At 37.8% G+C, this 57671-nt stretch carries 39 protein-coding genes, 18 tRNA genes, 3 rRNA genes and 11 pseudogenes (1 of these 71 running past the window's edge); 2 read left to right on the top strand and 69 right to left on the bottom strand.

The annotated features are described in order from the left end of the window. From purD to SRT_RS00335, 5 genes are all read right to left on the bottom strand, one after another. Positions 1–573, bottom strand: partial view of a phosphoribosylamine--glycine ligase gene (gene purD, locus SRT_RS00355; RefSeq protein WP_128832657.1) — the start only. The gene continues 687 nt to the left of window position 1, outside the view; only the first 573 of its 1260 coding nucleotides appear in the window; the start codon lies at positions 571–573; its stop codon lies off the left edge, out of view. Between the two features lie 237 nt (positions 574–810). Further along, entirely contained in the window at positions 811–1161 is a 351-nt protein-coding gene (locus SRT_RS10515) for a hypothetical protein (RefSeq protein ID WP_223213959.1), read from the bottom strand. A 41-nt stretch (positions 1162–1202) separates the two neighbouring features. Continuing rightward, entirely contained in the window at positions 1203–2942 is a 1740-nt protein-coding gene (locus SRT_RS00350; protein WP_230401483.1) for an ATP-binding protein, read from the bottom strand. A 205-nt stretch (positions 2943–3147) separates the two neighbouring features. After that, on the bottom strand, positions 3148–4398 hold the full coding sequence (locus SRT_RS00345) for a DNA methyltransferase (protein WP_128832656.1): 1251 nt from the start codon (positions 4396–4398) through the stop codon (positions 3148–3150). Between the two features lie 441 nt (positions 4399–4839). After that, positions 4840–5349, bottom strand: a complete 510-nt coding sequence (locus SRT_RS00335) for an HXXEE domain-containing protein (RefSeq protein ID WP_128832655.1) — start codon at positions 5347–5349, stop codon at positions 4840–4842. A 191-nt stretch (positions 5350–5540) separates the two neighbouring features. On the opposite strand from SRT_RS00335, the gene SRT_RS00330 reads away from it, so the two are divergent. Continuing rightward, on the top strand, positions 5541–6059 hold the full coding sequence (locus SRT_RS00330; RefSeq protein WP_223213981.1) for a TetR/AcrR family transcriptional regulator: 519 nt from the start codon (positions 5541–5543) through the stop codon (positions 6057–6059). A gap of 182 nt (positions 6060–6241) precedes the next feature. On the opposite strand, the gene purH is transcribed toward SRT_RS00330, so the two are convergent. The 25 genes and pseudogenes from purH to SRT_RS00205 form a co-directional block, all read right to left on the bottom strand. Then, the gene (gene purH / locus SRT_RS00325) at positions 6242–7792 is read right to left on the bottom strand and encodes a bifunctional phosphoribosylaminoimidazolecarboxamide formyltransferase/IMP cyclohydrolase (protein ID WP_128832654.1); all 1551 of its coding nucleotides are present in this window, start codon (positions 7790–7792) and stop codon (positions 6242–6244) included. Between the two features lie 338 nt (positions 7793–8130). Then, a complete protein-coding gene (gene purN, locus SRT_RS00315; protein ID WP_128832653.1) occupies positions 8131–8685 on the bottom strand; it encodes a phosphoribosylglycinamide formyltransferase in 555 nt (184 codons plus the stop codon). After that, entirely contained in the window at positions 8685–9707 is a 1023-nt protein-coding gene (gene purM, locus SRT_RS00310) for a phosphoribosylformylglycinamidine cyclo-ligase (protein WP_128832652.1), read from the bottom strand. The genes purN and purM overlap by 1 nt, the downstream gene beginning before the upstream one ends. 42 nt (positions 9708–9749) lie before the next feature. Next, complete coding sequence (locus SRT_RS10305; RefSeq protein WP_161939999.1) at positions 9750–10235, bottom strand: hypothetical protein; 486 nt, start codon at positions 10233–10235, stop codon at positions 9750–9752. Between the two features lie 12 nt (positions 10236–10247). Next, complete coding sequence (purF, locus tag SRT_RS00300) at positions 10248–11687, bottom strand: amidophosphoribosyltransferase (protein WP_128832651.1); 1440 nt, start codon at positions 11685–11687, stop codon at positions 10248–10250. A 238-nt stretch (positions 11688–11925) separates the two neighbouring features. Further along, positions 11926–15650 (bottom strand): annotated as a pseudogene (locus SRT_RS00295) (phosphoribosylformylglycinamidine synthase). A gap of 9 nt (positions 15651–15659) precedes the next feature. Next, positions 15660–16367 carry a phosphoribosylaminoimidazolesuccinocarboxamide synthase gene (gene purC, locus SRT_RS00290; protein ID WP_128832650.1) on the bottom strand — a complete coding sequence of 236 codons (708 nt, stop codon included), beginning with the start codon at positions 16365–16367 and terminating at the stop codon, positions 15660–15662. A gap of 120 nt (positions 16368–16487) precedes the next feature. Then, positions 16488–17069, bottom strand: a pseudogene (locus tag SRT_RS00285) (ATP-binding cassette domain-containing protein). Between the two features lie 279 nt (positions 17070–17348). After that, positions 17349–17594 (bottom strand): annotated as a pseudogene (locus SRT_RS11075) (ABC transporter transmembrane domain-containing protein); the annotation flags it as partial. Between the two features lie 76 nt (positions 17595–17670). Continuing rightward, positions 17671–18594: a cysteine peptidase family C39 domain-containing protein gene (locus SRT_RS00275; protein WP_128832649.1), complete on the bottom strand. Its 924-nt coding sequence runs from the start codon at positions 18592–18594 to the stop codon at positions 17671–17673. 190 nt (positions 18595–18784) lie between these two features. Next, positions 18785–19682, bottom strand: a pseudogene (locus tag SRT_RS00270) (helix-turn-helix domain-containing protein). Between the two features lie 144 nt (positions 19683–19826). Beyond that, positions 19827–20546, bottom strand: coding sequence for a hypothetical protein (locus SRT_RS00265; protein WP_128832648.1), 720 nt, complete (start codon positions 20544–20546; stop codon positions 19827–19829). Beyond that, positions 20536–21357 carry an ABC transporter ATP-binding protein gene (locus SRT_RS00260; protein WP_128832647.1) on the bottom strand — a complete coding sequence of 274 codons (822 nt, stop codon included), beginning with the start codon at positions 21355–21357 and terminating at the stop codon, positions 20536–20538. The genes SRT_RS00265 and SRT_RS00260 overlap by 11 nt, the downstream gene beginning before the upstream one ends. Before the next feature lie 478 nt (positions 21358–21835). Beyond that, positions 21836–22165, bottom strand: a complete 330-nt coding sequence (locus SRT_RS00250; RefSeq protein WP_128832645.1) for a hypothetical protein — start codon at positions 22163–22165, stop codon at positions 21836–21838. Beyond that, positions 22158–23002: pseudogene (locus SRT_RS00245) on the bottom strand (ABC transporter ATP-binding protein). Before SRT_RS00245 ends, SRT_RS00250 begins: the two are co-directional and overlap by 8 nt. Before the next feature lie 23 nt (positions 23003–23025). Beyond that, positions 23026–23766 (bottom strand): hypothetical protein, encoded by a 741-nt coding sequence (locus SRT_RS00240; protein WP_128832644.1) that lies wholly within the window; start codon positions 23764–23766, stop codon positions 23026–23028. A 38-nt stretch (positions 23767–23804) separates the two neighbouring features. After that, positions 23805–23999 (bottom strand): hypothetical protein, encoded by a 195-nt coding sequence (locus SRT_RS00235; RefSeq protein WP_128832643.1) that lies wholly within the window; start codon positions 23997–23999, stop codon positions 23805–23807. Positions 24000–24010: 11 nt separating this feature from the next. Further along, positions 24011–24160 carry a ComC/BlpC family leader-containing pheromone/bacteriocin gene (locus SRT_RS10345; RefSeq protein ID WP_154662698.1) on the bottom strand — a complete coding sequence of 50 codons (150 nt, stop codon included), beginning with the start codon at positions 24158–24160 and terminating at the stop codon, positions 24011–24013. 27 nt (positions 24161–24187) lie between these two features. Then, positions 24188–24331, bottom strand: a complete 144-nt coding sequence (locus tag SRT_RS10380) for a hypothetical protein (protein ID WP_167373726.1) — start codon at positions 24329–24331, stop codon at positions 24188–24190. A 48-nt stretch (positions 24332–24379) separates the two neighbouring features. Continuing rightward, the gene (locus SRT_RS00230) at positions 24380–24514 is read right to left on the bottom strand and encodes a class IIb bacteriocin, lactobin A/cerein 7B family (protein WP_223213958.1); all 135 of its coding nucleotides are present in this window, start codon (positions 24512–24514) and stop codon (positions 24380–24382) included. A gap of 193 nt (positions 24515–24707) precedes the next feature. Next, a complete protein-coding gene (gene acpP, locus SRT_RS00225) occupies positions 24708–24956 on the bottom strand; it encodes an acyl carrier protein (RefSeq protein WP_128832642.1) in 249 nt (82 codons plus the stop codon). Between the two features lies 1 nt (position 24957). Then, positions 24958–25956 carry a phosphate acyltransferase PlsX gene (gene plsX, locus SRT_RS00220; protein ID WP_128832641.1) on the bottom strand — a complete coding sequence of 333 codons (999 nt, stop codon included), beginning with the start codon at positions 25954–25956 and terminating at the stop codon, positions 24958–24960. A 206-nt stretch (positions 25957–26162) separates the two neighbouring features. Continuing rightward, a pseudogene (recO, locus tag SRT_RS00215) lies at positions 26163–26917 on the bottom strand (DNA repair protein RecO). Continuing rightward, the gene (locus SRT_RS00210) at positions 26907–28082 is read right to left on the bottom strand and encodes a pyridoxal phosphate-dependent aminotransferase (protein WP_128832640.1); all 1176 of its coding nucleotides are present in this window, start codon (positions 28080–28082) and stop codon (positions 26907–26909) included. Before SRT_RS00210 ends, recO begins: the two are co-directional and overlap by 11 nt. 88 nt (positions 28083–28170) lie before the next feature. Continuing rightward, positions 28171–29139 (bottom strand): ribose-phosphate diphosphokinase, encoded by a 969-nt coding sequence (locus tag SRT_RS00205; RefSeq protein ID WP_002263139.1) that lies wholly within the window; start codon positions 29137–29139, stop codon positions 28171–28173. A 241-nt stretch (positions 29140–29380) separates the two neighbouring features. Between SRT_RS00205 and SRT_RS00200 the strand changes: the two are divergent. Next, a pseudogene (locus SRT_RS00200) lies at positions 29381–30643 on the top strand (ISL3 family transposase). Positions 30644–30684: 41 nt separating this feature from the next. On the opposite strand, the gene gbpB reads toward SRT_RS00200, so the two are convergent. From gbpB to dnaA, 39 genes and pseudogenes are all read right to left on the bottom strand, one after another. Beyond that, a complete protein-coding gene (gene gbpB, locus SRT_RS00195) occupies positions 30685–31980 on the bottom strand; it encodes a glucan-binding protein GbpB (protein WP_128832639.1) in 1296 nt (431 codons plus the stop codon). A 109-nt stretch (positions 31981–32089) separates the two neighbouring features. Further along, a pseudogene (gene mreD / locus SRT_RS00190) lies at positions 32090–32594 on the bottom strand (rod shape-determining protein MreD). 1 nt (position 32595) lies between these two features. Continuing rightward, positions 32596–33414 carry a rod shape-determining protein MreC gene (mreC, locus tag SRT_RS00185; protein ID WP_128832638.1) on the bottom strand — a complete coding sequence of 273 codons (819 nt, stop codon included), beginning with the start codon at positions 33412–33414 and terminating at the stop codon, positions 32596–32598. Between the two features lie 64 nt (positions 33415–33478). Continuing rightward, positions 33479–33566: transfer RNA gene (locus SRT_RS00180), tRNA-Ser, on the bottom strand. Positions 33567–33575: 9 nt separating this feature from the next. After that, a tRNA-Ile gene (locus SRT_RS00175) sits at positions 33576–33649 on the bottom strand. 34 nt (positions 33650–33683) lie between these two features. Further along, a tRNA-Gly gene (locus SRT_RS00170) sits at positions 33684–33754 on the bottom strand. A 4-nt stretch (positions 33755–33758) separates the two neighbouring features. Continuing rightward, positions 33759–33831: transfer RNA gene (locus SRT_RS00165), tRNA-Phe, on the bottom strand. 11 nt (positions 33832–33842) lie between these two features. Then, positions 33843–33916, bottom strand: a tRNA-Met gene (locus SRT_RS00160). Between the two features lie 12 nt (positions 33917–33928). Next, positions 33929–34018 (bottom strand) — tRNA-Ser (locus SRT_RS00155). A gap of 14 nt (positions 34019–34032) precedes the next feature. After that, a tRNA-Ile gene (locus SRT_RS00150) sits at positions 34033–34106 on the bottom strand. Between the two features lie 19 nt (positions 34107–34125). Next, positions 34126–34199 (bottom strand) — tRNA-Met (locus SRT_RS00145). 5 nt (positions 34200–34204) lie between these two features. Further along, a tRNA-Pro gene (locus tag SRT_RS00140) sits at positions 34205–34278 on the bottom strand. Positions 34279–34331: 53 nt separating this feature from the next. Beyond that, positions 34332–34405: transfer RNA gene (locus tag SRT_RS00135), tRNA-Arg, on the bottom strand. 13 nt (positions 34406–34418) lie between these two features. Further along, positions 34419–34504: transfer RNA gene (locus SRT_RS00130), tRNA-Leu, on the bottom strand. 7 nt (positions 34505–34511) lie between these two features. Beyond that, positions 34512–34583: transfer RNA gene (locus SRT_RS00125), tRNA-Gly, on the bottom strand. A gap of 2 nt (positions 34584–34585) precedes the next feature. Further along, positions 34586–34658, bottom strand: a tRNA-Thr gene (locus SRT_RS00120). A gap of 14 nt (positions 34659–34672) precedes the next feature. Next, positions 34673–34754, bottom strand: a tRNA-Leu gene (locus tag SRT_RS00115). A gap of 9 nt (positions 34755–34763) precedes the next feature. Then, positions 34764–34836: transfer RNA gene (locus SRT_RS00110), tRNA-Lys, on the bottom strand. Between the two features lie 26 nt (positions 34837–34862). Then, positions 34863–34935: transfer RNA gene (locus SRT_RS00105), tRNA-Asp, on the bottom strand. 9 nt (positions 34936–34944) lie between these two features. Next, positions 34945–35017, bottom strand: a tRNA-Val gene (locus tag SRT_RS00100). Between the two features lie 4 nt (positions 35018–35021). Then, positions 35022–35137, bottom strand: a 5S ribosomal RNA gene (gene rrf, locus SRT_RS00095). 186 nt (positions 35138–35323) lie between these two features. Then, positions 35324–38225 (bottom strand): 23S ribosomal RNA (locus SRT_RS00090). 183 nt (positions 38226–38408) lie between these two features. Further along, positions 38409–38481 (bottom strand) — tRNA-Ala (locus tag SRT_RS00085). 59 nt (positions 38482–38540) lie between these two features. Then, positions 38541–40096 (bottom strand): 16S ribosomal RNA (locus tag SRT_RS00080). Together the 16S, 23S and 5S rRNA genes with 18 tRNA genes alongside form the textbook arrangement of a ribosomal RNA operon. Before the next feature lie 316 nt (positions 40097–40412). Then, positions 40413–41810 (bottom strand): APC family permease, encoded by a 1398-nt coding sequence (locus SRT_RS00075; RefSeq protein WP_128833992.1) that lies wholly within the window; start codon positions 41808–41810, stop codon positions 40413–40415. 516 nt (positions 41811–42326) lie between these two features. After that, positions 42327–44297, bottom strand: coding sequence for an ATP-dependent zinc metalloprotease FtsH (gene ftsH, locus SRT_RS00070; protein WP_128832637.1), 1971 nt, complete (start codon positions 44295–44297; stop codon positions 42327–42329). A gap of 21 nt (positions 44298–44318) precedes the next feature. Continuing rightward, complete coding sequence (gene hpt, locus SRT_RS00065; protein ID WP_128832636.1) at positions 44319–44861, bottom strand: hypoxanthine phosphoribosyltransferase; 543 nt, start codon at positions 44859–44861, stop codon at positions 44319–44321. A 3-nt stretch (positions 44862–44864) separates the two neighbouring features. Beyond that, entirely contained in the window at positions 44865–46136 is a 1272-nt protein-coding gene (gene tilS, locus SRT_RS00060; protein ID WP_128832635.1) for a tRNA lysidine(34) synthetase TilS, read from the bottom strand. Continuing rightward, positions 46133–47366 (bottom strand): annotated as a pseudogene (locus SRT_RS00055) (serine hydrolase). The gene tilS and the pseudogene SRT_RS00055 overlap by 4 nt, the downstream one beginning before the upstream one ends. Positions 47367–47375: 9 nt before the next feature. After that, on the bottom strand, positions 47376–47495 hold the full coding sequence (locus tag SRT_RS00050; protein ID WP_128832634.1) for an SP_0009 family protein: 120 nt from the start codon (positions 47493–47495) through the stop codon (positions 47376–47378). After that, positions 47495–47864, bottom strand: a pseudogene (locus SRT_RS00045) (septum formation initiator family protein). Before SRT_RS00045 ends, SRT_RS00050 begins: the two are co-directional and overlap by 1 nt. Continuing rightward, positions 47851–48123: an RNA-binding S4 domain-containing protein gene (locus SRT_RS00040; protein WP_128832633.1), complete on the bottom strand. Its 273-nt coding sequence runs from the start codon at positions 48121–48123 to the stop codon at positions 47851–47853. The pseudogene SRT_RS00045 and the gene SRT_RS00040 overlap by 14 nt, the downstream one beginning before the upstream one ends. Positions 48124–48252: 129 nt before the next feature. Further along, positions 48253–51749, bottom strand: a pseudogene (gene mfd, locus SRT_RS00035) (transcription-repair coupling factor). After that, on the bottom strand, positions 51742–52311 hold the full coding sequence (gene pth, locus SRT_RS00030; RefSeq protein ID WP_128832632.1) for an aminoacyl-tRNA hydrolase: 570 nt from the start codon (positions 52309–52311) through the stop codon (positions 51742–51744). The pseudogene mfd and the gene pth overlap by 8 nt, the downstream one beginning before the upstream one ends. 85 nt (positions 52312–52396) lie before the next feature. Further along, positions 52397–53512, bottom strand: coding sequence for a redox-regulated ATPase YchF (gene ychF, locus SRT_RS00025; RefSeq protein ID WP_128832631.1), 1116 nt, complete (start codon positions 53510–53512; stop codon positions 52397–52399). Positions 53513–53588: 76 nt separating this feature from the next. Continuing rightward, positions 53589–53939: a helix-turn-helix domain-containing protein gene (locus SRT_RS00020; protein ID WP_128832630.1), complete on the bottom strand. Its 351-nt coding sequence runs from the start codon at positions 53937–53939 to the stop codon at positions 53589–53591. 647 nt (positions 53940–54586) lie between these two features. Continuing rightward, positions 54587–54778, bottom strand: coding sequence for a DUF951 domain-containing protein (locus SRT_RS00015; protein ID WP_128832629.1), 192 nt, complete (start codon positions 54776–54778; stop codon positions 54587–54589). Positions 54779–55020: 242 nt separating this feature from the next. Further along, positions 55021–56157, bottom strand: a complete 1137-nt coding sequence (gene dnaN / locus SRT_RS00010; RefSeq protein WP_128832628.1) for a DNA polymerase III subunit beta — start codon at positions 56155–56157, stop codon at positions 55021–55023. Between the two features lie 155 nt (positions 56158–56312). After that, a complete protein-coding gene (gene dnaA, locus SRT_RS00005; RefSeq protein ID WP_128832627.1) occupies positions 56313–57671 on the bottom strand; it encodes a chromosomal replication initiator protein DnaA in 1359 nt (452 codons plus the stop codon).

The raw sequence follows: 57671 nt of genomic DNA, 5'->3' as shown, positions 1-57671 counted from the left end.
GCCATCCAGAAATTCCTCAATAACCACGCGCGCGCCTGAGTCACCAAACTTATTGTCCAAGAGCATTTCGTGCGCCGCTTCAACTGCCTGCTCCACGGTTTCAGCCACGACCACGCCCTTACCCAGCGCCAAGCCATCCGCCTTGACCACGATTGGAGCGCCCTGCTTTTCGATGTAAGCTTTAGCTTTCTCGAAGTCGGAAAATGTGCCATAGGCCGCTGTCGGAACGCCGTATTTGACCATGATTTCCTTAGCAAAATCCTTCGACCACTCCAGCTCCGCTGCTGCCTTAGTCGGACCAAAGGCCTCAAGCCCAGCCCGGTTAAAATCATCAACAATACCAGCCGCTAGCGCATCATCAGGACCAATAAAGGTCCAAGCAATAGCATTGCTCTTCGCAAAGTCAATCAACTTGGAATGTTCGGAAATTCCGATAGGAACCAAATCCAAACCATCCAGAGTCATGCCATCATTGCCGGGAGCAACAAAGACCTGCTCTACCTGAGGTGACGCCAACAACTTCTTAGCAATCGCATGCTCACGACCACCCGAACCAACAACCAAAAGTTTCATAATGCAAGATACCAAGAGCGAACAGAAAAAACAGCAGAATTTTAATGAATCACCGCAGTGTGCTGGGACACAAGACGATTCCTCTAAATTCCGAGCCTTCCGCTCGGGTTCAATTCCTTTCATTTTACGAATTATACAGGACTATTATAACATATTTGTTCGGGAGTTTGAATTTCTAATCCCATTTATTCGGAAAAGAAAAGCACCACTGATGTGGTGCGGGGAGGGGGAGGGCAGTTAAACACTTTTACAGCTCTCTGTGATATACAGTAAACCCAGTAATAATTTTATTTCTTGTGTTTTTGTCTTGGCTTCGATCTTCGTAATGACCCTAGGCCCTCCATGCGTTGACAAATTTAAAAATGCTAAAAAGCTTTTGCTTTCATCCTTAGAATTGATAGAAAGAAGCAATGTATTCAATACCTTCTTATCTGCATCATCTAATGTGCTATTATCAATAATATTTTTTCCTTTATCAATGACTTTTCTGTAGTTCTTTAATAAACTCTCTGACTTATTAATCTTTTTGTTATCTAAAATGTCATTTACAACAATTTCAATTAAAGTCCGATAAGCAGCGACTGGCACAAAACTATAATCTTCAGTATTAAAAATTTGATTAATTTCCCCTATAAAACTAATAACATCTTTTTTAAAGTTAATTTTTTGTTTATTGGCATTACAACTAAATCACTATTAGAAGTTTCTTGAGGAATATCAAAGTTATCTTCTTCCACTCTAAACGTAAAATCAGCTTCATGAATAAGCTTTGTTTTCTTATCGGTTATTACAATTGAAATTGTATTTTCATTTAAACGACCAAAATTTATTATGCCTTTATTAAAATTAATATTAATAGTAGGATTATTTTTTGTATCAATATTAAATTCTAAACCTTTATCTTCTTCACCAAAACTATTTGTAAAGGCAAATAAATCATCTATCTTATAATCTCTTCCTTTCTTGAGGATATTTTTACTTTGACTGATTTTAGGCTGCACTGGTTTTTTCAGAATTATTTTTTGAGAAGTTATTGTACTTTCCTTTTCATTCTTTATTATCCATTCACCCTCTTGGTTTTCATTAAATCTATTAACTCTGTCATCATTAAAGCAAATTTCTGTTGATTCTGCTACTAACTCACTTAAATTATCAATTTTATTATTTAAATCATCTACACCAATCCATGATTCAACTGTACCCAAATCTATTTCTTTTTTAACTCTAGGAATAATATCTAGTGTAATGGAATTATCAAATAAAGTGCACTCTATTTTGTTTGTCTGCTTTTTAAAATTGATAAATGGCTTTAATTTAAAATCTTCTTTTATATACTTTTGAAGATTCTCAAGATTCGAAGTTTCTTCTTCGGAAATTTTAGTTTGCGTAAATGCATTCAAATCTCTTAATTCATTTTTCAACGAACTACCAATTTTTTGAGTTTCCTCATTCAGCTTTTCAATAAATCGCGAAATTTCATCTGTTAGCTCGCTTTGTGCAAATTGGGTTCTGTCTGAGTTAAATTGTATTGAGGGGTCACTAGACTTAACTGATATATAGCCAATTAATTGTTTTAATACTTCACTATATTTTTTAGTCGTCATCAACTCTGTATTAAACAATGTATAATTGTTAAATAAATTGTTATTGATATAAATTAGAGGAGTCAACTCGTTGGTATTAGGATTATAAAACAAAGAATCAATGCTGCTCTTACCTTTGGCTTTCAAAGAATAAGCTACCAAATCCATATCAATAGAATATTTATTTGAATTAAAAGGAATTTTTTTCGAATATATATCCTTATTTTCTTTACTAAAAACAATCTCTTGACTATCAGAAGAATATTGTATTCTAAATAATTGCTGTGACTTATTTTGTGTTTCTAATTGAATTTCATAATCAGTTGATTTAGACACCCCGTCTACACTAAAGTTTATGGTGAAATTTTTATCAGAAGCAATTTTTCCATCCTGTACTTTATTATTTCCAATAAAAGAATTTAAAATTTTATTCCGATTTTTTTCATCACCAAAATACTCTTTTAATTTATCTACATTATAGTCATCAATTTCAATTTGAATTAATGTCCCTACAAAACCATCAGAAGTTGAAACAGAGACATCTATCAGCTTATCGGCTATATTATATTCTTTAACCAAAGAATCAAAATCTGCAGAGAACTCTAATAATTGATTGTTGCGAGCAGTCTTCCATGAGACCCTTTTCCCGAATTTGAAAACGGACAAAAAACCCAAACCTTTTGAACCTTGAGTTAAACGCTGAGTATCTTTGTAAGAAATAACTTCCCCATACTGCTTATCGCTACTTGATATATGAAATAGTTTCTTAATTCCCTCTGTATCCATACCAATACCATAGTCTCGAATAGTAAGTTTTTTGACTTTGACTCTAATGTAATATCAACCCTAGGTGAACAAGCATCGTATGCATTCTTTATTAACTCATTTAATGCAATGATATTATTTGGAATCTTTTCTGATAATTCACTTAATATATTGCCCGCTACAGTAATAGGTACCCACTCAACATTATTAGACATCTAAATCTCCTTTATTTTCTTAATATCAAGACATATTCTTGATTCATTGATTCCACAGAATTATCTTTAACCTTAGAAACCCGCCTTGGCATTCTCTTTATAGGTATATTACGTGTAATAGAAGTTTCCAACTCAAAACCATTATTTTCAAAATATTCCTGTGTAATACTTGACAATGGTACCACCTTATTATCAACGCGTCGATCACCCAAGGTTAAAACTATTCTCTTATCCTTTTTTAAGACACGCCCTATTTGCGCCATCACTTTCAAATAATCTATTATAAAATTTTCCACTTTTTTTCGCTTATCTTGAGATATACTTTCAAGATACTCAGCTAAGCAGTGTGACTGGCAGTTTTGTTTATTTCTTTTACCTGAGCCACCTAAACTATTTGAATCAATACTTGAATAATTATCTATCAGTTTTTCATCAAAATTTTCCATATCTTTTCTGTCAATCCAATATATAGGCAACATTGAGTATTGACCATATGTAACAGTAGTTGAGTTATCTCCATAAGGTGGAGAAGTAATAACTAAATCAACCGTATCACTTTCTATTTCTGATAATATTTTCTCGGATTTCCCAATTTGTAAGTTTACTGTCTTATTTCTATCGTACTCCGGCAAGTACTCAAAATAGGTATTTATACTTTTTAAAAAATCTGTAATGATGTTATCTTTCATTGCTGTAATAGCACTTTGCTCTTTTATGTGTAATTTAAATGTCGAGCTTCTCGTATTACTATATTTTTTTAATATATTAATTAAACATACCCAATAGTATTGCCTCACATACCTATACTTTTCCTTTTGAATTGCACAGCGTATTTTACTAAATATTAGTATAAAATCTTTACGATACCATTTTTCTATATTATAAAAATCATGTTTATAGAAGTGAAAATTGTTATTCAGTAAAAGTTTCTTTATCCTTTTATTTGCAGTTTTTATATACTTCTTATTTACTCCTTGCAACTTAACCTTTGTAATTAAATTAGCAAGTGGATTAATATCAATTCCTATAGGGTAGAGATTATTCTTTTCCCCTTCTACTAAAGTGGTTCCAGAACCATGGAAAGGGTCAAGAATATTTTTTATGGAAGGATCTTCACTTTTTATCAACCTAATCAATTCATATTGCATATCAGGTACCATTGTAGCCGGATATGCACTAATTTTATGAATTCCTGAAGCAGTTATGTTTGCAAAGTCCCAATAATTAAGTCCTTTCGCTCTTATTTTTTCCACTAATGTCATAATAATACCTTCTTCTTCATACTGTACCAAATATTAGCTTAATTATATCATAATTTCTTGAATCAAAATTTCAAATACCAAAAAAGCAAGCTTCTCAGCCTACTTCTTATAAACATCTTTCCTATGTTCGCCGTTGACAGCTGCAACAATCAGTTCCTCATTTTCAAGGCGACAGATGATGCAATAGTGCCTAACACGGTAACACTAAAAGCCTTTAAGATTTCCGACCAACATTTTGCCTTATCATCTTGGATTGTCAGTACCATCAATTTCTCAAACCAAAATGAAAAACCCGCTTGAAGCGGGCTTTTAGGAGATTTATGAAAAAGAAAAGTTTTAGGATTCCTATTGCTAGGATGACTATAGTATATAGGAACTTTCTTAATCGCTCCTTAAACTTTTCTTTCAGAAAGCTTAAAATAGTTCTCAATTAATCATTTTTTATTTCATGTATTTTTCTAGGCTTAATTGAATTTTTGGCATGATTTGGTGCATGATTTTAAGATTAGTATAAGCTATTGCCATAGCTATGAAAAGATAGACAATGACTGGCAGCAGGGAAATGTCAGAAGGCCAATAGCGGAAAACAATCATTAAAACAACTGGCAATTCTAGACTTGCCGTGACGACTCCGGGAACATAGCCCTTAAATCGCAGGCACATGATATAATGGATCGTGAAATGAGATGTATAAGCTATTACAAAAGATAAATAGAGTAAGGTATTGTGGGTCATTTGACAAAGACCAGAAATAAACAGCAAAATGATAAACTCCTCTAAAACGCCTACTGCAAAGGCAGAACCCTGCGTAACAGAACCAAAGAACGGTTTCTTAAAAGTCATTAACTTTTGATGATGCCGTTTTTTCCACAAGGGCATAAAGATCATTTCTTCAAAATCGTGTAAAATAAATAAAATAGGCAGCATCCAAACATTAAAAAGAATGCTCATATTTTTACCTCCTTAATAACAACTAACCATTGTACAATGTTAAGGATAAATGATAATAATGTATCACGCGCAACACTTTTAGTATAAAGACAAACCGTTACAAAAACAAGAGACTAAGTGAAATTGGCACAGTTTGACCAGAAGTGTGACAGAAAAGGAGAACTACCATGGAATATCAAACACGGCAATAGCTGGAGGAAGCCTTGTTCGATTTATTAGCGACTAAGAAATCTCTGCATAATATCAGCATTGCAGAACTCAGCGAGCATGCCCAGATTGCTAGACGAACGTTTTATCGTTATTACCATTCAAAAGAGCAAGTCCTTACGAACTATTTAGACCGCCTGATTCAAGACTACATTATTGAGCTTCAAACAGAAAGACTGATTCATTTTGACGATTTAGGGAACCTTTTCTTTCAGTATTGGAGCCAGTACACTGAGTCATTAAAAACTTTGCAGGATGCAAACCTGCTAGTGCTTGTCTTGCAAAGGTATTATGATAAGCTTCCTGCTGCTTATACCTCTGTCATGGCACCTTGGCACATCACAAACAGTGATCAAAGACAAATCACCTATGATAGTAGATTCATTATCGGCGGTCTCTACAGTATTTTTGATGAATGGTTAAAAACAGATCACCAAACAATGCCTGTTAATGAACTGGTCACGACAGCCTTAAATATCATAAAACGTATGAAAGATAATTAAGCGAGAAGCTGGATTTTTCGAGATTAATCATGAGCAGCTTCAACAAACCGTTTTAATCATTTCGAAAACTAAAATGCTCATTGTTTTAGATATACAAAAAGAGAAGACGACTTGCATCTCCTCTCGTTGTTAGCCATAAGTCATTCATTACAGTTGATAATGAGCTAATTTTTAAATACCCATCAATGTCTAAAATGTCTCACACCCGTAAATACCATGGCAATGCCGTATCTATCAGCCATATCGATAGACTCTTGGTCGCGGACGGAACCGCCGGGTTGAATGATGGCTTTGATACCCGCGGCTGCGATTTCTTCGACGTTATCGGCAAATGGGAAGAAAGCATCAGAAGCAAGAACAGCCCCGTCAAGATGTTCTTTGGCTTGGTCAATGGCTATCCGAACAGAAGCGACACGATTAGTCTGACCCGGACCGACACCAAGGGTCATGTGGTCATTGGTCACGATAATGCCATTAGACTTAACATATTTGATGGCTTTCCAAGCAAATTCAAGAGCAGTTTCTTCCGTTTTAGTTGGCTGGCGCTTGGTAACGACCTTCCAATCGACTGGATTTTCCTTGACCACATCTTGATTTTGCACAAGGAGTCCACCAACCACGCCAGTATACTCTTTTTCAGCCTCGCTGGCTGCTTGAGCATCAAATGGTAGTTGCAGAATACGCAGATTTTTCTTTTTGGTTGTGAGAATAGCTAGCGCTTCGTCTGTGTAAGATGGTGCAATGATGATTTCAAGAAAAATAGCATGCATCTTCTCAGCTGTCGCTGCATCAACCTCACGGTTAAGCACCACGATACCACCGAAGATTGATACTGGATCCGCCTCATAAGCGTAGTCCCAAGCGGTTTCAATGTCATCAGCCTGACCGATACCACATGGATTCATGTGCTTGAGCGCCACAACAGTTGGACGGTCTTTGAAGTCGCGAATGATACGGATAGCTGCATCTGCATCGCGGATATTGTTGAAGGACAATTCTTTACCGTTAAGCTGCTTAGCAGAGGCAATAGAATAAGCAGTTGGCAAAGCTTTTTGGTAGAAATCCGCATCCTGCTGTGGATTTTCACCGTAGCGCATTGGCTGCTTGAGGTCATAGGTCAAGGTGAGTTTTTCAGGTTTTTCTTCACCCACTTGAGCAGTGAAATATTCAGCGATGAGGGCATCGTAAGCTGCTGTGTGACGGAAAACTTTTGCTGCCAGACGCTTACGAGTTTCAAAACTTGTTTCACCATTAGCTGACAATTCATCCAAAACAAGGGCATAATCCGCTGGATCAACCACAACTGTCACGCTAGCGTGGTTTTTGGCTGCTGATCGCAGCATAGATGGTCCGCCGATATCAATATTTTCAACCGCATCTGCATAGGTCACATCTGGTTTGAGGATTGTCTCCTTGAATGGGTAAAGGTTGACAACAACTAAATCAATCGGTGTGATGCCATGTTCTTTCATAGCACTGACATGGCTGTCAAGGTCGCGGCGCGCCAAGAGACCGCCATGAATGTTTGGGTGAAGAGTCTTGACACGACCATCCATCATTTCAGGAAAGCCAGTCACGTCGTCAATCGCGATAGTTGCAATTCCTGCTTTATCAAGGGCAACCTTGGTTCCGCCGGTTGAGACGATTTCCCAACCCAAGTTTTTCAATTCTTGAGCAAAGTCAACAATGCCCGCTTTGTCTGAGACGCTGATAAGTGCGCGTTTTGTTGTCATAATTAAGATACCAAGTCCGACTAGAAGGTGAATGAAAAATAGGAAACTCGACGAAGACGCTTGCGTCTAGGAGATGTTTATCTTTTTTCCGAGCCTTCCGGACGGGTTCAATTCCTTTCTTTTTGAAAAGTGTTTCTTCTTTGATATTTCTCTTTAGTGGTGCGGACGAAAGGTAAAATAGTCTAGTAGATTATTTAGAGATCCAAGAGATTTCATTCCTAATTTTTAAGCCAAAGTCTCAAAAGTTCCGAGACAATTGATAAAACATCAAGCGTCTTTTTCACCACTGCAAGAAACATCGGTTAGGCGACCTGCGGTCGCTGTGCTGCGCTAATAATTTACTTCCTCCCCACTCCCAAGCTATCCAGCACTTGGGGATAGAGTTGGTATTCCTGTTCATGGATTCTAGCTTCAAAGCTTTCAATGGTGTCATCTGGCAGGCGTGGCACGCGCACTTGTTTAATGACTTTTCCTGTGTCAACACCGCTGTCTACCCAGTGAATGGTCACACCAGATTGATCAACACCAGCGTTCCAAGCGTCCTCAATACCATGGGCACCTGGAAACTCAGGCAAGTAAGCTGGGTGGATATTGATAATGCGACCTTGGTAGGCAGCCAGCAAGGTTGGGCCAACGATTTTCATGTAACCAGCTAGGCAAACAAGGTCAATAGCATGTTTTTCCAAAAGGTCAATGATAGCCTGCTCATAAACAGTTTTGTTGTCAAATTCCTTAAGTTCAAAGGTGTAACTTTTGATACCGAGATTTTTAGCACGCTCCAAGACATAGGCATCACGATGGTCAGCAAAAACAAGTTCCACTGGGAATTGCTCGGCGATGACCTGAAAATTTGACCCATTACCGGAAGCGAAAACAGCAATTTTTTTGATCATTATTTGATCACCACACTTGCGTCAGCCTTTTTCACGATACGCCCAAGCTCATAAACAGGCTCATCAAGGACTTCCCTGACACGGTCAACCTTTTCAGGACTGACAGCCAGCATGAGCCCGATACCCATGTTGAAGATTTCAAACATCTCGTCGTGCTTCAGCTCACCATATTTTTCAAGAGCCTTGAAGATTGGCAGAACTGGCACCTTGGCTTCTTCAATTTCAGCCGCCAAATCATCCCCAAACATACGTGGAACATTTTCGATAAAACCACCGCCTGTGATGTGAGCGATACCGTTGACCAACTCTTCCTTAATCAATGGCAGAGCTGCCTTGACATAGATACGAGTAGGTTCAAGCAGGACATCTTTGAGTTTTTTACCTTCCAATTCTGGCAGTTCTTCCTCACCAGTATGATCTGCAAAGACACGGCGAACAAGCGAATAGCCATTTGAATGAATACCGCTGGAAGCCAGACCTAAAAGCACATCGCCTTCTTTGACTTTTGAGCCGTCGATGATTTGTGATTTTTCAGCCACACCGACCGCAAAACCGGCCAAGTCGTAATCGTCTTCGCCATACATACCGGGCATTTCAGCTGTTTCGCCACCAATAAGACCAGCACCAGCTTGGACACAGCCTTCAGCCACACCAGCAACCACCTGCTCTAGTTTAGCAGGTTCATTCTTACCCGTTGCAATGTAGTCTAGGAAATAAAGGGGTTCAGCACCCGCAGCAATGATGTCGTTGACACACATGGCCACACAGTCCTGACCAATAGTGTCGTGCTTGTCATATTTAATCGCAAGCATGAGCTTAGTTCCGACACCGTCCGTTCCTGAAATCAAGACAGGCTCTTTGACGTCCAGCTGGGACAAATCAAACATCCCACCGAAGCCACCGAGAGCTCCCATAACCCCAAGACGCTCCGTACGCGCCACGTGTTTCTTAATCCGAGCAACAACCTCGTATCCCGCCTCAACATCAACACCAGATTGAGCGTAAGCATTTTTTGTCATAATAATTTTCCTTCTCTTTTTCTTTGGAAATAGCAGAGCTGCTAACTATTTTACCTTGGAAATTTTGTATCGTTTTCCCAATTCAACCATTGTTAAATCAATACTCTTTAATAATTCCTGCACCTTAGATCTCTCATCATCAACAAGTTTAGGTTCTAGATTTTTTACAAATCTAAACAATTTGATTAATTCTTGTTTTAATTTTCTTTGATTAGCTACTGTATAAAAGCCACCAGCTACTAGAACCACGGGGACTGCTACAGAAGCTGTCAAAGTTGCAATTCCTCCAACTGCTCCACCAAAACCAAAACTAGCTAATGCAGCCATAATCTGAGCACCTGACATTCCAGATAACCAAGTGAAAATTGTGGAGATACCTAAAACTCCTGTGCCAACTCCGCCTAGAATAGCAGCTAGTTCTGGAGTTATTGCTTCAGAATATTCTTGCTTGAAGGGATCCTCAACAAAGCTATTCAATTCTAATGCAAAAACTCTAAACTGTTCAACTTCTTTTTTCTTTATGAAAGCCACTTATCTCCCCCATCAATAAAAACTAACCTTCTCATCCAAGCTTTTACGATACTCTTCTTCGTAATCGTAAAGCGGTGTTGGGTACTTGCCATCAAAGTAAGCGACACAGAGACCACCGTTTGGGGCATCTGTTTCAAGTCCGATAGAGTCAATCAAGCCGTCAATAGACAAGTAAGTTAGGCTATCTGCTCCGATAATCTGGCGTGTTTCTTCGACAGTATGATTGGCCGCAATCAATTCTTTACGTGTTTGAATATCAATGCCATAAAAACATGGATAGGCCAACGCTGGACTGCCGATAGCCACGTGAACTTCTGTAGCACCAGCTTCTTTCAAGAGCTGAACGATACGACGTGAGGTCGTTCCACGCACAATGGAGTCATCAATCATGACGACACGCTTGCCTTTAACCACTCCAGATACGGCAGAAAGCTTCATGCGAACCCCTTGCTCCCGCAATTCTTGCGTCGGCTGGATAAAGGTTCGCTGAGTATATTGATTTTTGATGAGACCCATTTCATTTGGTAATCCTGATTCTTCGGCGAAGCCCATAGCTGCGCTGAGTGAGGAATTAGGTACGCCGACCACAATGTCTGCCTCATGTTTAAACTCACGCGCCAGCTGTGCTCCCATACGTTTGCGAGCCGTATGAACATTAACTCCATGAATGCTTGAGTCAGGACGGGCAAAGTAAATATATTCCATGGAACAGATGGCCAACTGCGTATCTGTCGTGTAGGTATCATAGGTGATACCTGAGTCGTCAATGACAACCACTTCACCCGGCTTAACATCACGAATCCACTGGGCACCAACCACTTCAAAGGCACAAGTTTCAGAAGAAACGACAATAGCTCCATTTGCCATTTTACCAATAGAAAGCGGACGGAATCCATTTGGATCAAGAGCTGCAATCAGCTTATCTTCCATCATGAGAAGGTAGGCAAAGCCGCCTTTCACGCTGGAAAGGGCCTCTTTAACTTTGTTCATAAAATCCGTTTGTTTGCTGTGGCGAATCAAATGAGCCAAAATTTCCGTATCAGACGAAGAAGAGAAAATCGCACCTTTTTCCTCCAACTCCTGCCGCAGTGTCACAGCATTAATCAAATTACCATTGTGAGCAAGTCCAAACTGTGTATCGTGAAATTTGAACCAGAACGGCTGGATATTATCAATTGAAGCCTCACCAGCTGTCGCATAGCGGACATGTCCAATGGCTGCAGAACCTGTCAACTTTTCCAAATCAGCTGGATTTTTGAAAACTTCTGAAATTAATCCTGTATCACGATGTCGCATCAATTTGCCAGCATCATTTGTCAGAATGCCAGCACCTTCTTGCCCACGGTGTTGCAGACTATGCAGTCCAAAATAAGTGACTTGAGCTGCTTGAGGGTGTCCCCAAATACCAAAGACACCACATTCTTCATTAAGAGATTTAACTTCGTATGTCATTTTTACCTATACCTTTTATCTTTTGATGTTTTCCTTATGTAGTACGGACGAAAGCAACTCCTTTTGGAATTTCATTCTTAGATTTTGAGCCTATTGTCTCAAAATCTCTGTCACTTATCTTGTAAAACAAGATAAGTGTTTTGCCACGGCGGAAAACATCTTGGGTTGACTCGCTTCGCTCGCCATCTCTTCTCATCGTCATAGGTGATATTTCGAGGAAACTTTTTCAAGCAGTAATCTATTTCCCAGTAAAGTATTTCACTGCACTTTCAAATAAGTGTTGGTCTTTACTACCTGGTATGTTTTGGAAGAGCCCGTTTTCATAACGTTCCGAGTGTCCCATTTTACCGATGATTTGTCCGTTCTTGCTGGTGATCCCTTCGATAGCGTTGAGCGAACCGTTTGGATTGTATTTAGAATCCATAGAAGGCTTGCCATCAAAGTCAACGTATTGACTGAAGATTTGACCATTGTCACGAAGTTCTGCAAATTCCTCTGCCGTCACGACAAATTTCCCTTCACCGTGAGAAACTGGAATGGCATGAATATCACCGACCTTCACACCTGCCAACCATGGAGAGTTGGTATTAGCGATACGGGTTTCCACCATCTTAGCTACGTGTTGGTTAGCATCATTGTAGAAAAGAGTTGGACTTATCTCAGTTGCATCTTCAAAGTTACCATATGGAAGAAGACCTGATTTAACAAGAGCTTGGAACCCATTACAGATACCGATGATGAGGCCACCTTTTTCAATAAAGGCATCAATAGCTGCGCGAACTTTTTGGTTCAACAAGATATTCACGATAAATTTAGCTGAGCCATCTGGCTCATCTGCCGCTGAGAAGCCACCGACAAAGAAGATAATACTGGCTTTAGCAATGTTGTCAACCATAGTGTCAACAGAAGCCTCAATCGCTGCTTCATTAAGAGTCACAAATGGCACTGAGTTGACTTTGGCACCAGCTTGTTCAAAGGCCTTAGCTGAATCATATTCTGAATTGGAACCAGGGAAAACTGGGATATAAACCAGAGGCTGTGCAATTCTTTCTTTAGCTTTGATAACAGCATCAGATACCACAGCAGGTACTTCTTGAATGTCTGTTGCTTGTTCAAACTCGGTTGGGTAAACCTCCTCTAACCTGCCCTCAAAGGCTGCAAGTAATTTCGCAGCAGACAGGTTGACACCATTGACAGTTACTGTAAAGTCTGCTACGGTTTGACCAATTTTCACTGCGTCAGCAATGTCTTCATCAGATGTAAAGACAAAACCACCAAGCTGCGCTGTCAAGCTGCTGTCAAGCTCTGTCAATTCTACAGAAGCACCAATATGATTACCAAAGCTCATGAGTGCTAGGCTTTCAAGAACACCGCCGTATTTAACAGCAGATGCTGCTGTCACCTTATGCTTAGCCTGAATGGCTTCAAATTGTGCAAAGTTATCTTTGATTAAGTCAAAATCAATGTTTTCTGAAATAGCTTGACCTGAGATGTAGTAAATGTTCTCCCCAACAGTCTTGAATTCTGGTGAAAGCACCTGGCGACTATCTACTGTTGTCACACCAAAGGCAACCAAGGTTGGCGGTACCGTCAATTCTTCAAAGGTCCCTGACATGGAGTCCTTACCACCGATTGATGGCAAACCAAGTTGGATTTGTGCCTCGATCGAACCAAGCAGAGCAGCTACTGGCTGACCAAAGCGATCCGCTTGTTTATCCATGCGTTCAAAGTATTCTTGGTAAGAGAAACGCGCACGAGACCAATCAGCACCTGTTGCTACCAAGCGAGCTGTCGCTTCAATAACAGCGTAAGCTGCACCATGATAAGGTGACCACTCTGCAATATAAGGATTGAAGCCCTGTGCCATGACAGAAGCTGTCGTTGTGACACCATTTTGTACTGGCAATTTTTGCACAGAAGCTTCAGTGGGCGTCATTTGATAACGACCGCCGATTGGATGATTAACTGTTGAACGCCCAACTGAGCTGTCAAAGATGGTTTGCAACCCTTTTTGACTAGCGTGGTTAAGGTCAGACAAGACTTTCACTGTGTCTGCTTCAAGTGTTGCTGCTGACGTTGTACGCACCTCAGGAAGAGCAACATCCTTATCCACAACGTTTGCATCAACAACCACACGCACTCCGTTGGTATCAAGGAAAGCACGCTCCAAGTCAACGATGGTTTCACCATTCCAAGTCATGACAAGGTTTGGTTTGTCAGTAACGGTCGCGACAACAACCGCATCAATGTTCTCTTTATGACATGCTGCAATAAAGGTGTCTACATCACTTGGACGAACAACAACAGACATGCGTTCTTGTGACTCAGAAATGGCAATTTCGGTACCGTTAAGACCTTGATATTTTAGTGGCACTTTGTTAAGGTCAATTTCAAGACCATCTGCCAATTCACCAATAGCCACACAGACGCCGCCAGCACCAAAGTCATTTGATTTCTTGATGAGACGAGTAACATTGCCATTGCGGAAAAGACGTTGAATCTTACGCTCTTCAATAGCATTCCCTTTTTGCACTTCGGCACCTGCTGTCTCAACCGATTCAACCGTTTGAACCTTAGATGAGCCTGTAGCACCACCGACACCATCACGGCCTGTTTTTCCACCAAGAAGGATGACCACATCCCCAGCTTTAGGTTTTTCACGAACGACATTTTCTTTTGGTGCGGCACCGACAACGGCACCTAGCTCCATACGCTTAGCAACGAAGCCTAGATGGAAATACTCTTTAACATAGGTAGTCGCAAGTCCTATTTGATTCCCGTATGACGAATAGCCGTGCGCCGCCGTTTTAGAAATGACTTGTTGCGGCAATTTCCCAGTGCGTGTTTCTGCTATTGGTGTGGTAATGTCACCTGCACCTGATATACGCATAGCCTGATAAACATAAGAACGACCTGACAACGGGTCACGAATAGCACCACCGATACAAGTTGCAGCTCCACCGAAAGGCTCAATTTCCGTTGGGTGATTATGGGTCTCATTTTTGAACATGAGCAGCCAAGGTTCTTTGGTACCATCTACATCTACCTCAATTTCAACCGAGCAGGCATTAATTTCATCCGACACTTCCATGTCATCCAAGCGACCATTGGCACGCTCATAACGACCAAAGATCGTCGCCATATCCATAAGCGTCTGTGGCTTTTTAGAACGTCCCAATTCGTCACGCATGGCAATATATTTGTCGTAAGTCGCCTGCAATTGTTTTGGAACTTAGAAGCTGAAAAGTTAATATTTTTCAATTCTGTTTCAAAAGTCGTGTGACGGCAGTGGTCAGACCAGTAGGTATCCAAAACTTTCAATTCCGTTTCTGTTGGCACGCGCCCAATTGATTTAAAATGATCTTGAATGAAAACAAGGTCATCCACTTCCATAGCCAAACCTTGCTCCGCCTTGTAAACCGCAAAATCTTCAGCTGTATAAGTCTTGAAGAAATCCAAATTTGGAATTGTTTTGTCAGAATCTGAAAATTCCTGCGGACGAATAGGCAAGGTAATATCTTTGAAACGCGAATCAACTGGATTCAAAAGATAATGCTTCACCGCTTCCAACTCAGTTGCATCAATATCCTTATTAACCAGATAAAGCTGGGCAGTATTAACCGTTACCTTGCTGTCACTGCCAAGTAAGAGCAAAGCCTCTTGTGAACTTGCTGCCCGCTGATCAAACTGACCCGGCAAAGCTTCGATAGTAAAAAAAGCATGGCTGTTAAGATCCGCCTGCACAGCTGCTTCATCTAAAATGGTGTCTGTTACCTGCTCAGAAAAGACATACTTCTGCGCACGCGCAAATAGGCTTTCTTCCAAATTAAAAACATCATAAACCTGCACAATACGCAAGTTTTTCAAAGATGTTAACTGCAAATTGTGAGTCAATTCTCTTACCAGCGACTCTGACTTCACACCAAAGTTAGCTTTTTTCTCAACAAAAATACGTTTATCCATGTTCAATCCTTACTTAAGTTCTTGCAATTTTTCCCATACCATTTCATACACAGCCGTTAATTCTCCTAATCCCCTTCGGAAGACATCTTTGTCCATGTGATGCCCTTGCGCATCCCAAAGACGACAGTTATCTGGTGAAAACTCATCTGCTAGGATAATTTTCCCATCTTTATCAAAACCGAATTCCAATTTAAAATCAATTAATTTAAGTCCGATTTGATGGAACCAATCTGACAAGAGTTTGTTTATCCGACGTGTTTCAGCTTTAATATAGGCAATGTCTTCATCATTAGCAAGCTTTAAAAATTTCACATGTTCATCATTAATAAAAGGATCATCCAAATCATCATTTTTGTAGTAAAATTCAACAATTGGCTTCTCCAACTGAATACCTTCCTCAACGCCAAAACGTTTGGAAAAAGAGCCTGCTGTCACATTACGCAAAACAACTTCAAGCGGAATAATCTTAACTTTTTTATTTAGTTGTTCTGTTTCCGAAATCTTTTTAATAAAATGCGTTGCAACCCCAGCTGCATTTAATTTTTCAAAAATTAAAGACGAAATCTGATTATTAAGCTGCCCCTTACCTGCGATTTGTTCTTTTTTCACTCCGTTAAAAGCTGTCGCTTGGTCTTTATATTGAGCAATAATCACATTTTCGTCTTCTGTCGTCAAAATATCCTTAGCTTTACCCGAATAAATGAGTTCCTTTGCCATCAAATTGTTCGCCTTTCCTAAAGTATTCATCTTATTTTAACATACCCTCAATTCAAATTCAACAATCTACAAACTTTATAATAAAACCAAAAATATTGTTCGTATTTAACGAACAATATTTCAGAGAGTTGCCATCAAAAATGAGAAAGGACGATGATTTATTCTATCTTTAATTTTCTCTCCAGAGTCAATCTCAACAATTCGATCAGCATAATAAGAAACACTGCCTCGGTGAGCAATAAAAATAATCGTGCGATCCAATTTAAATAAATTGGCAATGACTTTTTCTTCGGTATCACAATCTAAACCACTAGTTGCCTCATCAAAAATCAACACAGGCTGTCTGGTTAAGAGAGCACGTGTAACAGCTAAACGCTGTTTTTGACCACCAGATAAACCGCCATCTTCTGAAATCTGTGTTTAAAAACCTAAAGGCATTGCCTTGATATCGTCTAAAATTTCAGCGATCGAACAAACTTCCATTAAGCGATCGTCCGTTACGTCTCCTTCAACCCCAAGAAGTAAATTATCTAAAATTGTTCCTGTAAAAACATAAGACTGCTGTGGCACATAAGTTACTAATTGGTGCAGCTGGGAATAAGCTATCTTATCTCCGTCTAAGAAAGAGTCACCGCTGCTAACAGTATAATAGCCTGCAAGAATTTTTGCTAAGGTTGTTTTTCCAGAACCGCTTTTCCCCATAACAGCGATCTTTTCACCACATCGAATAGATAAATCTAAATTGCACAGCGTTTCCTGCTGATAGCCAAAACGATGTCCTATTCCTTTCAGTATCAGCTGATCAAAGACTGGCTTAGCTAGATACCCTCTTTCTTCCTTGCTAACAACATAAACTTCCTGTAACCGTTTATTGGCAACCTTTGCCTGTTGTAATTTGCCTTGTAAATTGATAATGTTAGTCAATGGCGTTGTGAAATAACTCAGCAGCATATTATAGGTGACTAATTGTCCAACAGATAGCTCATTTCGCATCACAAGATTAGCACCATACCAAAGAATTAAAACATTAAATACTAATTGAACGATGCTCTTTAGACTGGTTTGAATTAACTGCCATTTACTTTTCTTAAGTGACTTTATTAAGTAGTCATGAAATTTTTCCTTAATAAAATGATAACGCCGATCCTCTACACGCAAAGACTTTAATGTCTCAATCCCACGCAGGTCATCAATAATGGCAGTATTCACTTGGCTATTAGACTCCATCACTTGATAATTCTGTTGCTCAAAAATTTAAAAAATGAAAAAATAATCAAAGTGTATAATGGTACAACAATTAAAGTCAGCCAAAAAGTTGATGGTTTTGAATAAATAAGGCAAGAGCCAAAGTAAGTACAATGGTAACATCCAAAAAGAGCGAAAGTATGGTTGAAGCCAGAGCATCAATGATGGTACTGGCATCTCCAAATCGAGAAGTAATTTCTCCTGTCCGCCGTGAAGTGAAAAAACTCATTGGCAAAGACAGAACATGCTTAATATAGGGCAAAATCACCTCAGCCGATAAATAATTACTCAGTTTGCTTAAGAAATAGTCTTTAAAAAAGGAGAGAATCTGCTGTCCAATATAAGCAACACACAGCCCCATCGAAATAATGCTAAGTACTGAGTAAGCAGCGCGTGGAATCAGACTATCCAGCATAGCCTGCAAATAGTAAGAGCCTGCAACGTTGATGATAGTTACGACAAAGCTAAGAGTTACAATAGTCGCAATCAGATCCTTCTTTTTAAATAGAATAGGAACAAAGGAGAGCAAGCCCGGTATCTTTTCTTTATGAACCGTGTAGTCTTCATTAGGCTCAAAGAATAAAGCAACAGCTGTCCATTCCTTGACAAAATCTTCACGTTTCATCGTAACCATCTTACGGCTTGGGTCAGGGTCTCCAATGATCAACTGCCCATTTTTTTGACCAAAAATAGTATAGTAATGCTGCAGACTCTCATTTTTGACCACATACACAATAAATGGATAGACCAACTCCTCTTCATCAAATAACTGCATATCTGCACGAATGGCCTTTGTCTTCATTCCCAACTGCTTAGCCGCTTCAATCAAACCTAAGGCCGATGTCCCTTCACGAGATGTCTGTGCCAGTTCTCTCAGATAAGCCAAACTATACTTTGACCCATAATGCTTCAGGATCATCGCCAAAGCCGCTACTCCGCAATCACGCTCATCACCTTGAGAAATATAAGAATACCGAGTCAATAGGTCCCCTTTCCATTCTAGTAATAGTAATACTTTTCATTAAATTAGAATTAAAATCAAAGGCAAACAAAACGATGTCAATAAGATAAAAGCCTTTCTTTTCTCATGTTATAAACTACTTTCATTGATAATTATATTCTACTAATTAAATAACTAAAAAAATAGTGACAGATTTGTCACTATCATCATCTTACAGCCCATCCTTTTTCTTTTCTTCCTTTAATCCCAGCTCCAGCACAGAATCACCCAATATGGAAGCAAAAGCTATCGCCTCATCATAGTATGCAGTCGCTTTTTTTCTGTCTTTCTCATAATTTAAGTAATATTTCCCTTTAATCGCGAGGATTCCTGGCTTATAGGTCTGCTGCTGTGCTTTTTCTGTTAAACGTAGTGCTTTCTCAATAATAGATAAAATATTCTTATAGTCATTATGAAACATATAGATATTAGTAGATGTAATTAAAGCATTCAATAATTCTATATTATAGCAATCATCTTTGGATATCTCCTGCTTGAGCAGTTTGCGCACTATTTTTTCAAAGAGCTTTTTATCATAAAATGTTTTTCCATAAATTTGCAGGAAGTAATAATCAATCACCAGTAAATCATTAGACGAGAATTTTTCTTTTTTGTGCCTGATCAAAAACATCTTCAAAAATTTCCTCAATCTTTGGTCCTTTTTCATGCTTTGCAAAATTCATGATATTCTCAATAATATCTAGCGTTAAAAGCTCTTCTTCAGGTAAAATTGGAAAATAACGATCATAAATATCTTCAATCATTTGAAGCTTTTGTTCGATTCTCTTTTCATCGCCATAAGTAGGAAACTTTATTAACCGATTTTTCAGTTCATAGTACTCATCTGGAATATCAATATTGTCCTCTGCTAGTAGATTAGACAGGCTTGTCTCCAAGCGCTGTGCAATATATTCTAATTTTTCCAATGAAGGCAGGGATTCCCCATTTTCGATACGCAGCAGCTGACGGACTGTCAATTCATCCCCATCTAAACAAAGAACTTCTCGGGACATCCCTTTCTTTTCACGTTCTGTACGGATTCTTAGTCCGATATCTTCTTTAATACTCAACTGCCTATCCTCTTTTTAAATCTTTACTCTTTGTCATTATAGCATAGATTTTTTCATTTCAAAACAAAAAGACCCTCAGGCCTTTTTGACAATTCTATCAAAGATATTCCACCGTGAATGAAATAGAACTCGAACTTACATTTATCAGACAAAAGCTCGCTTTCTATAGACAAGAGGTAAGAGAGATAATAATACAATTGACCATATCAGTAAGACCAAAAGGTGATGTACACTAAAGGATCTGCCACTCACAAAGACACCTTCCATAAAGATAAATGGAACATTTTCCATAATTTTACTCATGATATGACCAAAACTATAAAGGTAAACGCAGAGATATGAAAGAGCCCGAACTCCAAAGTATACCGTCAAAAATGAGGTTAACGTGTTTTTTAGAACTAAGACAACAAGGGTTGACAAAACATATATAAAGGCTGCGTAAACAGCAAAATCAAGATAAATATGTTTAGCATAGACTTCTAGATTCACTTCAACATGATAATATCCATACTTATAGATTGCTAATTCCGCAAGTAAGAAACTAGCAGAAATAAAAGCCAGAAGAATAAAATCAACCCATTTTCGTACAAGCACTTCAATTCCCGATAACTTACTAACACGAATCATGTTAATGGTACGATACTGAAACTCCTTACCAAAGCTAGAAACTCCTAGAAAGACAAACATAATATCTGCTAAAAATCTATAGCTGCCTATAATACCGACAGCACCATAATGAGTATGACAGTAACCGTCAGAAATAATAATAATGGCTCCTATTAATAATGTCAGCACCGTAAAGACAATAACACTTTTTGAAAAGAGTTCCTGCTTCAAAAATATACTTCTTTGCTTAGTTTTCATCGAAAAATACCTCACTCAATCCTGCCTTTTCATATTGGATAGTAATCCCTTCCTTATTTAATGCAGCCTGAACAGCTTGAAGATCACTAACAATAATATCATGATTTTTTCTTTCAAAGACAATATCATGATGCTTTAAGGTATCTATTAAATCTTTAAGGCTTCTATCCTCGCTGTAAATCTTATATTTCGCATGTGCTCCATCATCAAGACTTGTTAACTGATGATTACGAAGTAAGAAGTTCTTATTACACACTTGATCAAGATTCGCTAAAATATGACTCGAAATAATAAAGGTAATACCATATTGATTCGCCAGCTTCTTGATAAGTTTAAGCAAACTATCAATTCCACTAGGATCCAAGCCATTGGTTGGTTCATCAAGCAGAATAAATTCACTTGAAGCAATTAAGGCAATAAATAATCCTACGCGCTGTCTCATACCAAGTGAAAGTTTAGAGGTTTTTCTGTTAAGATATTCCGCTACATCAAGGTCATTTTTAAACTGATCAATAATAGCATAGTCCTTACCATATAAATTACAATAAAATTTTAGGTTTTCTTTAACGCTAAGATATGGGTAAAGAGCCGGCGCTTCTATAAGTGCCCCCACACTATCTGTATGTAAATCAAACGTTCCAACAGCACCCGGTAAAATGCCAGAAATAATTTTCATTAGGGTTGTTTTGCCTGCACCGTTGTTTCCAATTAGTCCAGCAATGTCTCCCTTATCTAAGGAAAAGGAAACATTATCTAATACCGTTTGTCTGCCAAATTGAAAATAAAGTTGCTTAACTTCCAAAACTGTCATTGTGCTATTCCTTTCATAACAAGGATACCTTTGCATCCATCCATTTATAGGCTGTTTTTGGCCTATATCATCTAAACACTAGTAAGTTAAGATACAAATAAACTCTCTAAAGATTCTTCTTCAGTGTCTTAAGGAGTAAAGTATCAAGAATTAAAAAACAATTATCCATAAACTCAAACTTAGTATCGCTATCAGACTAGTGGACAAAGTCAATTGATCCCAATGTAAAAATAATTGAGTTTCCAGCCCCATAAAACTATAGTCAGTAAAAGCAGCAACTGTCCTATTAATACGAGACAGCATTGGCAACAAAACAATAATAAGCATAGAAGGAATTGCCAAAGCTTGAGATATTGTTCGCACCTTAGCAATCAATCCCAAAATAAATAAAATAAGACAACCACAATAACTGTCATCAAAGTTATTACAGTATAGGGAATAAACATCTGTCCAATCTTAAAATTCAAAAGAAGAGGAATTAAAAAACAGCTGATATGCCAATAATAATGGGAAAAATCAAGCTAGACACAATGTACTCCCAACTCCTAACACCACTAAGCAGCAATTCTTTAAGGGTTCTCTTTTCCTTCTCCTCTGTCAAAAGTATTTGCATAGGACCGCCAACTGTCATTGTTAAAATCATTGATACTGACAACATTAAATTGAATTGTTTGGCCTCATAGCCCGAGTGGTTTAAACTGTAAAGATAAGTTAGTAAAAAAGGCAGCAACATTTGAATTCGAATGCTTTTACTTGATGAAATGATTTTTTGTCTAAGCCAGAGTAAGGATTTTACATTACTAATCACTAAGCTTTCCCCCCGTCAGTTTAAGGAAAATTTCCTCAAGAGTTGGTTCACAAGTATGTAGTGTTTCAATCTGATCCTGATGATCAATGGTAGATAAATCTTTGAGAAAAAAGATTTTTTCAGAGCCATCAGAATAAGTTACCTGAATTTTCTTTTGGCGATTATATTTTTTGACTAAATCTGCTGGACTGCCTTGTTCAATAATTTCTCCCCGATTTAGCAAGACTAAATTATCACACAAAAGTGAAGCCTCCTGCATATCATGAGTCGTTAGAAATATTGTCGTTCCACTCTTTTTCAATTGCAACAATAGTTGATGTATTTTTCGGGACATGGTCGGATCCAGTCCTGAAGTTGGTTCATCTAAAAACAAAATTTTAGGATTTTTAATGAGAGCCCTGACTAAAAGCATCCTCTGCCGCATACCTATTGACAGTTTCTCGGCCAAAGTATTTCTGTGCTCATAAAGACCGAACCGCTTTAATATCTCATCTAAAACCGCCTGCTTTACTTTATAAAATCGTTTATAAAATAACAAATTGTCATACATTGTCAGTTTTTCATAATAACCGCTGCTATCTGTCACTAAACCAAATTTAGCTAAATCTTCAGGCAGTAAACGATTTACTGGTTTCCCTAAAATACTGGCTTTGCCAGCATCAGCTTCTAACTGTCCGGTTAAGATATTAATGGTTGTTGTTTTACCTGAACCAGAAGGTCCCAAAAACCAAAAATTTGTCCTTCAAGTACAGACAGGGTAATATCTTTCAAAGCTGCATCATTAGAAAAAAATTTTTTAATATTTTCAGCTTGAATGACTAATTCTGAAGAAAACATATTTAATCCCTTCTTTAATAGAGTTAGATGGTTTTAGATATTTTTTTCAAATACCGTATATTAACAAACAGCAGCCAGACAAACCATAGAAGCACACTGGCCAATGGATAGACTGCCTGTGACCAATTAAAGTCATTCTCATTTAATAAAAACCTCATCTCTAGACTCATAAATGATAAATTTGCCAGACTTCCAGCATAAGACACCTGTAACATCAGAGGAAGACCAACCGACAGCAGCATTGCTGCGAAATTTAAAACTTGAATACTGGTTTGGCTTTTAGACTTTATTCCTAAATAAAAGTAAAATAAAATAACAACTACGGAGGTTAACAATCCAATAAAAAAGTAACTAGCATAGTGTCTAACAGAAATATTCACAATAATAGGAGTTACTGATAAAACCATACCGCTAAGGAGTATCAAGACAGAAGAAATGGATAAGATATAATCCAAACTGACAGCACCGCTAAGTAGCAACTCTTTTAAGGTTCCCTTTTCTTTTTCCTCTGCTGTCATAAATAAAACAGGACTTCCAATAACTTGAGATAAAACAAAAGGTAGACAGACCAGTAACAAAAGCACTTTAGCCTTGTTCAAGACCGGATCATAGGCAAACATATATTTTATTAAAACAATATAGACTATACCAAACCCCACTTGATATAAAATAGTTTTATTTGTTGTCATGATACGGACTCTCAGCCATATCAATGATAAAATACGATGAACCATCTTTCCTCCAATAATATAGATCTTTATCATCCAAGCAATATCAATTGCTCGGACGGTAAAGACTTATATTATTTGCTGCTGTCATCAGCATTACTATACCCACTTCTAATTTTACTCGTTGCTATTTTAAAAGTAGTAACAATGATAATAAATAAGCCTAATAATAAGCCGGCCGTATCTGTTATTCCGCTGCTTATCAGTTTGATAATCATTAAAATAGATACAACGATGACAAAAAGCCATGCAAATAATTTTTTACTCATATTTTTATACCTTATAAAGCAGCAAAAGTAGCTACAGTAGCTGCAACAGCAATTGCACGTCCGGCAGCATAACCAGCTTGATAAGCTGTGATACCACCAATAATTTCTGCTAATTCTTCTGAATCAATCTTTTCATAGTTTTCAAGAGTTGTCATGTTCATTCTTATGTCCTCCTAGATAATAATTTCTTAGATACCAGCAATAACACCGCGGCCAAAATCGTAGACGGCATGTGCTGCTTTGCCTGTATAATAGCCTGCAGTTTCAAAGGCGTTTCCGCCGATGAGTTCTGACAATTCATTCATTGTCAATGTTTGATATGAAACTTCCATTGTTTACCTCCAATAAGTTTGTCTAACGAACTGTCTTCATGTTTTAGCTTACCAGCCGCGCTGGAAACCTTTTGCAAAATCATGAGCTGCATCACCAATTGCTTTAAATGGGTTAAAACCACCTTCAATAGCAGCCAACTCTTCAACTGACAATTCCACAAAATTCATTTTGTTTTCAATCATGAGTTTTCTCCCTTCTGCAAAATTTAATTCTAGAATTATTAGCTATCAGATGATTCCTTCAAGCTATGATATTATTATAAAAGTGCTAGTGTAAAAAAAATAGTGACAAAAATGTCACCTGAGAAATTTAAAAAAAGGATTTAGTCTTCATATAACTAAACCCTCCATTATTAACAATATTAGTATTATTTATCTAAGAACGCTTTAAACGCCTTGAAAGATAGTCGACCAATTCTCCCATGGTCTGAATATCTTCCACATCTTCATCAGGAATGTTCAGATTAAATTCATCTTCAAGCGTAATGATAAACTCCATAAGTGCAATGGAATCAATTCCTAAGTCCTCTTGAATATTGGTCTTCATCGTAACTTCTATTTTTTCATTGTGCAGCTGTTCTTTAATAAGATTAGAAATCCTGTCAAAAATCTTTTCATTAGTCATCTTAGTCCCCCCTGTTTGAAAATTCTTCTACTAATTGACCAATAACATCAGTTTCAAGCATGATTCGGATTTGCTTAATAGTGTAGTAAACAGATTTAGCATCACTTGAACCATGACATTTAACAACAGGAGCCTTAAGACCGAAAAGAACAGCCCCACCCGCACCTGAATAATCCAAAGAATTTTTCAAATCATAAAGACTATTTTTGAGTAAAAGGGCTCCTAATTTTGCTCTTAAACCAGCTTGCTTAATAGATGTTTTCAACTGCTCCATAATGCCAAGTGCTGTCCCCTCAATGGATTTCAAAACAGCGTTTCCCGTGAAACCATCTGTTACGACAACATCTGCGACACCGTTCATTAAATCACGTGCTTCAACATTTCCTATAAAATTGAGGGTTTCATCTGCTGCTAAAAGAGCAAAGGTTTCCTTACGTAGTGGATCTCCCTTAGTTGCTTCTGTACCATTATTAAGTAGCCCAATCCGCGGATGATCAATACCTCCGACATTCTTAGCATAAAAAGAGCCAAGAATAGCATATTGATGCAAATGATGAGCTGTATTTTCAGCATTAGCTCCTAAATCAAGCATATCAAATCCTTTACCATCAATCGTAGGAAGTGATGACATCAAACCAGGACGATCAATATTTTTGATACGTCCAACAACAAGAAGTCCAGCAGCTAGCAAAGCCCCTGTATTCCCAGCAGAAAGAACTGCATCAGCCTTACCATCTTTAACAGCCTGTGCTCCTAAAACCATTGAAGCCTGTTTTTTCTTCCGAATAGCCTTTACAGGTTCGTCATCTGAATGAATTTTTTCATCCGTATGGATAATAGACACACGATCATTTGCTTTTAAATAGGTTTTAATTTTTGCTTCATCACCATAGAGTTGAATTTCAATATCTGAAAAATCTGCTAAAGCCTGATTAACTCCTTCGACAATAGCTTGAGGGGCATTGTCTCCACCCATAGCATCAACTGCAATTTTCTTCATAATCCAACTCCTCGTTATAGTTATTCTTAATTATACCATGAATAAAAGGACCTTAAACGTTACAAAAAATAACAAATAAACAATTCAGCAAAATTAAGGCAACTTTTTATTAATAATCAATTATTTTAGCATATCATTTTTTTCATGACAAACTTAGTGATTTTAAATGCCTATCATCAAAAGTGTCTCTTTTTCGAAATTTTCCTTTATTTCATAACTTGTCCCCAGTGATCTAAATCATCAATAAATTTTTACTTTTGAGACGAAGACCAATATAGTCCTCATAAACTTCATCAATAAATTTTCTCAGCTTTTGTTTCATGTCAGGTTTAACTGAAATGGTCTTTAAGCTATCAAAATGTAAAGTTTGAAATTGATTCAAAAGGTAAGGGACATTAGGATCTAAGTGACTACGATAAACATCTTTTTCATAATGTTCAGGGCACAGAAGACCTGAATAGCGATGTGAAAAATCAAAAGCTAAACCGACACGATGGCAAAAAACACAGTCATGAAAATTAAGCTGAACGCCAAAGCGATCTAAAATTTGGATTTCAAAAATATTGGTCAATATTTCATAATCAAGACCTTCATCCATCAATTCTAGGGTCTTAATTAAAAAAGCAAAAAGAGGGGCATCATAGACAGCATCTGAAATAGCAGCATCAGCCAAAGACACAAGGTAAGTAGCATAAGCTAATTTATAAATATCTGCATTAATTTCCTTAAAAAGAGAGACTCCCTTATAATCTTCAATATAAGAAAGTCCATGATTATTAATTTTTAAAATAAAATCAGCTAGAATCAATGGTTGAATGACAGAAGACAATTTTGAATTAGTAGCATGACGCACAAAAAACATATGTTTGCCGGAAGTTTCCGTAAAAATTTTAACCAGCTTATCATCTTCTCTAAATTGCCGATTATAAAGCACTAAACCTCTTGTTTCTTTAGTCTGCATACTGCTCCATAAATTCTTTAAGGCGTTTCATCGCTTCTTTTATAGTCTCCATGCTTGCTGCATAAGAAATTCGTAAGTAACCTTCTCCATATTTTCCAAAAGCAACACCAGGAATAAAAGCTACTGCCTTCTCTTTAGCAAAATCTTGTAGGAACTTAAAGGAATCTTGTCCTTGCGCAACTGGTATTTTAGCAAAGATATAAAAAGCACCATCAGGTTTGATGATTTTAAACTTCATTGCTTCCATTTTTTCAATGATATAATCACGGCGCTTAATATATTCTCCTTTCATTGGCAGAGCATCATCTTTACCATTGGTCAAAGCTTCTATAGCAGCAAATTGTACACTGGTGGTCGCTGCAGTTACCAAATACTGATGACTCTTAATCAACTGTGCTGTCAAAACAGTCGGTGCAAAAATCAAGCCCAAACGCCAACCTGTCATGGCATGTGATTTCGATAAACCAGAAATCAAAATCGTTTGATCAGGCAAATACTCAGCAATAGAAACATGAGATTCTCCTGTATAAGTCAGCTCAGCATAAACTTCATCACTGATGACAAAGATAGGATATTTTTTAAGAACCTCAGCCAAATTTTTGATTTGCTGGCGCGAATAAGTTACTCCTGTTGGGTTGGTTGGATAGTTGAGAATAACAGCCTTAAGAGCCTCTCCTTCTTTTAAAATAGCCTCTTCAAGCATCTCTGGTGTTAGGACAAAATCATTAGATCTGGTATCAATCTCAACTACTTCAGCCCCAACCAAATTAACAACAGGCTCATAACCGGGATAAGCTGGTGCAGGCAAAAGCACTTTATCACCAGGTTCCAAAATAGCTGTTAAACTAGCTGATAAGGCTTCTGTAGCTCCAATTGTTACTAAAACTTCATTATCAGGATTATAGGTAAGATGATATTTTTCTTTTACAAAAGCACTAGCTGCCTGCCTCAATGCCAAAAGTCCTGCCATTCCTGTGTAATGACTTTCATCAGCATCAATTGCCCTTTTAGCGGCCTCTTTAATATGTTTTGGAGTTGCAAAATCTGGTTCACCCAAAGTTAATTTCAAAACATCTGGAATATCTGAAATAGATTGATCAAACTGACGAATCATAGAGACTTCAATCTTATCTAAATTTTTATTAAAACGTTTACTCAAATCCATAAAAATACCCCTTACAAATAGATTAACACTATTATACAAAAAAAAGCAGGTTTTTCATCCTATAAAAAAATCGCTATTTCAGCGATTCCTAGTTAAAAGTTGTAAATTCAAATAAAGGAGAGAGAGGTCGTTTTTCATGAATACGAATAATAGCCTCAGAAATCAAATCAGTAATTGAAATTTGTTCAATTTTATCTATCAATTTTTCTTCAGGAAGGTCAATTGTATCCAAAACAACCAATTTTTCAATAGCCGAATTTTGAATATTATCTAAAGCAGAACCAGACAGAACTGGATGTGTACAAGAAGCATAAACTGCAGTAGCACCTGCTTCAGCAAGAGCATCAGCTGCATGAGCAATTGTTCCTGCAGTATCAATCATATCATCAATTAAAATACACGTTTTCCCAGAAACATTGCCAATGATATTCATGACTTCACTCGTATTCATTTTGTTAACATTTCGCCGTTTATCAATAATTGCTATCGGAGTTTGAAGAAATTGGGCTAATTTACGCGCACGTGTCACACCTCCATGGTCAGGACTGACAACAACATAGTCGCTGCCACACATACCACGACGAACAAAATAATCCGCAATTAAAGGGGCTCCCATCAAATGATCAACAGGAATATCAAAAAAACCTTGAATTTGTGCTGCATGCAAGTCAACAGTCAAAAGACGATCAACTCCTGCTACAGCAAGCATATTAGCAACTAACTTGGAGGTGATGGGTTCACGCGAACGTGCTTTTCGATCTTGACGAGCATAACCATAATAAGGCATGACAACACTGACAGTCTCAGCACTAGCACGTTTAAGAGCATCAACCATAATCAAAATTTCCATTAAGTTATCATTTACAGGTGAACTTGTTGACTGTAAAATAAAAACATGGTTTCCGCGAATAGATTCTTCAATATTAACTTGAATTTCTCCATCAGAAAATTGACGAACAGTTGATTTTCCAAGACTAATACCAATAGTCTTAGCCACTTTCTCTGCTAATTCTTTGTTTGAAGATAAAGCAAACAATTTTAAATTAGAATAAGACATAAATCCTCCAAAGTTTTAATCCTCTTTCATTTTAACGTTTTTAGAGTAATTTTTCAATCCAATTATGATGAATATAAGGAAAAATAAAAAGATAAGATAAATCTTACCTTTTTATAATGGCTCTATAATATCTGTAGTGGGTAACTCCACTTTGGAAATTATAGGGTCTTTTTGATGGCATACAAAAAGTCCCATATGACTTATAATGAAAAGCGACCAAACCATCATTAGAAAGGCTCATATGGAACATCTTAAAAATACCACAGATTTAATCGGATTGAAAGATAAAAATATTACGATTCTCTTCGTCTTGCAGTACCATTCCCGTATCGAGATTAAGGCTAAGTTGGATTACCCAGCTCCTCTTTATACCCACTGTCAAGGAACTATGATTAAGTACGACTTCCAAAAGGAGTCAAAATTTCCTATCCTCGATGCCCAAGGAGTGCCTACTGTCCTAAAACTTAAAAAGCGCCGCTTTCAGTGTAAAACTTGTCGTAGAGTGTCCGTTTCTGAGACGCCTCTCGTTCAAAAAAACTGTCAGATTCCAAAGTTGGTGTGGGATAAGATGACTCAGCTGCACACAGATCAGTTGACCAATACTGATATCGCCAAACAACTACACATTTCTGTTTCGGCTGTCCAAAGAAAGCTAGAACAATTCACCTTCGCTGAAGAGTTTTCAAAACTCCCCAAAGTCCTATCCTGGGATGAGTTCTCACGAAACAAGGGAAAACTAGCCTTCATCGCTCAGGATTTTGAGACAAGACAGATTGTCACTATCCTTGAAAATAACCGACAAACAACCATCAAGAACCATTTCTATAACACCAGAAAGGTTCGGGAACAGGTCAAATTTGTGACCGTGGAAATGTTTGGAAGCTATATCCCCTTCATCAAGCAATTATTTCCTCAAGCACAAATCATCCTCGATAGACCTCACATCATCTCAACACCTAAGCCGGGCTATGATGACGACTAGAATTGCCATCATGAAGAGTCTTTGACAAGCAATCCCTCCCCTATCGGGCCATGAAAAACCACTGGCGGATTCTTCAGAAAGACAGTCGAAAACTGTCTGATAAATCCTTTTATTCAAGAACCTTTAGACAAACGCTCACGCCTCGTGAAGTGGTTCAAAAAACGCTAGAATTATCGGATGAGCTCCGCTATTACTACGACCTTTATCAGCTCTTACTATTCCATTTTCAAGAAAAGCGAGCGACTGAATTCTTTGAACTCATTGATGACAACACGTCAATGGTAAACCCTACTTTCAAAACGGTCTTCAAAACCTTTATGAAGTACAAGATTTATATCATGAATGCCTTGCACTATCCCTATTCCAACGCCAAACTTGAGGCTGCCAATAAACTCATCAAAGACATCAAACGACAAGCCTTTGGCTTTCGTAAACTTCAAAAACTTTAAGACTAAAATCCTCATCGCTTTGAACATCAAAAAAGAGAGAACAAACATTGTTCTCTCTAGGTGTTCGTTATAAGTCACCCACTACAGTTGACAATGAGCCTTTATAATATTAAATTAGTTTGGATAGATATAGCTTACACTACCTGGATTAAACCAACCACGGTAGTTACCAATAGATTGGTTACCTGCATAGTTAGCTTCTTGAACTTGAATTTGGCCACCTTGAACACCTGTAACATAAGCAACGTGTCCATAACCGCCATCATTCCATACAGCCACAGCTCCAGCTGAAGGTGTAGAACCAACTCTATATCCTGCAGCTGCTGCACTTGCTGCCCATTGTCCACCATTACCCCAGTAGTTTCCTACCCAAGGAGCCAATGATTTAACACCCCAAGTACATTGCCCTGCTGGATATGTATTAGCAGAAGAAGTATTAGCTGCTACAGCCGCTGTCGAAGCACTAGAAGCTGATGATTGTGCTTCTGTTGCTGCAGTACCTTCTTGAGCAGAATTATTTACTGCTTGCGCTGCTGACTGCTCAGTTGAATCACCTGTTTGTGCTGCTTGAGTGTTATCAGCTGCGGCTGCTTGTTGGTCAGAAGCATCTGTCGCTTGAGTATTGTTATTTGCTGCTGCCTGTGCTTGCGCTGCTTGTTCTTGTAATGCTTTAGCTTCTGCTGCGGCCTTAGCTTCTGCAGCTGCTTGTGCTGCAGCTGCTTGGCGTGCAGCTTCCTCTGCTGCCGCTTTTTGAGCAACTAAAGTAGCTTTTTGATCTTGTGCAGTAGCCAATTCAGCTTGCAAGTTTAGTTGAGCTGCTTCCAATTGAGCTTGTTGTGTATTTAAAGCATTTGTATTTTGAGCAATTGTCTCTTGATTAGCTGCAACAGTATTGATTGCTGCTTGATTTTCTTGTTGTTTTTGCTCAACAGCTGCTTTATCTTGCTCTTGTTGTTGCAGCATTTTTTCATTAGCAGATACAACTTCACGAATAGCTGAAACACGATTAATAGCATCAGAAACTGATTTTGAATTAATGATAGCATTAATATAGCTGGTAGCTGCATTACTTTTTTGAGCACTACGAGCTTGTTGCTTCAAAGATTCATTACGTGCAACAATTTTGCTTGAAAGTGTTTGAATTTGTTGACCCAAAGTAGCAGACTGAGCTTCAAGTCTTTGATTTTCAGCTTGTAATTCAGCTTGTTGTGTCTGTAAAGCACTTACTTGTCCTTGAATCGTATTAACTTGTGCTTGTGCTGCTTGTTGTTGTGCGGTCAAATTGTTAATTTTAGAATCTTGTGACGCAATCTGCGCATCAAAGTCATCAGCTTTTACAGCTGATAATGTTGTCGCAGAACTAAGAGTTACACCACTCACTAAAACTGCTGATAAAATTCTTTTTTTCATTACAAATATAACTCCTTTTTCGATAAGACTTTATAATTATATCAAAAAAAACCTTTTCGTATATTACGTCATTATTACATTTTTATTTAAAATGCTTTAATATCGCCTTTCATGAGTAAATCCTTTCTAAAAGCTTTTGAAAGAAGAGAAAAGCCAGTATATTAAAAATTAAGGAAGGTGCTAAATTGTAAGTGATAAAATCATTTAAAGGATAAGCTGTCAATTGATATAAATAGGCCATACCAATACTAGCAAAATCAAGAAAAAGATTAGAATAAAAAAACTAGAAAGCGTTGAACAGGACCATTTGGAATATGTTTCCACAATTTAAACATAATAACAATTGTTAAAGGATACAACACAGTTGCAATTCCAAAATTATATATTCCTAAATAATAAAAATCATAAATAATTCCTAAAACACAGGCAAGTCCAAAAATAAAATAAGGATTGAATACAAGAGTATAAAATAATAACACAATGAATAAAAAATGACTTGACACGATAAACTGATTTTGAAATAAGATTCGTGATAATAAAGATAAATGCCCATCTACAAGTAACATAAGAAAGGCAAATAAAATGACAAATAGTTTATTTTTAAAGATGGACATATTAATCACCTACTAAAGTTACATGGGAGATATCAGATAAATCTACCGCTGGTTTAACGAAAATCTTCCGAGAAAGATTGTTTGAATTATTTTCTTCAGATACAACCTTACCAACAGACACACCTTCAACACTTTGTCCATCTAAGCCACTCGTTGTAACACTGTCCCCTTTCTTAACATCTAAGGAGGAGGTTAATTGAGTAATTTCAAAAGTACTGGTTTTAGGATCATAATGTGTTAAAATGCCAAAAACATCACCCTTTTGGCTTGCAATTTTGACTGGAATTTCATCAATGCTTTTAGTATTGGAAAGTAGTTTTACGGAACTAGAGGTAGCAGTAACTTGAGTAATTTTCCCCACTAAATTACCATTTGAAAGGGCTAACATATTTTTTGTCACCCCATCATTTTTTCCTAAATCTATAGTTAATATATCTAACCAAGAAACCGGGGAACGAACAATAACTTTAGAGGATAAAACAGTTAGATCAGGGAAATTTTCTTTAATTTTTAAAGTCTTACGAAGTGCTGTGTTTTCTTCTTTTAATCTCTCTAAATCACCTTTTTGTCCTTCAAATTTTTCTAACTTACGCTTTAATGTTTGATTTTCTGAATTAGTTTTAAACAAATGCTTAGTATTATCAATTAATTGAAAAGGCCAATGTACGATCTCATCAGCGCTAGAAACAACTAAATTAACAGGCTTTGATACCGATTTTATAATAACAGAATCTTGGAAAATAAAAAAAAGTCCTATTGAAATTGTTAATAATACCGTGATAACAAATACAATAAAACGTGACAATCTCTTTTTTTTCATCTCATCCCACCCGCACACAAACATATAATTAAAACGAGATATCAATAGATAATCTCGTTTACTACGGAGAATGGGGGATTCGAACCCCCGCGCCGGTTTCCCGACCTAACGATTTAGCAAACCGTCCTCTTCAGCCTCTTGAGTAATTCTCCAAATATATATGGGCACGAGTGGACTCGAACCACCGACCTCACGCTTATCAGGCGTGCGCTCTAACCAGCTGAGCTACGCGCCCAAGCCTATGCTTGGTTTATCTTTTATAAAAGAAAAGCGGGTGACGAGAATCGAACTCGCGACAACAGCTTGGAAGGCTGTAGTTTTACCACTAAACTACACCCGCTAAATGGCGCGAGACGGAATCGAACCGCCGACACATGGAGCTTCAATCCATTGCTCTACCAACTGAGCTACCGAGCCTTTCTCTTATATTGCGGGAGCAGGATTTGAACCTACGACCTTCGGGTTATGAGCCCGACGAGCTACCTAACTGCTCCATCCCGCGATATGTCTATAAAGGAGGATGTGGGATTCGAACCCACGCACGCTTTTACACGCCTGACGGTTTTCAAGACCGTTCCCTTCAGCCGGACTTGGGTAATCCTCCGCAGAGATATAATATGGACCTTGTAGGACTCGAACCTACGACCGCTCGGTTATGAGCCGAGTGCTCTAACCAGCTGAGCTAAAGGTCCAAAACATCCACATAATTTATAGCGGCGAAGGGGATCGAACCCCCGACCTCCCGGGTATGAACCGGACGCTCTAGCCAGCTGAGCTACACCGCCAATAATCGGGAAGACAGGATTCGAACCTGCGACCCCTTGGTCCCAAACCAAGTACTCTACCAAGCTGAGCTACTTCCCGTAATACCGCTCCCTCATCTTCAAAGTGTGCTAGTCCTTTACTAACGCCACTCATGCACCCTGCAGGATTCGAACCTGCAACCGCCTGATTCGTAGTCAGGTACTCTATCCAGTTGAGCCAAGGGTGCTCCTTCTTATTTATGCCGAGGACCGGAATCGAACCGGTACGAAGGTTACCCTTCGCAGGATTTTAAGTCCTGTGCGTCTGCCAGTTCCGCCACCCCGGCCTCCTAAAGCGAACGACGGGATTCGAACCCGCGACCCCCACCTTGGCAAGGTGATGTTCTACCACTGAACTACGTTCGCAATGCCGGCTACATGACTTGAACACGCGACCCTCTGATTACAAATCAGATGCTCTACCAACTGAGCTAAGCCGGCCTATCTCCTCTATATGCGGGTGAAGGGACTTGAACCCCCACGCCCTTAAGCGCCAGATCCTAAATCTGGTGCGTCTGCCAATTCCGCCACACCCGCTTCTCTTGATGACCCGTACTGGGCTCGAACCAGTGACCCTTTGATTAAAAGTCAAATGCTCTACCAACTGAGCTAACGAGTCGTCCTCCCTCTCCTTTCAGAAAAAGACGGTCCCGACGGGAATCGAACCCGCGATCTTCGCCGTGACAGGGCGACGTGATAACCGCTACACCACGGGACCTTCTAAATATGGGAGTTAACGGGCTCGAACCGCTGACCCTCTGCTTGTAAGGCAGATGCTCTCCCAACTGAGCTAAACTCCCTCTTGCTAAGCGACGACCCTATCTCACAGGGGGCAACCCCCAACTACTTCAGGCGTGCTAGGGCTTAACTGCTGTGTTCGGCATGGATACAGGTGTCTCCCCTAGGCTATCATCACTTAACAAGCGTGATCGCTCACTCACGATTGAATAGCTAGCCACTAAAACCAACGCTGCGCCTGCTTCCTTTACTTAAGGAATTGTACTCGGGCTAAATCCTTGGAAAAAAGAGAAATGGTCTGGTGTTCATCGAACACTGCACCCATTTCCTATTTTTCAGGCGGATTTTACGCCTTTAGTAACTTATTTTTGGATAAGTCCTCGAGCGATTAGTATTGGTCCGCTTCACGTCTCACAACGCTTCCACTCCCAACCTATCTACCTGTTCTTCTCTCAGGGCTCTTACTAACTTGATGTTATGGGAAATCTCATCTTGAGGGGGGCTTCACACTTAGATGCTTTCAGCGTTTATCCCCTCCCTACTTAGCTACCCAGCCATGCTCTTGGCAGAACAACTGGTACACCAGCGGTAAGTCCACTCTGGTCCTCTCGTACTAGGAGCAGATCCTCTCAAATTTCCTTCGCCCGCGACGGATAGGGACCGAACTGTCTCACGACGTTCTGAACCCAGCTCGCGTGCCGCTTTAATGGGCGAACAGCCCAACCCTTGGGACCGACTACAGCCCCAGGATGCGACGAGCCGACATCGAGGTGCCAAACCTCCCCGTCGATGTGAACTCTTGGGGGAGATAAGCCTGTTATCCCCAGGGTAGCTTTTATCCGTTGAGCGATGGCCCTTCCATGCGGTACCACCGGATCACTAAGCCCGACTTTCGTCCCTGCTCGACCTGTCCGTCTCGCAGTCAAGCTCCCTTATACCTTTACACTCTGCGACTGATTTCCAACCAGTCTGAGGGAACCTTTGGGCGCCTCCGTTACGCTTTAGGAGGCGACCGCCCCAGTCAAACTGCCCGTCAGACACTGTCTCCGTAGATGATCAACCTACCGGGTTAGAGTAGCCATCACACAAGGGTAGTATCCCAACAGCGCCTCCAAGTAAACTAGCGTTCACTCTTCCTTGGCTCCTACCTATCCTGTACATGTGTAACAGATACGCAATATCAAACTGCAGTAAAGCTCCATGGGGTCTTTCCGTCCTGTCGCGGGTAACCTGCATCTTCACAGGTACTAAAATTTCACCGAGTCTCTCGTTGAGACAGTGCCCAAATCATTACGCCTTTCGTGCGGGTCGGAACTTACCCGACAAGGAATTTCGCTACCTTAGGACCGTTATAGTTACGGCCGCCGTTTACTGGGGCTTCAATTCACACCTTCGACAAATGTCTAAGCGCTCCTCTTAACCTTCCAGCACCGGGCAGGCGTCACCCCCTATACTTCATCTTGCGATTTCGCAGAGAGCTGTGTTTTTGATAAACAGTTGCTTGGGCCTTTTCACTGCGGCTGACCTTATAGCCAGCGCCCCTTCTCCCGAAGTTACGGGGCCATTTTGCCGAGTTCCTTAACGAGAGTTCGCTCGCTCACCTGAGGCTACTCGCCTCGACTACCTGTGTCGGTTTGCGGTACGGGTAGAGTATTCATTAACGCTAGAAGCTTTTCTTGGCAGTGTGACATCACTAACTTCGCTACTAAACTTCGCTCCCCATCACAGCTCAATGTTATAGATATAAGCATTTGACTCATATCACACCTCACTGCTTGACCAGACATTTCCAATCGTCTGGTTTAGTTAGCCTCCTGCGTCCCTCCTTCACTCAATACTCTAGTACAGGAATATCAACCTGTTGCCCATCGGATACACCTTTCGGTCTCTCCTTAGGTCCCGACTAACCCAGGGCGGACGAGCCTTCCCCTGGAATCCTTAGTCTTACGGTGGACAGGATTCTCACCTGTCTTGCGCTACTCATACCGGCATTCTCACTTCTATGCACTCCAGCGCTCCTTGCGGTACACCTTCTGCGCACATAGAACGCTCTCCTACCATCCCCTAAGGGATCCACAGCTTCGGTAAATTGTTTCAGCCCCGGTACATTTTCGGCGCAGGGTCACTCGACTAGTGAGCTATTACGCACTCTTTGAATGAATAGCTGCTTCTAAGCTAACATCCTAGTTGTCTGTGCAACCCCACATCCTTTTCCACTTAACAATTATTTGGGGACCTTAGCTGGTGGTCTGGGCTGTTTCCCTTTCGACTACGGATCTTAGCACTCGCAGTCTGACTGCCGGTCTTAACTCGTTGGCATTCGGAGTTTATCTGAGATTGGTAATCCGGGATGGACCCCTCAATCAAACAGTGCTCTACCTCCAAGAGTCTCACGACCGACGCTAGCCCTAAAGCTATTTCGGAGAGAACCAGCTATCTCCAAGTTCGTTTGGAATTTCTCCGCTACCCACAAGTCATCCAAACACTTTTCAACGTGTCCTGGTTCGGTCCTCCAGTGCGTTTTACCGCACCTTCAACCTGCTCATGGGTAGGTCACTTGGTTTCGGGTCTACATCTACGTACTCTGCCGCCCTTTTCAGACTCGGTTTCCCTACGGCTCCGTCTCTTCAACTTAACCTCGCACGTAAACATAACTCGCCGGTTCATTCTACAAAAGGCACGCTCTCACCCATTAACGGGCTCGAACTTCTTGTAAGCACACGGTTTCAGGTTCTCTTTCACTCCCCTTCCGGGGTACTTTTCACCTTTCCCTCACGGTACTGGTTCACTATCGGTCACTAGGGAGTATTTAGGGTTGGGAGATGGACCTCCCAGATTCCGACGGGATTCCTCGTGTCCCGCCGTACTCAGGATCCTGCTTGGCATCAAGTGAATTTCAAATACGAGGCTCTTACTCTCTCTGGCGACTCTTCCCAGAGTCTTCTTCTATTCCCTTGGCTGCTTTTGTGCAGTCCTACAACCCCAGAGTGTAAACACTCTGGTTTGCCCTCTTGCCTCTTCGCTCGCCGCTACTGGGGCAATCGCTCTTGCTTTCTCTTCCTGCAGCTACTGAGATGTTTCAGTTCACTGCGTCTTCCTCTGCATTACCTTAACAGTAATGAGTGACAGGCTTAACCTGCCGGGTTCCCCCATTCGGATATCTCTGGATCAAGGCTTACTTACAGCTCCCCAAAGCATGTCGTCGTTCGTCACGTCCTTCTTCGGCTCCTAGTGCCTAGGCATCCACCGTGCGCCCTTATTAACTTAACCTTATTTTCTCGTTTCTTTGGCTTTGCAGCGTCTCGGTTTCTTTCGTGTTGTCCCTATAGCTGCGCTATAGGGCTCTTTCTAGCTATTCAATTGTCAATGAACCATCGTATTTTATAGACTTCCTTGTCTTAAACAAGATATTAAGTTGAACTCTAGACTTACTTCTTTAGTATCCTGTTTTAATGGAGCCTAGCGGGATCGAACCGCTGACCTCCTGCGTGCAAAGCAGGCGCTCTCCCAGCTGAGCTAAGGCCCCACTTACCCTCTCAAAACTAAACAAGAAGCTCCCCTATCGTGCTTTCCTTTTTTCCTTAGAAAGGAGGTGATCCAGCCGCACCTTCCGATACGGCTACCTTGTTACGACTTCACCCCAATCATCCATCCCACCTTAGGCGGCTGGCCCCTTAACGGTTACCTCACCGACTTCGGGTGTTACAAACTCTCGTGGTGTGACGGGCGGTGTGTACAAGGCCCGGGAACGTATTCACCGCGGCGTGCTGATCCGCGATTACTAGCGATTCCGACTTCATGGAGGCGAGTTGCAGCCTCCAATCCGAACTGAGATCGGCTTTCAGAGATTAGCTTGCCGTCACCGGCTCGCAACTCGTTGTACCGACCATTGTAGCACGTGTGTAGCCCAGGTCATAAGGGGCATGATGATTTGACGTCATCCCCACCTTCCTCCGGTTTATTACCGGCAGTCTCGCTAGAGTGCCCAACTTAATGATGGCAACTAACAATAAGGGTTGCGCTCGTTGCGGGACTTAACCCAACATCTCACGACACGAGCTGACGACAACCATGCACCACCTGTCTCCGATGTACCGAAGTAACTTCTTATCTCTAAGAATAACATCGGGATGTCAAGACCTGGTAAGGTTCTTCGCGTTGCTTCGAATTAAACCACATGCTCCACCGCTTGTGCGGGCCCCCGTCAATTCCTTTGAGTTTCAACCTTGCGGTCGTACTCCCCAGGCGGAGTGCTTATTGCGTTAGCTCCGGCACTAAGCCCCGGAAAGGGCCTAACACCTAGCACTCAGCGTTTACGGCGTGGACTACCAGGGTATCTAATCCTGTTCGCTACCCACGCTTTCGAGCCTCAGCGTCAGTGACAGACCAGAGAGCCGCTTTCGCCACTGGTGTTCCTCCATATATCTACGCATTTCACCGCTACACATGGAATTCCACTCTCCCCTTCTGCACTCAAGTCAGACAGTTTCCAGAGCACACTATGGTTGAGCCATAGCCTTTTACTCCAGACTTTCCTAACCGCCTGCGCTCCCTTTACGCCCAATAAATCCGGACAACGCTCGGGACCTACGTATTACCGCGGCTGCTGGCACGTAGTTAGCCGTCCCTTTCTGGTAAGCTACCGTCACAGTCTAAGCTTTCCACTCTTACACCCGTTCTTCGCTTACAACAGAGCTTTACGATCCGAAAACCTTCTTCACTCACGCGGCGTTGCTCGGTCAGACTTTCGTCCATTGCCGAAGATTCCCTACTGCTGCCTCCCGTAGGAGTCTGGGCCGTGTCTCAGTCCCAGTGTGGCCGTTCACCCTCTCAGGTCGGCTATGTATCGTCGCCTTGGTAAGCTCTTACCTTACCAACTAGCTAATACAACGCAGGTCCATCTACTAGTGATGCAGTTGCATCTTTTAAGCTCCTAGCATGCGCTAAAAGCTAGCATGCGGTATTAGCTATCGTTTCCAATAGTTATCCCCCGCTAGTAGGCAGGTTACCTACGCGTTACTCACCCGTTCGCGACTCACTGACCTCGTGGAGCAAGCTCCCGTGAAATCAGTGCGTCCCACTTGCATGTATTAGGCACGCCGCCAGCGTTCGTCCTGAGCCAGGATCAAACTCTCATTATTAGTTCGTCTCTTCACTCATCTCTGCACTCTGACAGTTTTTTTCTTATTGACAGGTTACTTTCGTAACCCTGCACTTGTTTGGTTCGTCTTCTTGTTCAGTTTTCAAAGGGCTCTGCCTCTTTCTGAGACAACTTCTTTATTCTATCAGCTCTTCGCCCCTTTGTCAATAGCTTTTTCCCTTTTTTTCTATTTTAACTGAGTTCATTTGATAAAGAGATAGCCAAAGTTTCATTTTGGTTAAAAATAATACCAAATCTAGCAGAAAACTCGGCATTACCTTATGACTATTTACCAAAAGGTCTATCTAATTTTTGGATTATTTTTCTATGAAAATAGTTGAATGTCTATAACCATATGTAAAGTAAATTAAGAAACCTATAGATGTACTGATTCCAAATGCAATCCAAGTGACAGACTTATATTGACTCATAAGAGATAAGCATATAACTATAGAAACAATAGGTAAAAACGGAATAAATGGTGTTTTGAATTCTCCAATTTTAGGCTGTCCTTGATCTTTTCTGAGCTTGATAATAGCAATAGCCAACATAATAAGATAAGCTAGGGTACAAATATTTAAAAATTCTGCAATGCTAGAAAGCGGAAAAACTCCAGCACAAATCATAGAAGCAAAACCAACAAGAAGAGTAGCATTTTTCGGAACTTTGCTATGTTTGGTAACAATGCCGAGTTGTTTTGGTAATAATCCATCACGACTAATACTATAAACGGTTCTAGCTAAAGCAAAAGTCATAGAAATGCAAACTGTTATAAGAGTCAGAATCGCAATCACTGAAATATAGTTTGCCGCCCAGTTCAAACCCACTTGACGAAGTGCAAAGGCAACTGCATCAGTAACATCTAATTTAGAATAATGAACAATACCAGTTAATACAAGAGTAATACTAACATAAAGAATGGTAACAATCGTTAAAGAAGCAATAATACCTTTGGGAATATTTTTTTGTGGTTTTTGAACTTCATCCACTGCCATTGAAATAGATTCAAATCCTAAAAATGCAAAAAACATCAAAGAAGCGCCAGCCATTATTCCAGTTTGTCCACCATAAATTTTTCCAAAACCAAAAGGTGCAAAATTAGACCAATTTTCAGGTTTTATATGAAACAATCCAATAATTATAAAAAGGGCTAAGGCAGAAAATTTCATTACAACCAAACTACTATTAAAGCGTAAGGCAATTTTAGAATTTAATAACACGATTCCTGTAACTAAAAAAATGACTAAGATAGGAAGTAAGTCAATGTAATTATTTTTAGCTGGATTAAAAGTACCATTAAGCAAAGATGGTAATTCAATACCATAGCTTGATAACAATCCCTTGAAATAACTTCCCCAACCAGATGCTACACTTGAAATTGCAGTAAGAAATTCCATAATAATGTACCAACCAGCTAACCAAGCAGGAAATTCACCCAAAGTAGCATATAAGTAACTGTAAGCTCCACCATTTGCAGGTATTCGAGAGGTAAATTCAGCATAGAAAAGTGCAGAAATTCCAACGGCAATTGCCGAAATAATAATTGAAATAATCAAAGCAGGACCCGCATACTTAGCTGCACCAATACCAGTAATTGTAAAAATTCCTGTTCCAACCATTGATCCTAATCCAAGAAAAATTAGATCAAATACTTTAAGGTGACGTTTCATTTCTGTTTTATCTAAATTAGTATTCTTCTTTCTGAAAATAGTCATCATTTCTCCTAACTTTATTAACAGCCTTATTAGTTTACCATAGTCAGTAGACCTCTGTAAATTTAAACAGCAAAAAAACAATTGGGAAACTGTATAAAATGTAGATAAGCCTTTTTTAAGCTCTGCAAATTTCAAGATTATTTCTTTTTTATGGCATTGGCAAGCGAATCAAACCCTGAATGAAACTTTCTACCATTCGGAAGATTTGAGTCTAAAAATCTCAAATCTTAATTAAACACGAGCGCGGATTGTGTCAAAAAAAGAACCCTCCTAGAATCTTAAAATTTTATTTTTCTATAACATCAGATAAAGTACAATAAAATGAAAAGGGATTTGGTTCTATATAATATAGAACCAAATCCCTTTATTAATATTGTGTTAGTTATGCCAATCAATAAATGGTAACCTTCTATGGTCAATAAATATTAAGCTGAGCGTTTGATAAGCTCGACAAACGGTAGACAAGCTTTAATATTCTTATTCCAACTCTCATTGTTTGATTTTTAACAAGACCCATTAATCAGTACTATCTTCAGACATTTTTTCTTTTATTTCATCATAAGAAAGCGCATGTGCGTCCTTTGAATCCTCTGATTTTTCAGGTATCTTACCAGTCTCATAAATGGATTTAATTTGCGCAGCATCCAAAGTTTCATATTTAAGAAGCGCTTCTGCAATTAATTTATGTGTTTCACGATTATCATTGATAATTCCAGCTGCCTTATTGCGAGCTTCATTAAGAAGTTCACGAACTTCTTCATCAACAAGAAGAGCTGTTTGTGCTGAATAGGTCTTTTCTGGTGCAAATTGTCCTGGCATCATTGAATGATTACCCTCATATTGAACTGGACCGAGCTTTTCACTCATACCATATTCTGTTACCATTGCTCGCGCTAGTTGAGTGGCTTGTTCAAAGTCGTTTGAAGCACCTGTTGTTTGAGCATTGAAGATAATTTCTTCTGCAACACGTCCTCCCATAAGACCAGCTAATTGTTCTTTCAAATCACTCTTAGATAGGAGATTTTGATCTTCTTTTGGAAGAGCAATCATATAACCACCAGCTCGACCACGAGGAACAATAGTAACTTTATGAACAACTCGTGCATTCGATAAAACAAGTCCTACAATGGTATGTCCAGCTTCATGATAGGCAATCATTTGACGTTCATGTTCAGAAACAGTTTTATCTTTCTTAGAAGGACCTGCAATAACGCGATCTTCTGCTTCATCAATATCACTGGCATCAATTATCTTTTTACTACGACGAGCAGCAACAAGAGCAGCTTCATTCAGAACATTTTCTAAATCAGCACCTACAAAACCTGGTGTTTGTTGCGCAACAACTTTTAGATCAACATCACTAGCTAGAGGTTTATTTTTAGCATGGACACGTAAAATCGCTTCACGACCTTTAACATCTGGTTGACCAACAAGAACTTTACGGTCAAAACGACCTGGACGAAGAAGGGCTGGATCCAAGACATCACTACGGTTGGTTGCCGCAATAACAATAATATTTTCATTACCTTCAAAACCATCCATTTCAATCAACAGTTGGTTAAGTGTTTGTTCGCGTTCATCATTTCCGCCGCCCATACCAGCACCACGACGACGACCAACAGCATCAATTTCATCAATAAAGATAATGGCACGCTCTGCTTTCTTAGCATCTTCAAATAATGAACGAACACGGCTAGCACCAACCCCAACAAACATTTCAACAAAATCAGAACCAGAAATAGAGAAGAACGGAACACCAGCTTCACCGGCTACTGCTTTAGCAAGAAGTGTTTTTCCTGTTCCTGGAGGGCCCTCAAGTAGAACACCGGCTGGAATACGGGCACCTAAAGCCTTATAACGTTTAGGATCTTTTAGAAAATCAACAACTTCAATAAGTTCTTGTTTTTCTTCTTCTGCACCAGCAACATCTGAGAAGCGAACCTTGACATCACTTTTAGAAGAAGAACGAGCTTTATTTTTACCAAAACTCATGGCACCACGGGCACCGCCGCCACTTTGATTTAACATCATAGTGAAGAAGAAGATCATTATGAGAATTGGCAAGAAGCTCATTAAGAAGGAGATCCAAGCTCCGCTTGAACTCTCTTGTTTAACAGAAATTTTAGTTCCTTTATCTTCTGCTAATTTTTCAATTTTTTCAATAGAAGCGCTATTAGGAAGGACAATTGAGGTGAACTTTTTAACTTTTGTTGTCGTCCCATTGAAAAAAGCTAAGTCACTATTAGTTTTAATTTCTCGAGACTTTGTGTAATCACCTGTTACTTGGACAATACTGCCGCTTGGTTGGTAAGTAATTGATTTTATATCACCCGATTTGACGCGTTTAACGAGAGTCGTATAACTAATTTTTTCACTTTGTGAACCTGTTCCTCTAAAAAAATATTGAAAACCTGTCACAATAGCTAAAATCAATATGATATAAACAAGAGAATTTCTAACAAATCCATTATTTCGATTATTTTTCATATATTAATTAAAACCTTTTTCTTATTTTGAATAAACGTCTTCTTTCAAGACTCCTACATAAGGAAGATTACGATAATTTTCAGCATAATCTAATCCAAAACCAACAATAAATTCATTAGGCACTTTATAACAAACATAATCCGCGTCAATATCAACAACACGACCTTCTGGTTTGTCAAATAATGTGGCAATCCTCACAGAATTTGCTTGACGATACTTGAACATATCACGTAGATATTTCAAGGTTCGGCCTGTATCAATAATGTCTTCAATAAAAACAACATCGCGATTTTCAATGTTAGTATCAACATCTTTTAAAATCTTCACCTCACCACTACTCGTGGTTCCGCCATGATAACTTGATACGACCATGAAATCAATCTCAATATGAGTATCAATATGTTTCATTAACTCAGCCATAAAAGGGACAGAACCCTTTAAAACACCCACCAAAAGCGGATTTTTACCATCATAATCTTTGGTTAACTGAGCACCTAATTCTTTTGTCTTAACAATGATTTCCTCTTCAGAATAGAGAACTTTCTTAATATTCTGTTCAAGCATTTCTCACCAATTTCTATTTTGAATATACAGTCTGCCTTTCATTATATCATCTTTAAAACCTTTTCTCAAATAAGTAACTCCATCTAAAAGAATTAATATAATATCGCTATCTTGTTCAACAATGATAGCATTTGAACGTTTAAAAATAGGAATTTTTTCATCTATAAATAAACGCCGCAATTTTTTAGAATGACTTCCTAATTTGATTTTATCCCCAGGCTTACGACGTCTTATAATAATAGGAAAATCATTTCTTACAGGGATTCCCTTTTTTGAATTTGAATCCTCTTGAAAAGAGAAAATGTACTGACCATATTTGACCATACTGTCATATTCTAATACTTTTTCACCTTCAAATCTATCCGTCTCAGGACCTATTTTACAAATTTCAAATCTTTTTTGATCCTTTTTTAAATAGTAACTATTTTTTAAATAATCATAGTAATAGTCCTTCGTTTTCAGAATATGGAGTAGATTGTCAAATTGAGCTTTACTGATTTCTAAATTTGGAAATTTTCTTAGATAGTTCTGCAATAAAAAGTACTGTATTGCTTCACTTTGACTTCTAAAAATTTGACAATCTTGAACATCTAATCCTGAGGTTAAATCTGAAAAAGCCTTGAAAAGGAGATTGGTTTCTTCACTCATTTGGATTAAATGTTGACTTAATTTAGGATTTTCCTGTGTCAAAATAGGTAAGTAATGATTTCTAATTCTATTTCTAAGATAAGAATTTCCTTGATTTGAATCATCATCAAAATGGAATATATTTGGTAGGTCCTTCTTATAAAATTTTAAAAAAGGACGAATCAGTTGACCATTGCCAAACTCCTGAATTTCTTTAATACCAGTCAAATATCGTAAACGTGATCCTCTGAGTAAGCGTAAAAAGACTGTCTCAGCCTGATCATCAGCATGATGAGCCGTAACAAGAGCTGTATATCCATGCTCTTTCATTATATTTTTAAAAAAAGTATAACGAAAATCACGCGCCTTTTTTTCTGAAAAAGTTCCCTTAAAAACAGCAGCATAAAAAGGAATATGATTGTCTCGTGCCCAATTTTTAAGATAAATTTCTTCTTCATCAGCTTGCGGTCTCTGTTTGTGATTCACATGAGCTACGGCTATTCTAAGTTGCAGTTTTTTCTGATAAATATGCAAAAAGTGCAGCAAATTCATCGAATCTACCCCACCTGATACAGCTATTAGAATGTTATAATGCGTCTCAAAAAATTTTTTCTCTTGAACATACTTTAACATTTTTTCATAAGTCATTTTAAAATACCATAGACATCATCAGCAATAGCTGATATGTCTTCATAAGATGATTTATCTGTAAAAATTGATAAGATAAAAGGTTGGTCAGCATAGATAACAGCTACATCATGCTTGTAATCATAAGCATCACCAATTTTATGAGCTACAGGAACTGCAATATCACGTGAAATGCGTGTATTATCAAATTCTGTTGAAGTTAGGTAGCGCATAACAGGACTCTTTTGGGAATAAAGTGCTTCCATAACATTTGCTGCTGTTTTAGAGGAAACATTACGGCTTTCCATGTTCCACTTAACATCTGCAACTCTTAAAACCGTTTTTTGATAAATTTTATCGTACTGATGAGCAATATAGTAACCTAAAATATTACTAGCAACATTATCTGAATGCTGAGTAACAGCTTTTAAAAGACTATCAACAGTATAGTATTTATTGTCAGCTTTTTTAGGCATTTTACCGCTACCTTCTACCTTATAAGCTCCTTTAAACTGGTTAACTTGTTCAATATACTTAAATTTATCAGTTAATTTAACCTTGCTATCTTTTATCTGTTTTTCAATAAAATATAGAATTGGCAATTTCGTTACACTAGCAGAATACATTGATTTATCTTCATTTATTCCAGCTGTTTTTTGCGTTTTTAACTGTTTTACATAAATCGAATAATTGGGGTTATTATACTTTTTAGTCAGCAAAGTTTGTACCTTTTCCATTCGGTTATCTTGAACAGTTAAATCCTTTTCATTAATCCAACCCTGGCCGTCAGCTTTTAAATAAATGCCGTGCTTAGTAATAGCTTTTTGGGAAGTATGTATCTTATTATAATTCGTTAGTTTGGTATTAGCTATTTTTGTTCCTGCAACATAAGGTGTTTGATAAACGGTAAATGTCTTTTTTAACCAGTAGCTTCCTTTAACATTTTCTCGTCGAAGAACAATATCTTCATAAACATTATCATAACTTGCCCTAATGAAACGACCATTGGATAGTTTAAAGACTGGTATTTTTGCTTTATTGGTAATAAGAGACTTAATTTTAAATTTAGAACCAAGTTTTATTTTTGAACCTTACCAGTTAAATCAGCGGTTGAAAAGCTGGAAACGTCATGAGAGATATTCGGATTGGTTGGTATTTTATCAAAAAATGCTATAGGCTTTTTTTCTGTACTAATAACAAAAATAGGAGTAGAAAAACAAACATTAACATTACGGCTAATAGCTTTTTCATTTTTTCCTCCTACTTTGATTTTTGATGAGATGTTTCTTCTCGTAAAGCTTGATTCTTTTTGGATAATTCTTCTAATTTTTCATCAGAATAAGTTAAAAATTTCTCAACTGTTTCAATTAAATTTTTCATTATTTAGGTAATAAATTTGGAGCAGGGTAAATATTTTCACCATCTATTGAATAGTAATATTTAGCACGTGCATACTTCTCAACATAATTATCATCTTTTAAACGCTGAGCAAATTTTTTCTCAGCGTCTGTTTTAGCATCTAATTTTTTCTGTTGATTTTGTAGCTTTACAATTTGTTCTTTTTTACTTTGCAAATTCATATAACTAGCTACAAGGTTATAGGCCGGTAAAATAAATAATAAAATAATAAAAATCAAAATCCACCCAATAAAACGGTGGCGACGTTTGGTTTCTTCTTCTTCATAACGTTTTTAGTTTTTCATCATTAATGTATTTGTTATTAAGCTGAACAATGTTAGGTTTCTCCATTTAAATCAATCCTCGTCTCACTTATTATTTCATACATTTTTGCAGCATCTTCTTTTTTGGTGCTATCTTTCATTTCTAAAACACGAACAGTCAATAACTTATTACCAAAACGTATTTCAATGATGTCATTTATTTTTAAATCTGTTGAACTTTTAGCCAGAATACCATTTACTTTAATTCGTCCTTTATCAGCAACTTCCTTAGCCACAGGCCGACGTTTAATGATACGTGATACCTTTAAATATTTGTCTAATCTCATTTAATTACTCCAATTTATCTTTTTCATTTTATCATTTTTCTTTATAAAAAGATAGAAACAACAGTAAAAATCACGACAAATAAGTTTTCTCTACTCAGTTAGAAAATTCAAAAAGAATTTAATAAATTGTTACTTTTTCTTATCTTTGAGTTTCTTCAAAGTTTTTCCAAACTTGATTAATTCTTCTAAAATCTCATATTCCTTTTTAGCTCGCACATCAAAAATAATTTCAATTTTTCCTTTATTTTCACTAATACGAGCTTTTAAATTAGTTTTAGACACAGCTTTAAAATAATCCTGAGTTAGATAAATTTTTAATGAAATCTTTTCAAAGCATACTATTACTGAATTTTGCTTACGTTCAAGTGATTCTACAAAGGCATCATCTAGATAAGTTTTTAAAAGACCAATTTCTATTAGATAAGTAACTTGATCTGGATAATCACCAAAACGGTCAACCAATTCATCTTGTAAAGTCTGATAATCTGCTTTACTTTCAATTTCTCGAATACGTTTATAAATTTCAATTTTCTGACGCTCATCACTAATATAATCCGTTGGTAAATAAGCATCAATTTGTAAATTAATTTCAGCATTCCCCTTAGAACGCGTTTTGCTTTGACCTTGTTTTGCTGCAATTGCTTCTTCTAATAACTGTGAATACATTTCAAAACCTACAGAATCAATGAAGCCACTTTGAGAGGAACCAAGAATATTTCCTGCACCACGAATAGACAAATCTCTCATAGCGATTTTGAAACCTGAACCAAGTTCTGTAAACCCTTTAATAGCTTCCAAACGTTTTTCTGACACTTCTGTTAAAATCTTATCAGGTTGATACATAAGATAAGCATAAGCGATACGATTTGACCGACCAACACGTCCTCTAAGTTGATACAAAGTTGACAATCCCATATAATCCGCATTTTCAATAAACAAAGTATTAACATTTGAAATATCAACACCTGTTTCAATGATTGTTGTCGTTACTAGGAGATCGTATTCACCATTGATAAAGTCTAGTAAAGTATTTTCAAGCTGAATTTCACTCATTTGTCCATGAACAAAACCAATGTTGGCTTCTGGAATTAATTCCCTCAGTTCAGCAACTTTTTTGTCAATTGTGTCAACCCTGTTGTAAACATAAAAGATTTGTCCACCTCGATCAATTTCACGCATAATAGCTTCACGAATGACACTTGCATTTGTTTCCATAACATAAGTCTGAACAGGATAACGGTTACTAGGAGGTGTTTCAATAACTGATAAATCTCGTATACCAAGCATGGACATATGTAATGTCCGTGGGATGGGAGTTGCTGTCAAGGTCAAGACATCAACTTTGGTCTTTAATTCTTTCAATGTTTCCTTGTGCTTAACCCCGAATCGTTGCTCTTCATCAATAACAAGCAAACCAAGATCTTTAAACGTAACATCTTTAGAAAGTAGGCGATGTGTTCCAATAATGATGTCAATCTGTCCCTTAGCTAATTTAGTTAAGGTTTCAAACTGTTCAGCCTTGGTTTTAAAACGACTCATCATGGCAATATTGACAGGAAAATTTTCAAAGCGCTCCTTAAAAGTATTATAGTGCTGTTGAGCAAGAACTGTTGTTGGCACCAAAACAGCAACTTGTTTCCCATCATTAACCGCTTTAAAAGCAGCTCTCATCGCTACTTCCGTCTTTCCAAAACCAACATCACCAACAAGAAGACGATCCATTGGTTGGTCTTTTTCCATATCCTTTTTGACTTCTTTAATGGATCTTAATTGATCTTCAGTTTCAACATAAGCAAAATCATTATCAAATTCTTCCTGATTTTTATCATCAGGAGAAAAAGCAAAACCTTTTAATTGACTACGTTCAGCGTAAAGTTTTAAAAGATCATCAGCTATATCTTCAACTTGCTTTGATACTTTTTGCTTTACCCTTTGAAAACGACCATCGTTAAGTTTATTAATCTTTGGCTCTTTACCATCACTAGCAACATATTTCGAAAGGAGTTCAATTTGTTCAACAGGAATGGAAATACGATCAGCATTTTGATATTGAATGGTTAAGTAATCTCGGTGAACACCAGACACTTCAATAGTTTCAATTCCTAGAAAACGACCAATACCATGCACATTATGAACAACATAGTCTCCCTTTTCTAATTCATTGTAATCTTTAAGACGCTCAGCATTACTAATATGTGAACGACGACGTATACGCTTGACTTTTTTATGAAAAATTTCTCTTTCAGTGATTAAGACAAGCTTTTCATCAGCAAAATAAAAACCGGTTGAAAGATTTCCAATTGTTAACTGAGCTTGCTTTTTTAACAAATTATCAGCTTGACTAATTGGTAAATTGAAATCATATTCCTGTAAAGCTTTTTGTAAACGTTCTTGACTCTGCTGTGAATCTGTTTGTAAAAGAACAGTCATCTCAGATTTTTGATAACGTCTAATTTCATCAATTAATAAAGGAAATTGATTAAAAAATTCCTGCATTGGATACTGTGTAAAGTTATAGAGATAATCAAATTTAAGATTTCCTAAGCCTTTATGAAAATTAGAAAAAAAGGCCGCAGGTTGGTAGTGTCTTAAATCTTTGTAGTTATTAGCAAAATAAGATAAGCTTGATACCGCTTTACTATTTTGTAAATTTTCTGTCAAAAGATTAGCAATATCCAAATCAAAACGACTATTCCGATCAACAATTCTTTGAAAATCATCAAAAAATAGTGGTGTTTGTTCAGGTAGATAATCTAGAAGAGTCCATTCTTTTTGATAGAAAAAAGATAAAAACTTTCTAACATCTTGATGACGGTAATGATCTTTCGTAACAGATAAAATCTCTTTTAAATAAGATTGTAAACTATCATTTGCAGTAATAAGTGCTTTTTCTAAATTATGACAGGCTTGATCAAAATCACTATCTGTCAGGATGATATCATCAGATGGGATCAAGATAAAAGAATCCAGATTACCAAGAGATCTTTGGTCATCAGGATCAAAAGTGCGAATACCGTCTATCTCATCTCCAAAAAATTCAAGACGATAAGGATAAGGCTGATTGATTTCATAAATATCTAAAATATCCCCTCTTTTGCTAAATTCTCCTGGATTATAAACTTGGGATACTTTTTGATAGCCAATGTTTGACAGTTGCTTTACAAGATTGTCAATATTATATTCTTCACCAACTTTTAATTCAAATCGAGCTGCTTGGTAATTTTGGGGACTTGGAAGTAAAATCCTTATACCAACAATACTTGTCACTAAAATTCCTGATTTTTCTTTATCCAAAAGAAAATTAAGGCTTTCTACACGGGAATTTGTTTTGTCTTGCGATGCAAAAATAAATTCTGCTGCTGCAACATCATCAGCGAAAAATTGATAAACTTCTTCCTCACCAATTAAGCCATTTAAATCAGTTGCGAGTTTTTCAGCCTCATTTTGATTTGACGTCACAATTACTATCTTTCCCTTTTTATGCTTATAAGCAGCTGCGATTGCTAAAGCTTTACTAGAACTTGAAAATCCCATTACTAATTGTCTAGTAGGAGCAAAGAGATGTTCTGTCCACTCTTTAATTTTTGATTTTGTTTAAATAAATCTATTAAATTCATCTTACCCATTAAATTTTTGCATTGTTTGTTCGAAATTTTTCGTTTGTAAATAATAATTGACAGCTTTGTCAACTTTATCAAGTGTGTTTAAAATAGTTATTTGATCTTCTTTATCAAATTTTCCTAAAACATGGTTGACAACTGTCATCTTATCCTTTGGACGACCAATACCAATCTTGATACGATCAAATTCCTGAGTCCCAATTTCCTTGATAATACTTTTTATGCCATTATGTCCACCAGCAGAGCCTCTTTGACGAAAACGTACTTTTCCTACCTCCATATCAAGATCATCATAAATAACAATTAAATCTTCTACAGTTAAATTATAATAAGCTAGGAAAGCTCTAACAGCTAAACCACTGGCATTCATAAATGTAGTTGGTTTAATAAAATAAATTTTTTCATCATTAATAAAAGTTGCTGCTGTTTCTGCTTTAAATGTTTTATTTTCTTTAAAGTGAACATTCAAAGGCTTGACAATCCTGTCAAGAGCCATAAAGCCAACATTATGTTTTGTTTCATGATATTTACTGCCTGGATTTCCAAGGCCGACAATTAATTTAGTCATGCTTTCCCTTCCAAAATGAATTTTTAAAGATTAAGAAGCCCGAACTTTTGTCCCAGCCTCTTTTTGTTATTGTTCTTTAATTCTCTTAAACATTGAATCGGAATTCCATAATATCGCCATCTTGAACAATATAATCTTTACCTTCTTCACGTAGACGACCAGCTTCTTTGACAGCTTTTTCAGAGCCATATTTGATAAGATCATCATAAGACATGGTTACAGCACGGATGAAGCCTTTTTCAAAATCCGAATGAATAATTCCTGCAGCTTGTGGTGCTTTGATACCACGTTTAAAGGTCCAAGCACGTACTTCTTTTTCACCAGCTGTAAAGTAAGTTCCAAGACCCAATAAATGATAAGCTGCTCGTGTTAATTTATCAACACCTGATTCATTTAAGCCCATTGCTTCTAAAAACTCTGCTCTATCTTCATCATCAAGTTCAGAAATTTCTTCTTCAGCACGCGCTGAAATAACAACAACTTCAGCATTTTCCGTTGCTGCAAATCCACGGATTTGTTGAACATAATCAATATTATCTGGATCAGCTACTTTGTCTTCATCAACATTGGCCACATAAAGCACTGGTTTAGTTGTCAATAAGAACAATCCTTTGACAATTTTTGCTTCATCTTCTGTAAAATCAATGGTACGTGCTGACTTTCCATCTTCAAGAACTGGTTTTATCTTTTGAAGAATGTTAAACTCAGCTACAGAATCCTTATCTTTTTGCGTACGTGCAATTTTTTCGACACGCGCATAACGCTTATTAATAGACTCAAGATCTGCCAAAATTAATTCTAAATTAATGGTTTCAATATCGGCTATTGGATCGACAAAATCAGATTCACGTCCTTGTTCACGCATAACATTTTCATCATTAAAAGCACGTACAACATGGACAATAGCATCTACTTCACGGATATTAGCTAAAAATTTATTTCCAAGGCCTTCACCTTTTGACGCTCCCTTGACAATGCCTGCAATATCTGTGAACTCAAACGTTGTTGGCACAGTCTTTTTAGGCACAATAAGTTCTGTCAACTTCTGTAAACGTATATCTGGTACTTCAACCATACCCACATTAGGATCAATTGTTGCAAAAGGATAGTTGGCAGCTTCTGCTCCTGCCTTTGTTATTGCATTAAAAAGCGTTGATTTTCCAACATTAGGCAAACCAACGATACCTGCTGTTAAAGCCATTTAAAATCTCCAATATTTTATTCAATCATTAATATTATAGCAGAAAAGATAAGAAAAAGCTTGCCCATTAGCAAGCTTAATGCAAAATCTCAATAAGACTTCTTAGAAACCACGATAACATTCCTCCAAGAGGAAATATCAACCACCAGTAACCTGCCAAAAATTCCCAGCCATTCATGTGTTTTTCAGCCTTCGTTTCAACAACACGCTCTACAACTTTCTCAGATTCCTTGCCTAAAACCAGTTCATCTAAACTTAGCTCAAAAATCTCAGCAATTTTAACCAAGTTGTCCATATCTGGTGTTGCTTCACCATTTTCCCACTTGGAAATAGCTTGTCGTGAAATAAAAAGTTTCTGAGCTAAATCTTCTTGCGAAAGATTTTTTCTGTTACGATATTTTTTGAGTTGTTCTGAAAATAGTATCATAAATTTATTACCTTTCATTTGTTCTAAGCTAAGTATAGTTGATTTTTGGAGAGCAGACTAGCACTTTTGATAGCAACTAGGAGTTGCAGCAGCATATAAGAACTTGATAATACTAACTTATTTGAGTTGCAAACATTTTTTTATAATAACTTGTACTTGTTTCCTTGAATAGAGTAAAATTAATAATAATGGCCAAAAATGAACTGCAAATTTATAGAAATTTGTTAATTTTGAGTGTTGTTATTCGTACATCCTTATATTGGATTATAAAGAAATTCTGACTTATCCACAGGTTTTCTGTTTCTTCCTTTCCTAAGATAAGGCAATCCAGACTGACATCAAAAACTTTAGCTAATTGTCTGCATTATCCAAATCTGGCTTTTATCCCCTTCTCCTATTTTGCATAGCCTGATGAGAGATGAAAAGTTGGCTGGTCAGTTCTTCCTACGAAAGTCCTTGCTCATTTCACAATTTCTAGTTGACTAGAAGACTATAACATGGTAATTCTCTTTTCACTCTTAGCATAAATCATTTCTTTATTTTCCTAACAATTCAGGATAAATATGGTGCTAAAGTTAAGCAACCAGCACTTGCTTTTTCTGTTAAAATACTACTGTTTTAGCAAATTTCTCGGTTGCATAAGCCTTTTATAAAACTTTCTTTAACTTCCGCTCAAAGTCATGGCGGCTCATCATGACTACATGATCACAATTAGTACAACGAATTTTAATATCTGCACCAACACGCATTACTTCCCAGCAATTGGCTTTTTTACCTGTAGCTTTAATCGTACAGGCATGTGGTTTTTTCATTTCAACTAAAGACTCTAATTCGTACATTGACTCTCCTTTTAAAGATCAATTCTTCTTTGATAGCAGCTAGACTTTTCAGTCGAAAGTTCAAGCGCTTCGCCATCAATTTGTGCTATAACTATTTTTGAAACAGTTGTGGATAAGTTTCTTTAATTAATGTTGCTTTTTTAAGGCACTTTTGTCCCCTGAATTGGGATTTACTAAAATATAGAGCATATAGATCATTATATCATATTGACAAAAAAACAACGCCTGTAATAGGCGTCATTTTAGTTTGTGCGAACAGGTGTAATCAATTGAATGAAGTTTTCATTGTCATCACTCGGTATCAAAGTAAAAGGACGGATGGGCGAAATAAAACGAATTGTGACAGTCTCACTTTTAAGAGCCTTTAGAGCTTCGATCAAGTAGGTTGGATTAAAGCTTATTGTTAAATCATTTCCTGATAAGCTTTCAGTATCAAGTTCTTCATTGACTTTTCCAACCTCAGGTGAATTAACATGTGCTGTTACTTGATTGTTAATAACCTCCAATTTAACGGTACCATTTTGGGTAGCATTTGAGATTAAATGAGCACGCTCCATAGCATAACGAAGAGCGTTAGTATTGAAGACAACTTCTGTTTCAAAGTTATTGACCAACAAGCGATCAGTATCAGGATAATTTCCTTCTAACAGACGCGTGTAGAAGCTAATATATTCACTTCTAAAGAGGATTTGACTGCTAGAGAAAAATACCTCAACAGATTCAATATCATCTGTAAATACAGCTGCAAATTCACGTAAAGAACGGCTTGGAATAACAACATCAAAATTATCTGATGAATGATCAAGGGTTAATTTTCTTTGACTCATTCGATGAGAGTCTGTAGCAACAGCCTTAAACTCTTTATGATTTGTCAATACTAAATGGATACCCGTTAAAATTGGCCGGCTTTCTTGAGTACTAGCAGCAAAAGCTGTCTCAGAAATAATTGTTTTCAACAATTTTGTTTCTAAAATTAAAGGATTATTTGTTCCAACTTCCTGCAAACGAGGATATTGTTCCACATCTTTACCTTTAAGTGTAATTTCTGATTTTCCACTATTTAAAACGACTTGATGTTGATCAATTTCTTCAAAATCTAAAGTAATATCAGGCAGGCTTGAAACAATGTTGATAAAGAAATTGGCTTCAAGTAAGATAGCTCCTGAGGAAGTAACCAACAGTCCAGCATTTTCTTCTTTAGCTGAAATCGTATTTTCAATGGAAATTTGTCCATTAGAGCCTGTTAAAGTGATGGATTGAGAATTCACTTCAATCTTTAAACTAGAAAGAATAGGAATAGCATTCTTAGAGCTGATAGCTCGCTTAGTGGCATTTAAGGCTTGTAAGAAAAAAGCTTTATTAATTGAAAATTTTATCATGGAAAACTCCTTTATTTTATAAGTAATAAGTTAGTAGTGGTAGTAGGTTTTGTGTATAGTGAGGATAAGTGTAACAATCTTATATTTTATCAGTCTTAAAGATTGTTCACAACTTGTGGATAAATAATACGTTTTCTTTATCTTATACACAGGATTTATTTTATCTTATTTTTAATCGTCTCCATTTCTATTTTTAGACTGTCATCCTGTGATAACATATTTTTAATTTTATTATAAGCATGTAGAACGGTTGAATGATCTCGCCCTCCAAATTCTTTTCCGATTTTTGGAAGACTGTTATCTGTCATTTCACGTGCTAAATACATGCCAACTTGGCGTGCTAAAACAATGTCTTGTGTTCTCTTAGTTGATTTGATTTCTTTAACAGTTACGCCATAAAATTTTCCAACCTGTTTTTGGATATCCTCGATAGGAATAACAATCATCTTAGGACTGCCATCTTGCTTTCTTGCTCTGATAGCTTCTGCTGCAACTTCAACAGTAATAACATCAAGTTTTTTAAAATTAGCCACGAGACTGATATCTTTTAGGGCACCTTCTAGATCACGAACGTTGGAGTCGAACTGTCCAGCTAAGTATTCAATTGTTTCAGAGAGAAAACTATAATTATATTCTTGAATTTTATTGTTTAAAATAGCAACTCGTGTTTCAAAATCAGGAGGTGTAATGTTAACAGTTAACCCCCATTTAAAACGTGTTACCAAACGTTGCTCAAGATCGTTAAGGTCATCTGGTGTTCGATCACTGGTAAGGACAATCTGCTTGTTATTATCATGTAAAGCATTAAAAGTATTGAAAAATTCTTCCTGAGTGGCAGCTAAACTTTTTTTAGCCAAAGATTGAATATCATCAATTAATAGCAAATCTAAATTTCGAAATTTCTTCTTTAACTCGTCCATATTTTGTAGTCTAATGTGGACAACAAATTCATTAATAAAATTTTCAGCAGAAATATATTTTATACGAGCTTTAGGATTGCTTGCTAAAACAGAGTTACCAATGGCATTTAGAAGGTGAGTCTTTCCTAAACCGGGTCCTCCATAAATAAAGAGAGGATTGTAGGTTGTTCCAGGAAGGTCTGCGACAGAAACAGATGCTGTAAAAGCCCAACGATTTTCATCACCAATTACAAAGTTATCAAAATTATATTTTGGATTAAGATCATTTTGCACAAAAGGAAGTGTTTCTGTTGCAGGTTCTGCAGTTTTATTTTGAGAAATTTGTGGGCTGTTTGATGTGGATTGATTTTCTTCAAAAACATACTCAATTGAGATTTCTGTATTAAAGACCTCAAATCCAGCTGTTAGAACAACGGGCTGTAAATTTTTTTCCCAAAATAATTTTTTCATATCATCAAGAAGGATAGTCGCAATATTTCCTTCAACTTTCAATAATTTAGCATCTGAAACGAAAAAATCAAAAGTCGCTTGCTTTAATTGACTTTGTGCAAGTTCTAAAACCCTATTCCAAAAAATTTGTTCATTTTCTGTCAT

Origin of the sequence: Streptococcus troglodytae, from assembly GCF_002355215.1 — a bacterium.
GTDB lineage: Bacteria > Bacillota > Bacilli > Lactobacillales > Streptococcaceae > Streptococcus > Streptococcus troglodytae.
Note: the sequence above shows the minus strand (reverse complement) of the source record. Positions and strands in the feature narration are given on the sequence as shown.

What these genes read in the sequence shown, in the direction of transcription:
- SRT_RS00350 (WP_230401483.1), bottom strand. Translation starts at nt 2,942, where the DNA reads ATGGATACAGAGGGAATTAAGAAACTATTTCATATATCAAGTAGCGAT.
- SRT_RS00345 (WP_128832656.1), bottom strand. Translation starts at nt 4,398, where the DNA reads ATGACATTAGTGGAAAAAATAAGAGCGAAAGGACTTAATTATTGGGAC.
- SRT_RS00335 (WP_128832655.1), bottom strand. Translation starts at nt 5,349, where the DNA reads ATGAGCATTCTTTTTAATGTTTGGATGCTGCCTATTTTATTTATTTTA.
- purH (WP_128832654.1), bottom strand. Translation starts at nt 7,792, where the DNA reads ATGACAACAAAACGCGCACTTATCAGCGTCTCAGACAAAGCGGGCATT.
- purN (WP_128832653.1), bottom strand. Translation starts at nt 8,685, where the DNA reads ATGATCAAAAAAATTGCTGTTTTCGCTTCCGGTAATGGGTCAAATTTT.
- purF (WP_128832651.1), bottom strand. Translation starts at nt 11,687, where the DNA reads ATGACATACGAAGTTAAATCTCTTAATGAAGAATGTGGTGTCTTTGGT.
- purC (WP_128832650.1), bottom strand. Translation starts at nt 16,367, where the DNA reads ATGGCAAAGGAACTCATTTATTCGGGTAAAGCTAAGGATATTTTGACG.
- SRT_RS00265 (WP_128832648.1), bottom strand. Translation starts at nt 20,546, where the DNA reads ATGAAAACTAAGCAAAGAAGTATATTTTTGAAGCAGGAACTCTTTTCA.
- SRT_RS00260 (WP_128832647.1), bottom strand. Translation starts at nt 21,357, where the DNA reads ATGACAGTTTTGGAAGTTAAGCAACTTTATTTTCAATTTGGCAGACAA.
- SRT_RS00240 (WP_128832644.1), bottom strand. Translation starts at nt 23,766, where the DNA reads ATGATAAAGATCTATATTATTGGAGGAAAGATGGTTCATCGTATTTTA.
- SRT_RS00235 (WP_128832643.1), bottom strand. Translation starts at nt 23,999, where the DNA reads ATGAGTAAAAAATTATTTGCATGGCTTTTTGTCATCGTTGTATCTATT.
- SRT_RS10345 (WP_154662698.1), bottom strand. Translation starts at nt 24,160, where the DNA reads ATGAACATGACAACTCTTGAAAACTATGAAAAGATTGATTCAGAAGAA.
- SRT_RS10380 (WP_167373726.1), bottom strand. Translation starts at nt 24,331, where the DNA reads ATGGAAGTTTCATATCAAACATTGACAATGAATGAATTGTCAGAACTC.
- SRT_RS00230 (WP_223213958.1), bottom strand. Translation starts at nt 24,514, where the DNA reads ATGATTGAAAACAAAATGAATTTTGTGGAATTGTCAGTTGAAGAGTTG.
- acpP (WP_128832642.1), bottom strand. Translation starts at nt 24,956, where the DNA reads ATGACTAATGAAAAGATTTTTGACAGGATTTCTAATCTTATTAAAGAA.
- plsX (WP_128832641.1), bottom strand. Translation starts at nt 25,956, where the DNA reads ATGAAGAAAATTGCAGTTGATGCTATGGGTGGAGACAATGCCCCTCAA.
- SRT_RS00210 (WP_128832640.1), bottom strand. Translation starts at nt 28,082, where the DNA reads ATGGATTTGAGTAAACGTTTTAATAAAAATTTAGATAAGATTGAAGTC.
- SRT_RS00205 (WP_002263139.1), bottom strand. Translation starts at nt 29,139, where the DNA reads ATGTCTTATTCTAATTTAAAATTGTTTGCTTTATCTTCAAACAAAGAA.
- gbpB (WP_128832639.1), bottom strand. Translation starts at nt 31,980, where the DNA reads ATGAAAAAAAGAATTTTATCAGCAGTTTTAGTGAGTGGTGTAACTCTT.
- mreC (WP_128832638.1), bottom strand. Translation starts at nt 33,414, where the DNA reads ATGAAAAAAAAGAGATTGTCACGTTTTATTGTATTTGTTATCACGGTA.
- SRT_RS00075 (WP_128833992.1), bottom strand. Translation starts at nt 41,810, where the DNA reads ATGACTATTTTCAGAAAGAAGAATACTAATTTAGATAAAACAGAAATG.
- ftsH (WP_128832637.1), bottom strand. Translation starts at nt 44,297, where the DNA reads ATGAAAAATAATCGAAATAATGGATTTGTTAGAAATTCTCTTGTTTAT.
- hpt (WP_128832636.1), bottom strand. Translation starts at nt 44,861, where the DNA reads ATGCTTGAACAGAATATTAAGAAAGTTCTCTATTCTGAAGAGGAAATC.
- tilS (WP_128832635.1), bottom strand. Translation starts at nt 46,136, where the DNA reads ATGACTTATGAAAAAATGTTAAAGTATGTTCAAGAGAAAAAATTTTTT.
- SRT_RS00050 (WP_128832634.1), bottom strand. Translation starts at nt 47,495, where the DNA reads ATGAAAAATTTAATTGAAACAGTTGAGAAATTTTTAACTTATTCTGAT.
- SRT_RS00040 (WP_128832633.1), bottom strand. Translation starts at nt 48,123, where the DNA reads ATGAGATTAGACAAATATTTAAAGGTATCACGTATCATTAAACGTCGG.
- pth (WP_128832632.1), bottom strand. Translation starts at nt 52,311, where the DNA reads ATGACTAAATTAATTGTCGGCCTTGGAAATCCAGGCAGTAAATATCAT.
- ychF (WP_128832631.1), bottom strand. Translation starts at nt 53,512, where the DNA reads ATGGCTTTAACAGCAGGTATCGTTGGTTTGCCTAATGTTGGAAAATCA.
- SRT_RS00020 (WP_128832630.1), bottom strand. Translation starts at nt 53,939, where the DNA reads ATGATACTATTTTCAGAACAACTCAAAAAATATCGTAACAGAAAAAAT.
- SRT_RS00015 (WP_128832629.1), bottom strand. Translation starts at nt 54,778, where the DNA reads ATGTACGAATTAGAGTCTTTAGTTGAAATGAAAAAACCACATGCCTGT.
- dnaN (WP_128832628.1), bottom strand. Translation starts at nt 56,157, where the DNA reads ATGATAAAATTTTCAATTAATAAAGCTTTTTTCTTACAAGCCTTAAAT.
- dnaA (WP_128832627.1), bottom strand. Translation starts at nt 57,671, where the DNA reads ATGACAGAAAATGAACAAATTTTTTGGAATAGGGTTTTAGAACTTGCA.